General features: G+C 63.0%; 42 protein-coding genes and 1 pseudogene (1 of these 43 only partly in view). 28 read left to right on the plus strand and 15 right to left on the minus strand.

Annotated features, from left to right (window positions below):
- The 4 genes in view from NKH28_RS23130 to NKH28_RS23145 are tightly spaced (at most 26 nt apart) and all read right to left on the minus strand, a layout consistent with a single transcriptional unit that may run on beyond the window.
- On the minus strand, positions 1 to 933 hold the 5' portion of the coding sequence (locus tag NKH28_RS23130) for an aspartate aminotransferase family protein (protein ID WP_352503133.1). The gene continues 420 nt to the left of window position 1, outside the view; only the first 933 of its 1,353 coding nucleotides appear in the window; it begins with the start codon at positions 931 to 933; its stop codon lies beyond the left edge, outside the window.
- A 26-nt stretch (positions 934 to 959) separates the two neighbouring features.
- Positions 960 to 1,622: an HAD family hydrolase gene (locus NKH28_RS23135; protein ID WP_352469643.1), complete on the minus strand. Its 663-nt coding sequence runs from the start codon at positions 1,620 to 1,622 to the stop codon at positions 960 to 962.
- Positions 1,619 to 2,914: a Tm-1-like ATP-binding domain-containing protein gene (locus tag NKH28_RS23140; RefSeq protein ID WP_352980514.1), complete on the minus strand. Its 1,296-nt coding sequence runs from the start codon at positions 2,912 to 2,914 to the stop codon at positions 1,619 to 1,621. The genes NKH28_RS23135 and NKH28_RS23140 overlap by 4 nt, the downstream gene beginning before the upstream one ends.
- Positions 2,911 to 3,699 (minus strand): IclR family transcriptional regulator, encoded by a 789-nt coding sequence (locus tag NKH28_RS23145; protein ID WP_352980515.1) that lies wholly within the window; start codon positions 3,697 to 3,699, stop codon positions 2,911 to 2,913. The genes NKH28_RS23140 and NKH28_RS23145 overlap by 4 nt, the downstream gene beginning before the upstream one ends.
- A gap of 159 nt (positions 3,700 to 3,858) precedes the next feature.
- On the opposite strand from NKH28_RS23145, the gene NKH28_RS23150 reads away from it, so the two are divergent.
- Genes NKH28_RS23150 through NKH28_RS23160 form a run of 3 tightly spaced genes read left to right on the plus strand, consistent with a single transcriptional unit; the run spans position 3,859 to position 8,043 of the window.
- Positions 3,859 to 5,304, plus strand: a complete 1,446-nt coding sequence (locus NKH28_RS23150; RefSeq protein WP_352980516.1) for an APC family permease — start codon at positions 3,859 to 3,861, stop codon at positions 5,302 to 5,304.
- Positions 5,305 to 5,362: 58 nt separating this feature from the next.
- Positions 5,363 to 6,556, plus strand: coding sequence for a cytochrome P450 (locus NKH28_RS23155; RefSeq protein ID WP_352469647.1), 1,194 nt, complete (start codon positions 5,363 to 5,365; stop codon positions 6,554 to 6,556).
- A complete protein-coding gene (locus tag NKH28_RS23160) occupies positions 6,553 to 8,043 on the plus strand; it encodes an aldehyde dehydrogenase (RefSeq protein ID WP_352980517.1) in 1,491 nt (496 codons plus the stop codon). Before NKH28_RS23155 ends, NKH28_RS23160 begins: the two co-directional genes overlap by 4 nt.
- Before the next feature lie 10 nt (positions 8,044 to 8,053).
- On the opposite strand, the gene NKH28_RS23165 is transcribed toward NKH28_RS23160, so the two are convergent.
- Positions 8,054 to 9,643: a GMC family oxidoreductase gene (locus tag NKH28_RS23165; RefSeq protein ID WP_352980518.1), complete on the minus strand. Its 1,590-nt coding sequence runs from the start codon at positions 9,641 to 9,643 to the stop codon at positions 8,054 to 8,056.
- A gap of 4 nt (positions 9,644 to 9,647) precedes the next feature.
- On the minus strand, positions 9,648 to 11,150 hold the full coding sequence (locus NKH28_RS23170; protein ID WP_352767506.1) for an aldehyde dehydrogenase family protein: 1,503 nt from the start codon (positions 11,148 to 11,150) through the stop codon (positions 9,648 to 9,650).
- Positions 11,151 to 11,359: 209 nt separating this feature from the next.
- Here NKH28_RS23170 and NKH28_RS23175 point away from each other — a divergent pair, with 209 nt between their 5' ends.
- From NKH28_RS23175 to NKH28_RS23220, 10 genes are all read left to right on the plus strand, one after another.
- The gene (locus NKH28_RS23175; protein ID WP_352767504.1) at positions 11,360 to 12,253 is read left to right on the plus strand and encodes a hypothetical protein; all 894 of its coding nucleotides are present in this window, start codon (positions 11,360 to 11,362) and stop codon (positions 12,251 to 12,253) included.
- 41 nt (positions 12,254 to 12,294) lie between these two features.
- Positions 12,295 to 12,876: a YceI family protein gene (locus tag NKH28_RS23180; RefSeq protein ID WP_352539477.1), complete on the plus strand. Its 582-nt coding sequence runs from the start codon at positions 12,295 to 12,297 to the stop codon at positions 12,874 to 12,876.
- A 175-nt stretch (positions 12,877 to 13,051) separates the two neighbouring features.
- A complete protein-coding gene (locus NKH28_RS23185; protein WP_352469653.1) occupies positions 13,052 to 13,840 on the plus strand; it encodes an SDR family NAD(P)-dependent oxidoreductase in 789 nt (262 codons plus the stop codon).
- Between the two features lie 13 nt (positions 13,841 to 13,853).
- The gene (locus tag NKH28_RS23190) at positions 13,854 to 14,648 is read left to right on the plus strand and encodes a MoaF C-terminal domain-containing protein (RefSeq protein ID WP_352469654.1); all 795 of its coding nucleotides are present in this window, start codon (positions 13,854 to 13,856) and stop codon (positions 14,646 to 14,648) included.
- A gap of 17 nt (positions 14,649 to 14,665) precedes the next feature.
- Complete coding sequence (locus tag NKH28_RS23195) at positions 14,666 to 15,055, plus strand: nuclear transport factor 2 family protein (protein ID WP_352980519.1); 390 nt, start codon at positions 14,666 to 14,668, stop codon at positions 15,053 to 15,055.
- A gap of 55 nt (positions 15,056 to 15,110) precedes the next feature.
- The gene (locus tag NKH28_RS23200; protein ID WP_352980520.1) at positions 15,111 to 16,319 is read left to right on the plus strand and encodes an amino acid ABC transporter substrate-binding protein; all 1,209 of its coding nucleotides are present in this window, start codon (positions 15,111 to 15,113) and stop codon (positions 16,317 to 16,319) included.
- 140 nt (positions 16,320 to 16,459) lie between these two features.
- Positions 16,460 to 17,197 (plus strand): ABC transporter ATP-binding protein, encoded by a 738-nt coding sequence (locus NKH28_RS23205; RefSeq protein WP_027027454.1) that lies wholly within the window; start codon positions 16,460 to 16,462, stop codon positions 17,195 to 17,197.
- A complete protein-coding gene (locus NKH28_RS23210; RefSeq protein ID WP_502906654.1) occupies positions 17,178 to 17,906 on the plus strand; it encodes an ABC transporter ATP-binding protein in 729 nt (242 codons plus the stop codon). Before NKH28_RS23205 ends, NKH28_RS23210 begins: the two co-directional genes overlap by 20 nt.
- A complete protein-coding gene (locus NKH28_RS23215) occupies positions 17,903 to 18,799 on the plus strand; it encodes a branched-chain amino acid ABC transporter permease (protein WP_352469658.1) in 897 nt (298 codons plus the stop codon). Before NKH28_RS23210 ends, NKH28_RS23215 begins: the two co-directional genes overlap by 4 nt.
- A gap of 5 nt (positions 18,800 to 18,804) precedes the next feature.
- A complete protein-coding gene (locus NKH28_RS23220) occupies positions 18,805 to 19,788 on the plus strand; it encodes a branched-chain amino acid ABC transporter permease (protein ID WP_352980521.1) in 984 nt (327 codons plus the stop codon).
- Between the two features lie 148 nt (positions 19,789 to 19,936).
- On the opposite strand, the gene NKH28_RS23225 is transcribed toward NKH28_RS23220, so the two are convergent.
- Both NKH28_RS23225 and NKH28_RS23230 read right to left on the minus strand, forming a co-directional pair.
- Positions 19,937 to 20,884 (minus strand): helix-turn-helix domain-containing protein, encoded by a 948-nt coding sequence (locus NKH28_RS23225; RefSeq protein ID WP_352767497.1) that lies wholly within the window; start codon positions 20,882 to 20,884, stop codon positions 19,937 to 19,939.
- A 426-nt stretch (positions 20,885 to 21,310) separates the two neighbouring features.
- Positions 21,311 to 22,210, minus strand: coding sequence for an MBL fold metallo-hydrolase (locus NKH28_RS23230; protein WP_352834971.1), 900 nt, complete (start codon positions 22,208 to 22,210; stop codon positions 21,311 to 21,313).
- A gap of 503 nt (positions 22,211 to 22,713) precedes the next feature.
- On the opposite strand from NKH28_RS23230, the gene NKH28_RS23235 reads away from it, so the two are divergent.
- The gene (locus NKH28_RS23235; RefSeq protein WP_352980522.1) at positions 22,714 to 23,631 is read left to right on the plus strand and encodes a LysR family transcriptional regulator; all 918 of its coding nucleotides are present in this window, start codon (positions 22,714 to 22,716) and stop codon (positions 23,629 to 23,631) included.
- A gap of 293 nt (positions 23,632 to 23,924) precedes the next feature.
- Here the strand turns inward: NKH28_RS23235 and NKH28_RS23240 are convergent, their stop codons facing one another.
- Positions 23,925 to 24,671: an IclR family transcriptional regulator gene (locus NKH28_RS23240; protein ID WP_352767493.1), complete on the minus strand. Its 747-nt coding sequence runs from the start codon at positions 24,669 to 24,671 to the stop codon at positions 23,925 to 23,927.
- A 156-nt stretch (positions 24,672 to 24,827) separates the two neighbouring features.
- Between NKH28_RS23240 and NKH28_RS23245 the strand changes: the two genes are divergently transcribed.
- Genes NKH28_RS23245 through NKH28_RS23255 form a run of 3 tightly spaced genes read left to right on the plus strand, consistent with a single transcriptional unit; the run spans position 24,828 to position 27,790 of the window.
- Entirely contained in the window at positions 24,828 to 26,219 is a 1,392-nt protein-coding gene (locus NKH28_RS23245; RefSeq protein ID WP_352767491.1) for a transaminase, read from the plus strand.
- A gap of 3 nt (positions 26,220 to 26,222) precedes the next feature.
- Positions 26,223 to 27,020 carry an SDR family oxidoreductase gene (locus NKH28_RS23250; protein WP_352539265.1) on the plus strand — a complete coding sequence of 266 codons (798 nt, stop codon included), beginning with the start codon at positions 26,223 to 26,225 and terminating at the stop codon, positions 27,018 to 27,020.
- Entirely contained in the window at positions 27,017 to 27,790 is a 774-nt protein-coding gene (locus tag NKH28_RS23255) for an SDR family NAD(P)-dependent oxidoreductase (RefSeq protein WP_352767268.1), read from the plus strand. Before NKH28_RS23250 ends, NKH28_RS23255 begins: the two co-directional genes overlap by 4 nt.
- A 150-nt stretch (positions 27,791 to 27,940) precedes the next feature.
- Here the strand turns inward: NKH28_RS23255 and NKH28_RS23260 are convergent, their stop codons facing one another.
- The 3 genes from NKH28_RS23260 to NKH28_RS23270 form a co-directional block, all read right to left on the minus strand.
- Complete coding sequence (locus NKH28_RS23260) at positions 27,941 to 28,183, minus strand: hypothetical protein (protein WP_352469668.1); 243 nt, start codon at positions 28,181 to 28,183, stop codon at positions 27,941 to 27,943.
- Positions 28,184 to 28,283: 100 nt separating this feature from the next.
- Entirely contained in the window at positions 28,284 to 28,787 is a 504-nt protein-coding gene (locus tag NKH28_RS23265; RefSeq protein ID WP_352980523.1) for a glutathione S-transferase N-terminal domain-containing protein, read from the minus strand.
- A gap of 9 nt (positions 28,788 to 28,796) precedes the next feature.
- The gene (locus tag NKH28_RS23270; RefSeq protein WP_352767485.1) at positions 28,797 to 29,666 is read right to left on the minus strand and encodes an NmrA/HSCARG family protein; all 870 of its coding nucleotides are present in this window, start codon (positions 29,664 to 29,666) and stop codon (positions 28,797 to 28,799) included.
- Between the two features lie 101 nt (positions 29,667 to 29,767).
- On the opposite strand from NKH28_RS23270, the gene NKH28_RS23275 reads away from it, so the two are divergent.
- Entirely contained in the window at positions 29,768 to 30,661 is an 894-nt protein-coding gene (locus tag NKH28_RS23275; RefSeq protein WP_352767274.1) for a LysR family transcriptional regulator, read from the plus strand.
- A gap of 128 nt (positions 30,662 to 30,789) precedes the next feature.
- Here the strand turns inward: NKH28_RS23275 and NKH28_RS23280 are convergent, their stop codons facing one another.
- From NKH28_RS23280 to NKH28_RS23290, 3 genes are all read right to left on the minus strand, one after another.
- Positions 30,790 to 31,851, minus strand: coding sequence for an alkene reductase (locus NKH28_RS23280; RefSeq protein ID WP_352767483.1), 1,062 nt, complete (start codon positions 31,849 to 31,851; stop codon positions 30,790 to 30,792).
- A gap of 32 nt (positions 31,852 to 31,883) precedes the next feature.
- Positions 31,884 to 32,912, minus strand: coding sequence for an NADP-dependent oxidoreductase (locus NKH28_RS23285; RefSeq protein ID WP_352980524.1), 1,029 nt, complete (start codon positions 32,910 to 32,912; stop codon positions 31,884 to 31,886).
- 370 nt (positions 32,913 to 33,282) lie between these two features.
- Complete coding sequence (locus NKH28_RS23290) at positions 33,283 to 34,149, minus strand: LysR family transcriptional regulator (RefSeq protein WP_352980525.1); 867 nt, start codon at positions 34,147 to 34,149, stop codon at positions 33,283 to 33,285.
- Positions 34,150 to 34,275: 126 nt separating this feature from the next.
- Between NKH28_RS23290 and NKH28_RS23295 the strand changes: the two genes are divergently transcribed.
- The 10 genes and pseudogenes from NKH28_RS23295 to NKH28_RS23340 form a co-directional block, all read left to right on the plus strand.
- Positions 34,276 to 34,896, plus strand: coding sequence for an isochorismatase family protein (locus NKH28_RS23295; RefSeq protein ID WP_352980526.1), 621 nt, complete (start codon positions 34,276 to 34,278; stop codon positions 34,894 to 34,896).
- Between the two features lie 145 nt (positions 34,897 to 35,041).
- A complete protein-coding gene (locus tag NKH28_RS23300; RefSeq protein ID WP_352980527.1) occupies positions 35,042 to 35,467 on the plus strand; it encodes a DoxX family protein in 426 nt (141 codons plus the stop codon).
- A gap of 98 nt (positions 35,468 to 35,565) precedes the next feature.
- Positions 35,566 to 36,792, plus strand: coding sequence for a CE1758 family FMN-dependent luciferase-like monooxygenase (locus NKH28_RS23305; protein ID WP_352685392.1), 1,227 nt, complete (start codon positions 35,566 to 35,568; stop codon positions 36,790 to 36,792).
- Positions 36,793 to 36,828: 36 nt separating this feature from the next.
- Positions 36,829 to 37,551 (plus strand): CE1759 family FMN reductase, encoded by a 723-nt coding sequence (locus tag NKH28_RS23310; RefSeq protein WP_352469679.1) that lies wholly within the window; start codon positions 36,829 to 36,831, stop codon positions 37,549 to 37,551.
- Positions 37,552 to 37,583: 32 nt separating this feature from the next.
- Positions 37,584 to 37,796, plus strand: a pseudogene (locus tag NKH28_RS23315) (transposase); the annotation flags it as partial.
- A 130-nt stretch (positions 37,797 to 37,926) separates the two neighbouring features.
- Entirely contained in the window at positions 37,927 to 38,079 is a 153-nt protein-coding gene (locus NKH28_RS23320; RefSeq protein WP_352980535.1) for a hypothetical protein, read from the plus strand.
- 1,830 nt (positions 38,080 to 39,909) lie between these two features.
- The gene (gene lgt / locus NKH28_RS23325; protein WP_352980528.1) at positions 39,910 to 40,641 is read left to right on the plus strand and encodes a prolipoprotein diacylglyceryl transferase; all 732 of its coding nucleotides are present in this window, start codon (positions 39,910 to 39,912) and stop codon (positions 40,639 to 40,641) included.
- Between the two features lie 334 nt (positions 40,642 to 40,975).
- Positions 40,976 to 41,251, plus strand: coding sequence for a hypothetical protein (locus tag NKH28_RS23330; protein ID WP_352980529.1), 276 nt, complete (start codon positions 40,976 to 40,978; stop codon positions 41,249 to 41,251).
- A gap of 638 nt (positions 41,252 to 41,889) precedes the next feature.
- Positions 41,890 to 42,177 (plus strand): hypothetical protein, encoded by a 288-nt coding sequence (locus NKH28_RS23335; RefSeq protein WP_352980530.1) that lies wholly within the window; start codon positions 41,890 to 41,892, stop codon positions 42,175 to 42,177.
- A 235-nt stretch (positions 42,178 to 42,412) separates the two neighbouring features.
- Positions 42,413 to 42,500: transposase (locus NKH28_RS23340; protein WP_352930159.1), on the plus strand; the 88-nt coding region annotated here is incomplete at its 3' end.

Below are 42,500 nucleotides of genomic sequence, written 5' to 3' on the forward strand. Positions count from 1 at the left end.
GGCCTCGAAGACGTCGGCAACCTTGGCGCTGATCAGCGTGGCGCCGAGCGGGAAGTAGCCTGAGGTGATCGCCTTGGCGATGGTCATGAAATCCGGCTTCACTCCGGAGAGCCGCGAGCCCGACCAGGCGCCGGTGCGACCGAAGCCGGTCACCACCTCGTCGGCGATGAGCAGGATGTCGTGACGGTCGCAGATCGCCCGCACCATCGGCATGAAGCTCTCATGCGGAACGATCACACCGCCGGCGCCGAGCACTGGCTCCATGATGAAGGCGGCGATCGTGTCGGCGCCCTGGAAGGCGATCTCGTCTTCGATCGCCCGCGCGCAGAGTTTCGCCAGCTTCGCCGGATCGGTCTCGTCGAACGGATTGCGGTAGGTCCATGGTGCCGGTGTGTGGAAGACGCCGGGCAAAAGCGGCTCGTAGTTGCGCCGGAAATTGGCATTGCCGTTGACCGAGGCGCCGCCGAAATGCGTTCCGTGATAGCCCTTCTTCAGCGCCAGGAACTTCGTCCGGTCGCCCTGGCCCCTGATCTTCCAGTATTGCCGCGACAGCCGCAGTGCCGTCTCGACCGAGTCCGAGCCGCCGGAGGTGAAGAAGGTCCGTACCATGCCCTCGGGAGCGAACCAGTCGCACAGCTCATAGGCAAGCTCGATCGACGGTCCGGTCGAGGTGCCGCGAAAGCCGGAATAATAGGGCAGGGCGTCGAGTTGTGCTGCGATCGCCTTCTTGATCGGATCGCAGCTGTAGCCGAGGTTGACGTTCCACAGGCCCCCGACTGCATCGAGGACGGTGCGGCCTTCGGCATCGGTGACCGAGACGCCTTCGCCCTTCATGATGATCTTTGGCGGCGTCGCGCGCATCTCGGCCGGATGCGCCATCGGATGCCAGATCGGCTTGGCGTTGTTCTCGGTGAGGAAGTTGATGTCGCGCATCGGTGGGAACTCCGTTTCTTGAATTCTTAGGCCGCAACGCCGAAATGGCCGAGCGCCGCTGCATAGCCTTGCCCCGGTTGGGCGACGTCGAAATGCACGGCCAGCATGCCGGCGGCGACCGCGCCGTCGACGTTACGCTTCTGGTCGTCGACGAAGACGCAAGCCGCGGGCGGCAAGTGCAGTGCTTCGCTCACCATCGCATAAGCGCGCGGATCGGGTTTCAGGATGTGCGTGTAGGTGGCGTCGATGATGGTCTCGAACAGCGACAGCAGCGGCAGGCGCTCGCGAAAGCTGTTGCCGTAGAACAAGTCGAGCTCGTTGGAGAGGATGGCGAGCCGGATGCCAGCTTCATGCGCCGCACGGATCGCTCGTTCCGCCTCTGGCCGCACCACCGCTTGCGGGTCGGCGCCGCGCGCCCGCTGCACGAAAGTCGACATGTCGTCCCAGTCCTCGCCGACGAGACGGCCGACTTCACGCGTGCGCGTCTTCCAGTAGTCGCGCTCGCTGATCTCGTCGGCTTGCATGGAACGCCACAGCGGGTCGGATGCCGGATCGAACGGCCCGCGCCAGCCGAGCATGCCGGGCGTCAAGTCCAATGCGCGTTCGGTCAACGCGTGCGTTTCGAACAGCGTGCGGGTGACGACGCCGCCGAAATCAAGCACCAGCGCCTTTGGCGATGGCCCGCTCATGCAGCTTGAGTTCCTTCCGGCGCGCCCAGCGGCACAATGCCTTCGGCGACCCAGCGGTCGAAGATCTCCAGTGCCTTGGCGCTGAAGGCGGCGTCGTTGATGTGCCCTGATATCTCGTGCAACTCGGCATTGCCGGGCACGCTCGAGCGCATCTCCTCGACAAAGGCCGACAGCGCCTCCGGTTCGTGCAGCGGCTCGCCCTCCTGGTCCCATTGCTGGATGCCGCCTGCCGGCAGGATGAAGGCGGTCGGCCCGGTTGCGGCGGCGAGCTTCTCGCCGATGGCGCGCGCGATCTCCTTGCGGGTTTCGCCGTCTGATGTCACCGAGGCGAGCAGGCGGTTGTGCGCATGGTACGGCCGTTCGAAGAAACGGGCAGGCACTGCTTGCCAGGTCGGAAAATCCACCATGTCGACGGCGCCAGGTGCCACGATCTGAGGGATGCCTTGCCGACCAGCATTTTCCAGCCGGTCGGAGCCCGAATTCACCACCGAGCCGGTCAGCTGGTTGGCGAGTTCCTGAAGGCTGAAATCCATCACCGCGACGAAGCCGCGTTGCGCGGCGATCGCCTCAAGCGCCCGGCCGCCCATGCCGGTGGTGTGGAAGACGATGACTTCATAGCCGCGCTTCTCCAGCTCCGGCTTCAGCGTCACCATATAGTGCAGGCAGCTTTTTCCCAGCGAACTCATGCCTATCCTGGGCCGCGTCGCGTCCGGCTTAACGACGGCGCGCGCGGCACCCACCACCGCTCCGCAGGCCTGCGACAGCACCGCCTTGCAGGCACTGTTGAGGCCATAGAGACCGCCCGCCCACAGGATCATCATCAGGTCTGTGGCGATCCGTTCTGGTGGCAGCAGATGTGAATAGGCAATGGTCGAGATGACGAATTTCGGCACGCCGAGCGGCAGCGCCAGCGCGACGTCAAGCGCAAGGTCGGTGCCCATCGAGCCACCGAGCGCGATGAAACCGTGGATTTCGCCCTTGTCGCAGAGTGCGCGGGCAAGCCGCGAGGCGCCGAGCGCCATCAGCGTCATCGCCGAATTCTCGTCGCCGCTGGCGATGATCGCCTCGATGGTCGTGTCGGCAGCTTGAGCCACCGCATGCTTGTCATGCGCCGGCTGGTGGGGCGGATCGCCGAGCACGCTCACATCCATCATCACGGCGACACCGCCGACCGCCTCGATGCGCTCGCGCATGAAGAGCAATTCGTCGGCCTTGGTGTCACCGGTGCCTATAACCAGGATTCGGCGTGTCTCCTCCACAGTCAATCTCCTTGCAGGGGTATTTGTTGTCATGCTCGCTTGAGGCCCGGCTGGCCCTGCCGTCCGAAAAGCCGCTCGCTGATAACGCGCGCAGCCGCCGCCACACTGGCGCCATAGCGCTCGATCTCGCCCTTCTGGACCCGCACCTTAGGCGCCGCGACGGCGATGATGCCAATGGCAAAACCGTCGGCGCCGAGGATCGGCGCCGCGACGCTGAGCACGCCCTCCTCGAAGCCTTGCGAGCCGGTCGAGTGCCCGCGCGCGCGGGCGGCGGCGACATGCTCGGCAAGTGTTTTCGCGTCGCCTATTGTGTGGGGCGTGAAGGCCGGCAGCGGTCCGGCCAGAACAGCGTCTCGGATACGCTCTTCCGTGAACGCCAGGAACGCAATGCCAGAAGCCGTCGCATGCATCGGCAGCACCTCGCCGAGTTGCACGCTGACGCGATTGGCCCTGGTCGATTCGACGACATGGACTGTGATCAGGCCGCGCTTCGAATATTCCGACAGGTGCACCGTCTCATTGGTTTCCGCCGCCAGCGCCTCGACCACCGGCACCGCCATGCGCAGGAAGGGGAACTGGGCTTCGCGCATCAGCGCCAGCCGCGCGACACCGGCGCCCAGCCGGTAAAGACGCGTGGCTTCATCCTGCTCGACCAGCCCATGCGCTATCAGGGAGACCAGCAGCCGGCGCGTTGTTGCCTTGTCATGGCCGGCGCGCCGGGCGAGGTCAGCCAACGCCGTCTCGGGCTCGCCGCGACCGAGCATTTCCAGCAGCGTGATGGCCTTGCTCACCGTACCCATGCGTATCTGATCCTCCATCTGATACTTAACGTGCGAATTAACTTGACAGGAAGCCGGTTCCTTTGCAAGTCTATATTCGAAATGTCGTTGCAAATAATGAAACGACAAGGCGGCCCGAAACAGGGCCTCGACATTTCAGGGACACTTGGCTTCCGCAGCGCGGAATTGGAGGGAAAGATGACGACAATTGAAGCCGGCGAAGCGAACCGGCTGAGGAAGAACAGCCTTGGCGTTGGCGCCATCACCTTCATGGTGATCTCGGCAACGGCGCCTCTGACGGCTGTGGCTGGCGGCACGCCGCTCGGCATGCTGATGGGCAATGGCGCGGGCTTTGCCGGCACCTATCTGATCGTGACGCTGCTGCTGCTGTTGTTCGCGGTCGGCTATGTCGCCATGTCGCGCCATGTCGGCAATGCAGGCGCCTTCTATGCGTATGCGGCGCGCGGGCTCGGCGGTCTCGCCGGCGGCGCCACGGCGCTGATCGCAATCCTGTCCTACAATGCCATGCAGATCGGCGTCATGGGCCTTCTCGGTGCCGCGACCGCCGGGCTGTTCGCCGGCTGGGGCATCAACTTGCCCTGGTGGGCGTGGAGTTTCGTCGCCATCGCCATCGTCGCCGTGCTCGGCTACAGGCAGGTCGACCTGTCGGCCAAGATCCTGACCGTTCTGGTGCTTGCCGAATACGTCGTGGTGCTGATCCTCGACATGGCGATCGTCAAGACCGGAGGCGATAGTGGACTGTCAGCGGCGCCGTTCAGTTGGAGCCAGATCACCAGCGGCGCGCCGGCGATCGCCATCCTGTTCTGCTTTGCCGCGTTCATCGGCTTCGAGGCAACGACGATCTATGCCGAGGAGGCGCGCGACCCCAAGGTCACCATTCCGCGGGCGACATATTTCTCCGTCATCCTGATCGGCGTCTTCTACATGGTCACCGCATGGCTGATGGCGGTCGGTGCCGGCGTTGACAAGCTGCTGCCGGCGCTGCAGGGGCTTCAGGATCCGACCACGTTCCTGTTTGGCCTGTCCGACCGCTACGCCGGAACGATGCTCTCGCACGCCATGAGCATCCTGTTCGTGTCGAGCCTGTTTGCCGGCGTACTGGCGTTCCACAATGCGGTCGCCCGCTACATCTATGTTTCCGGCCGCGAGAAGCTCCTGCCGCGGACCATCGGCGTGACCCATTCGACGCACCAGAGCCCGCATGTCGCCTCGGTCATCCAGAGCGTGCTTGCCGCTGTCGTCGTCGGGCTCTTCGCCGTGCTTGGCCTTGACCCGGTGCTGGCGCTGTTTTCGTGGCTGACCAACGTTGCCACTCTCGGCGTCATCGTGATGATGGCGGTGGCCTCGCTCGCCGTCGTGATGTTCTTCCGTGCCAACCCGTCCAGTCAGGAGAACGCGGTGAAGACCACAATCCTGCCGGGGCTGACCTTCATCGCCTTCGTCATCATCATCTACCTGATCGTCATCAATTTCGGCGGCCTGTCCGGTGCTGGCGGGTTCCTCGGCGTGTTCCTGCCGGCGCTGGTGCTGATCGCGGCCGTGGTTGGCCTTGTGCTGGCGAGCGCGTTGAAGAGCCGGGATCCGGTGGCCTTCGCCGAGCTTGGACAGCCTTTGAAGGACTGAGATCAAGAGGGGCGGCGCATGACGCCGCCCCCTTCTTCACCCTAGGGGAGTAGCGGCGTTGAGCTTTGCCGAGAGCATCACCGTTGAGGCGCTGGAAGCCGATCCGTATCCGATCTATGCTGAACTGAGGCGCAACGCGCCGGTCGCTTTCGTGCCGGCGGTCAACCTCTGGTTCGTCACCCGCTGGAAGGATGTCGAAACGGTCGCGAAGTCGCCCGACATCTTCTCCGCGGTTGTCGGGACATCCCCGGTCGAACGCTCCTTCGGCAAGCCGACCATCCTGACCACCGACGGAGACGTCCACAAGGATCTGCGCCAGGGCGTCGACCCGAAATACCGGCCGCGCACCGTCGCTTCCTATGCCGGGGATCTCGTGCGCTCGATCGCCGGACCCTATCTCGACCGGATCGCCGAGCAGGGTGCGGCGGAACTGATGGCCGAGTATTTCGAGCCGGTGTCGACGCTCAGCCTGGCGCGCTCGCTCGGGCTGGCCGACATCGACATGCCGACCTTGCGGCGCTGGTTCTATGGCCTTGCCCAGGGCGCCATCAATTTCGAGAACGATCCGAAGCGCCAGGAAATCGCCGATGCGATCAGCGCCGAGGTTGGCGCCGCCATCCTGCCGACGCTGGAGAGGCTTGTCCACGCGCCTGACGACTCCGCCCTGTCGCACATACTGCACGACGGCATGCCGCAGGGTGCGACCCGCGCCATCGACTTCGTGATGCCGAGCATCAAGGTCATCCTGCTCGGTGGCATGCAGGAGCCCGGCCATGGCGCCGGCTCCATACTTGCCGGCCTGCTTTCGCATCCCGAGCAGATGCGGCAGGTGCTGGACGATCTGGAAACCTTGGTGCCGAAGGCGGTCGACGAGGGTCTGCGATGGGTCGCGCCGATCGGCACGCAGACGCGCCAGACGACGCGCGCGGTCGAGCTCGGCGGCGTGACGATCCCGGCGGGCGCGCCAGTCGCCGCGCTCGTCTCCTCGGCCAGCCGCGACGAAATCCGGTTCTCCGATCCCGACCGTTTCGACATCCTTCGTGATGAAGGCAACCACGCTGCCTTCGGCTTTGGCCATCACTTCTGTTCGGGTCGGTTTTTTGCGCGCGAGCAGATGTGCCTCGCGGTAAGGCTTCTGCTGGAACGGTTTCCGGATCTGCGGCTGGTGCCAGGCAAGGAACCGGTGTTCCGGGGCTGGGAATTTCGCGCGCCAACCACCCTGCATGTCGCCTTCGGAGCCGGTACCCAATGATCAACCAGAACACCATCGATATGCTGCGCAAGGCCGAGGTCGGCGTGCGAAACCTCTTCATCGATGGTGCGCAGACCGCAGGTGCAAGTGGCGCCACGCTGCCCGTGATCTCGCCGATCGATGGCCGCCCGTTCGCCAGCATCGCCGACGGCAACGCCGTCGATGTCGATCGCGCCGTGGCGTCGGCGCGCAAGGCGTTTGAGAAGGGCTCGTGGTCGCGCGCCGCCCCCGCCTTCCGCAAGAAGATTCTGACGAAGTTAGCCGAGCTGGTCGAAAAGCATGTCGATGAACTGGCGGTGCTTGGCGTCCGCGACAACGGCACCGAGATCGGCATGGCCTACAAGGCCGAGCCGTTATCGGCCGCGGGCACCATCCGCTACTACGCGGAGGCTATCGACAAGGTCTATGGCGAGATCGCGCCGACGGCCGAGAATGTGCTCGGGCTGATCCACAAGGAGCCGCTCGGCGTTGTCGGCGTCATCGTACCCTGGAATTTCCCATTGATGATCGGCGCCTGGAAGATCGCGCCGGCGCTGGCTGCCGGCAATTCCATCGTCGTCAAGCCGCCCGAGGTCGCTTCGCGGACGCTTCTGCGGCTGGCTGAGCTCGCTGCCGAAGCCGGGCTTCCCGCCGGTGTGTTTAACGTCGTTACCGGCCGTGGCGCGGTTGCCGGCGAGGCGCTCGGTCTGCACATGGATGTCGACGCCATAGCCTTCACCGGCTCGGGGCCGGTCGGCCGGCATCTGCTTGAGTATGCGGCGCGTTCCAATCTGAAGCGCGTCTTCCTCGAACTCGGCGGCAAGTCGCCCAACATCGTCTTTGCCGACGCCCCGGACCTGAAACAGGCCGCAATCGTCTCGGCCAACGGCATTTTTCGCAATTCCGGCCAGGTCTGCGTTGCCGGCTCGCGCCTGCTCGTCCAGGCGTCGGTCTACGACCGCTTCATGGACGAGCTCCTCGCAGCGACCACGCGGCTGAAGGTCGGCGATCCGCTCAATCTGACGAGCGACGTCGGTGCGGTATCAAGCGCCGAGCAGCTGGACAAGAATCTCGGCTTCGTCGAACGGGCGACAGCTGAAGGCGCCCGTCTGGTCACCGGCGGCGGACGGATCCTGGCCGAAACCGGCGGCAGCTACATGGCGCCGACGATCTTCGAGAACGTGACGCAAGAGATGCAACTCGCCCGCGAGGAGGTGTTTGGGCCGGTGCTCGGCGTGATGCGCTTCGAGACCGAGGAAGAGGCGGTGCGGCTTGCCAATTCGACGGTCTATGGCCTTGCCTCGGCGGTGTGGACCGCCAACCTCTCCACGGCGCATCGTATGGTGCGCAACATCAATGCCGGCGTCGTCCACGTCAACACCTATGGCGGCGCCGACATCACCGTGCCGCTCGGCGGCGTCAAGCAGTCCGGCTTCGGTCGCGACAAGTCGATGCATGCGCTGGACAAATACACCGATCTCAAAACGGCCTGGATTTCTCTCGGCTGACCGTTTCTCGCTAAGCGCTGCCGAGGATGAAATCGGCACAGCGGTCGGCGATCATGATCACCGGCGCGTTGGTGTTGCCACTGATGAGCCTGGGCATGACCGAGGCATCGCAGATCCGCAGGCGCGGCACGCCGCGGACGCGCAACCGCGGATCGGCCACGGCACTGTCGTCATTGCCCATCCGGCAGGTTCCCGATGGGTGGTAGACCGTCTTGGCGTGTTCGAGGATGTGGCCGACGATCGCCTGGTCAGGAAGATCCGCGGCCGCGCCCGGCGAAAGCTCCTCCGCCACCATGGCCTGCAGCGCCGGCTGGCGCAGGATGGTGCGGGCGATCTTCATGCCGGCCAGCAGCAAGGCGAGATCGTCCGGATCGGACAGGAAGCCGGTGGTGAAGCGGATCGGATCGGCCGCATCGCGCGAGCGCAGCCTGACCGTGCCGCGCGACTTCGGCCTGAGCACACAAGGATTGATCTCCATGCCGTGCCGCTCGATCGAGCCGTGTTCGGCGCTCTCGATCATCACCGGCAGGACGTGGAACTGGATATCGGGACGGCCATCGCCATCGGCGTCGAAGAAGCCGCCGCTCTCGACCACATTCGAGGTGAGCAGGCCGGTGCGGAACATGAGGTACTGCAGGCCGTGGCGCAGCGCCCGCAGGCCACGGTCCTCACCAAGCAGCGAGATCGGCTGGCGCGTCAGCGCATAGACGGGAGCCGCGACGTGATCCTGCAGGTCGCGGCCGACCGCGGGCATGTCGCGGATGACGGGAATGCCCAGCGCGGTCAGATGTTCGGCTGGCCCCAGTCCCGACAGCATCATCAGCTTCGGCGTCGCCAGCGCGCCTGATGTGAGGATCACTTCGGCTTCCGCCGTCGCTGTATGGGTCTGTCCGTCCGATGTGGTGTAGGCGAGGCCGCTTGCCGCACCGTTTTCCAATGTCACGCCGGTGACAAGCGCATCGGTGACGACGGTGAGGTTGGCATTGCCTGCCAACGGCTTCAGGAACACCTTTGCCGCCGATTGTCTTTCGCCATTCGCGGTCGTCGTCTGGTAAAAGCCGACGCCTTCCTGCCTGTCCCCGTTGAAGTCGTCATTGAAGGGATAGCCGGCCTGTTGCGCGGCCCTGACATAGGCCAGAGACAGCGGATGGCGATGGCGGGGATCGGAGACGGGCAGCGGTCCGGTGGTGCCGTGGCGATCGCCGGCCAGCCGCTCGTTGCGCTCCAGCCGCCTGAACACCGGCAGCACCTCGTCCCAGCCCCAGCCGGGACAGCCAAGGTCGCGCCAGTCATCATAGTCCTGCGGCTGGCCCCTGACATAGAGCATGGCATTGATCGACGACCCGCCGCCCAGCGTGCGGCCCTGCGGCACCGGTAGCCGGCGGCCGCCGACGCTGGGTTCGGGATCGGATTCGTAGATCCAGCTGCGCGCCGTGCCGATCACCTTGGCGAAGGTGGCGGGCATGTCGATGAAGCGCGAATTGTCGGCCGGCCCGGCTTCGACGATCAACACGCGCTTGCCGGTATTGACCAAGCGGTTGGCCAGCGTGCAGCCGGCCGAGCCGGCGCCGGCGATGATGTAGTCGTACGCAGCGTTCATGGCGTCAGGCGTAGCGCATGATGACGGTCTTGGTCTCGAGATAGCCGTCGATCGCCGCGCGGCCGTGTTCGCGGCCGATGCCGGACTGCTTGAAGCCGCCGAAGGGTGCCGCAGGGTCCAGCGTGTTATGCGAATTGACCCACACCGTGCCGGCCTTGAGGCCGTGGACGGCGGTCATCGCCTTGCCCATGTCGCGGGTCCAGATCGAGGCCGACAGGCCATAGCGCGTGTCGTTGGCGATATGGATCGCCTCGTCGAGATCGGCGACAGGCATCGCCGCCACCACCGGACCGAACACCTCCTCACGCGCGATCTCCATGTCGGGCCTGATATTGTGCAGGATGGTCGGCGCGACATAGTGGCCCCTGGCCGGCACCGGCCGCGCACCGCTGACACGTTCGCCGCCGGCCGCCAGGCCGCGCTCGACAAAGCCCTCGACGCTCCTTCGATGCTTGGCCGAGACCAGTGGGTTGATCTGGGCTTCGGCATCGCGGCCGGCGCCCAGTGTCATGCCATCGGCGATCTCGGCCAGCCGCGCCAGCGTGCGTTCGTAGATAGACTTTTCGATCAGCAGCCGCGAGGCCGAGGTGCAGACCTGGCCCTGGTTGAAAAACATGCCGAGCCCGGCGACCAGGGGCTCAATGCCCTCTTCCATGTCGGCAAGCAGGATCATCGGCGATTTCGACCCGAGCTCCAGCGTGAAGCGGGCGACATGGTCGACGGCCGCGTGGCCGACGCGTTTTCCCACTTCCGTCGAACCGGTGAAGGTCAATTTGTCGATGCCGGGATGACGGATCAGCGCCTCGCCGGTGACGCTGCCGCTGCCGGTCACGATGTTGATGACGCCGGGCGGGAAGCCTGACGCCTTGATCAGTTCTGCGAGCCTGAGCAGGCCGAGCGGCGTCTCCTGCGGCGGCTTCAACACCACGGTGCAGCCGCAGGCGAGCGCCGGCGCGATCTTCCACATGCCGATCAGCAACGGGAAATTCCACGGCACGATGGCGCCGACGACGCCGACCGGTTCCATTATGGTCATCGCTTGATGCCTGGCGCCAGGCGGCACCGGAATGGACACCTGGAAGGTCGAGCCCTCGATCTTGGTCGCCCACCCGGCATAATAGCGCAGCCAGTCGACGCTGCCGCCGGCGCTAAGCATGCGGGCGACACCTAGCGACTTGCCGTTCTCGATGCTTTCGATCTCGGCCAAGAGATCGGCATCGGCCTCGATGGCGTCGGCGAGCTTCAGCATCAGGTTCTGGCGGTCGACCGGCCGCATTGAGGCCCACGGGCCTTCAAGGGCTGCACGCGCAGCACGCACCGCCTGGTCGACCAGTTCGGGACCGCTCTCGGGCACATGCGCGACGATCTCGCCGGAGGCGGAATCATCGACAGCGAGGCCATTTCCCGCCAAGCCGTCAACAAAGCGTCCATTGATGAAGGGCCGGTGCGGACGCGCCAGGAAAGCGGCGGCAGCAGTGCTGATCGGCGGCACGGTTCTCTCGTTCACGCCATCCTCCTCGATTGCTGGTGAACACGTTGCATCAGGGTTATGGAGCGTGTCGGCTGGCTTCAAGCGGCTGATGGTGCCAGTGCACGCTCAGTCAAAACAAAGTTCCCGCTTGGACAAGACGCCCCGCAGTCGACTGGCCTAGATCAAAGTCGCATCGAGCAGCGTGTTTTGCGCAGGCTTCCCGGTTGTCAAAGAGGTGTCGACGATTGAGTGCGTTGCTGGGCAATCCGATGGTCACCACTGCTGCGCTGCCACTCGCGCTCGGCACGGTGATGGCGCTGTTGGCAAGGGTCGCACTGCCGGGATCAGTGCTTTCTCTGCTGTGGGCCGCTTTGATTTTGTTCTTCTATTGGGACACGCTCGGGCCGCCTGTGGTGCCGCCGGTCGCCGCCAGCCAGAAGCTGATCTATCTCGCCTCTGGCGGCATCGTCGTGGGCCTGTTGCCCGAACGCCTGTTGGGCGCTGCCGTTGCGGGCAAGCTTGTCGCCGCCGCGCTTGCGGTAGCCTTGCTGTGGCTTGGCTGGCGCCGCCTGGCCGGCGGTTCACTCGACCTGCAGATGGTCGCCGCCCTCATCGCCGGCCTGTTGGCGATCGTCGGCGCCGCGATGCTGCTGTCGGCGCGGTCCTCGCCATCGTCGTCCGCCGAAGCGCCGTTCCTGGTGCCGGCGGCGATGCTCGCTTTTTGCCTGGCCGGCGCCATCATCTCGGTGCTTGGCGCCTCGATCGTCACCGGGCAATTGCTGGGATCGCTTGCCGCGCTCGCCGGCGGCTGGTGTCTTGTCCAGTACATCACAGTGCTGCGCGGAGGCTCCGCCGTTGCCTGGAGCAAGGGCACTGAACTGCTGCTTATCTACGCCGCAGCCACCGTGCAGATCCAGGTCGCGCTGCTGGCGCCGAAGGCTAATCCGGTCGCGCTGGTGCTTTCATCCTTGCCGCTGATCGTGGCCATGCTGATGCCCGGTCCGCTGCGGGGCCTTGTTCCCGGCGTCCGGCCGTTGCGGCCGCCGATTGCCGGTCTGCTGATCGCCACACCGGCGATATTGGCCATCCTGACGGCGATCCTATGGGCGCCGCATGGAGCCGCCCTCGGCTTTTCCTGAGCCAAAGAACGACAACCAACAATGGGGAGAGTTACGTGACGATGAGAAAACTGACGGCCGCGTTGGCCTTTGCCTCGGTGTGCGCATTCGCATCGGCAGCACATGCCGACACTTACGAGATCGACGGCCAGCACGCCTGGATCACCTTCACCATAAAGCACGGCATCTACGGCATCGCGCATGGCCAGTTCGATGCGGTGAAGGGCGCCATCGTGATGGACAAGGCCGATCCATCGAAAAGCAGCGTCAAGGCCGAGATCGATGTCGGCTCGGTGCACACCGCCTATGACCAGCGCGACAGCGATTTGAAAGGCCCCGACTTCTTCAACGCCGCCGAATTCCCGGCGATCTCCTTCGAAAGCACCAAGGTAGAGAAGGTCAGCGACAAGACCGGCAAGGTCACCGGCAATCTCACCATCAGCGGTGTGTCCAAAGAGATCACCCTCGACGTGACGCTGATCAACGAGGCGCCGGCGCCGTGGGATGCGACGCTGACCAAGGCGGCGTTCAGCGCCACAGGCAAGGTCAGTACGGCCGACTTCCCGATGGCCAAGGCCGCGGCCGGCTTCGGCCTTGGACCGGATGTCGACATCGTCATGGATTTGGAAGCGGTGAAAAAGTAATCCGGCGAGCGAGTGCCGCGCGCAAGGTCGCGCGGCACTTCATCGGACAGGGCGCAAAGTGCGCACTCAGTCAAAACAAAGTTCTCGCTCGGACAAGACGCAGATTGGCCGGTGCCGCATTATTCCCAGCGAAGATCGGCACATAGCCGGCGCGCTTACCAATCGGGATGGAACAATGCGATTTTCGGGAAAGACGGCTTTCATTACCGGCGGCGGCACCGGGATCGGCGCGGCGGTGGCCAGGCGCATGGCGGCCGACGGCGCCAAGGTGGTCCTGATGGGCCGGCGGCGCGAGCCGCTGGAAGCTGTGACCAAGGATATTGGCGGTCTGGTGGTGCAGGGCGATGCCGCCGATCCGAAGGCGGTGCGTGCGGCGCTTGCCGAAGTGCATGAAAAAATCGGACCGGTCGACATCCTCGTCGCCAATGCCGGCGGCCATGGTGTCGGCCCGACGATTTCGATGAGCGACGAAACCTGGAGCCTGGCGACGCGCACCAATCTCGACACCGCTTTCGTCTGCGCCCGCGAATGCCTGCCGGACCTGATCGCGCGGAAGGGCAACATCGTCGTCGTTGCCTCGATCGCCGGCCTGTTTGCCGGCCCGGACGCCGCCGGCTACGTCACCATGAAGCATGCCTGCATCGGCTTCGGCAAATCGCTGGCGCGCGACTATGGCCGCAAGGGCGTGCGCACCAACATCATCTGCCCGGGTTGGGTCTCGACCGACATGGCCGACGAACAGATGGCGGTGATCGTCGAGAAGCACGGACTTGGCTCGATCGACGATGCCTACCGGCTGGTGACCAGGGACGTCCCGCTCGGCCGGCCGGCGACACCGGAAGAGGTTTCCAACGTCGTCTGCTTCGTCGCTTCGAGCGAGGCGGCCATGATGAACGGTTCGATCCTGACCGTCGATGGCGGCGCCACCGTCGTCGACCTGCCGACATTAGCTTTTGTCGATTGATTGGGAGAGTGCGATGAACGACCAGAACAGGCCGGCGGACTGGAAGCATTTCGACGATTTCGCCGCCGGCATCGCCACCAACCGGCTGGCGACGACATCAGCGTTGCGCGGCCAGACCTTCAAGATCACGCTCGACACGGGGCGCACAATCGACCTTGCCTTCACGTCGCCCGACACGGTCGCGTGGAGCGAGGGCAGCGAGGCCGGCGCGGACTGGTACGAGGCGCTCGAAGTCGCCGCCAACGTGTTCTTCATCAACATGACTTTCGCCGCCCGGCCGACCGAGGATGAGGCCTACATCGTCAACACAAGCACGCGCCGGGTGCTGTCGGTGCGCGAACGGGTGCGTGAAGCAGGCGAAGCGCCCGGCGAGCCGCGCGTCGCGCAGACCTGGTCGGCCGGCGTGCTCGGGGATCCCAGCAACGCGCCGACCGGTATCAAGCCGGCGCCGACCCGGGACCTGATCGGGCTCACCGCGCACTACACATACAGCCCCAACCACGTCTACGAGCACATTTATCTGAGCTCCGAGCGCTATGCCTGGCAGAACCTCGTCGGCATCCAGCGTGGCCATGGCGACGTCGACCTGGCGACCACCTGGAAGTTTGCCGACAACCAATATGTGTTCGGCTTCCGCGAGTTCATCATCCCGGTCGCCTCGCTGTTCTTCTACAATTGGGACGTCATGCGCTCGACCGGGAAATTCCTCGGCGTGACTAGCCTGGGCAAGGTCGAGAACAAGCCGGCCGGCGCTCACATCGAGAAGAAATCCAGAACCGTCTACGACGAAGGCAAGGCGCCGGTCTGACCGCGCGGGAGAACGCGATGAACAAGAACTACGAAGCGATCAAGGCCCATTACGCCGGTTCCGATGCCAAGGACCTATCTGCGATGATGGCGCCAATCACCAGCCGCACCGCTTGGACCGAAATGGCGGGCTTCCCCTATGCCGGCACCTATGTCGGCCCCGACGCCATCATAGCGGGGGTCTTCAAGCGCATCGGCGAGGAGTGGGACGGCTACACGCTGAAGCTCGAAAGACTGGTCGACGGCGGCGCCACCATCGTCGGCATCGGCACCTATTCGGGCACCTACAGGACGACCGGCAAGCAAATGTCGGCGCGCGTCGTCCATGTCTGGGAGATGGACGACGGTAAAGCCGTGAGTTTCGAGCAGTTCACCGATACCAGGCTGGTCGCGGCAGCGACGGTCTGAGGCATGCGGGCGGGCGCCGATGCGTCCGGCCGATGAAACAACCTGGGAGGATGCAATGGGAAACAATCTGAAGGCAATGCTGGCGGGCCTGGTGCTGTCGACCACACTTGCGGCCGGCGGCACAGGAGTCGCGAATGCCGCCGGCGACGAGATCGTCATCGGCGCTCCGATCTCCTTGACCGGGCCGCTGGCCGGCGACGGCAAGGAGCAGAAATGGGCCTATGAGCAAGCGGTGGCCGACATCAACAAGGCCGGCGGCATCATGCTCAAGTCGGCCGGCAAGAAGCTGCCGGTGCGCCTCGTCGTCGCCGACGACGAAAGCTCGGAAGGCAAGGTCGCCTCGGCGCTGGAAAACCTCATCAAGGTGCAGAAGGTCGACGCGCTGCTATCGACCCATTCCGGGCCGATGAACATCGCCGGTGCCATCGTCGCCGAGAAATACAAGAAGTTCTACATGATCACGACGGCGTTCCCGTTCGAGTGGCAGCCGTTGAAGCTCAAATACTCGGCCCTCTTCTTCTTCCACCCGGGGCCGGGCGCCGAGGTGCCATTCGAGATCTGGAACAAGCTGCCGGCCAATGAGAAGCCGAAGAACCCGGCACTTGTCACCGAGGATTCGCCCGACGGCAAGGGCTTTGGCGGCGCCTTCGAGGCGGCGGCCAAGAAATATGGCTACACTTTCGCGGTCGACGATCCCTGGGCGATCGGGGCCACCGACTATTCGGCGCTGATCACCAAGCTCAAGGCCGCCAATGTCGACGCCATGCTGGTGTTCGGCTCGCCGGCCGACACGGTGACGCTGCTGCGCCAGATGAAGGAGCTCGGCTTCTCCGTGCCTTATCTGCATGGCTGGAAGGGCACCTGGACGGGCGAGTTCCACGAAGCGCTCGGAGCGGATTCGGACTACATCATGACCGACGGTTTCTGGTCGTCGAGCTATCCCTATCGCGGCGCCAAGGAACTCGGCGATCGCTACGAGGCCGAATTCAAGAAGGACTCCGTCACAGTCGGCGCCTTCTACGCTAATGCGCAGGTGCTGGCGCAGGCGATCGAAAAGGCGGGAACCACCGATGCCGCCGCGCTGCATGACGCGGTCTTCAACCAGGAATTCAAGGACACCGTCGTCGGCGATCTCAAATTCGACCAGACCGGCTTTGCGCTGATCCCCAGCGTTGCCACGCAATGGTGGCAAGGCAAGCACCAGCTGATCTTCCCGAATGGCAACTGGACCTACAAGCCGGCGCCGGCCTGGGACAAGCGCTGAGCGGCGAGGGCACGGGCTCCGACGTTGCCGCCTGCCCTTCTCCCCGTCCTACTCGGGGAGAAGGCCGGCAGGGCGATGAGGGCGGCGCTGACCTCGATAGATTGCGCGGATAGCTTCCCCTCGAGAAACGGAAACACACGATGCAGCCTGACGAAACCTTGCTTCGCCTCGAGGCGATCCAGAAGCGGTTCGGCGGGCTTGTCGTGCTCAACAACATCGACATCGCCGTCGGAGCCAATGAGCTGATCGGGCTGATCGGTCCCAACGGCGCCGGCAAGTCGACACTGTTCAACGTAATTACCGCGCTCTACACCCCAACCCAGGGCCGTATCCGCTTCCGTGGCGAGGACATCACCGGCACGGCCCCGCATCGCATCTGCCGGCTCGGCATTGCGCGCACCTTCCAGCTGGTGCGCACGTTCCTGACCATGACGGCCTTCGAGAACATCATGGTAGGTGCCGTCTATGGCTCGGGCGGCCGCGTCAAGCATGCGACGGCAGCCGCCGAGGAGGCACTTGAACTGGTCGGGTTGACCGCCAAGCGCGATGTCCGCACCGCGCATATGACGTTGTCCGACCGGCGGCTGCTGGAGATCGCGCGAGCCGTTGCCTCCAGCCCGGGGCTGCTGTTGCTGGACGAACCGATGGCGGGGCTGAACCCGACCGAGATCCAGCGCACGGTCGATGTCATCCGCCGCGTGCGCACAGACAAGGGGGTCTCGATCCTGTGGGTAGAGCACAAGGTCGATGCCATCATGAAGGTATGCAGCCGGGTGATCGTGCTGGACCATGGCGAGAAGATCGCCGACGGCACGCCGCGCGAGATCGTCGCCAACCGCAAAGTGATAGAGGCCTATCTTGGCGAACCGGCTGCTTGACGTCACCAATCTGGAAGTCGCCTATGGCGACGTCGGAGCGCTGTGGGGCGTGTCGATCCACGTCGACGCCGGCAGCATCGTCGCCATTGTCGGCGCCAACGGCGCGGGCAAGACGACGCTGCTGAAGACCATCTCCGGTCTGCTGAAGCCGAAGCGCGGCGAGATCTTCCTCTCCGGCGCGCCGCTGGCCGGCAAGGCGCCGGAGGAGATCGCGGCGATGGGCATCGCGCATGTACCGGAAGGGCGCGGCCTGTTCCGGCAGATGACCGTGCTGGAAAACCTCGAGCTCGGCGCCTTCCAACCCAAGGTGCGGAAGCGCTTCAAGCAGTCGCTGGAGAAAGCCTACACGCTGTTTCCGCGGCTAAAGGAGCGGGCAGGGCAGAAGGCCCGTTCGCTCTCCGGCGGCGAGCAGCAGATGCTGGCGATCGCGCGCGCCACCATGTCGGACCCGTCGCTGCTCATCCTCGATGAGCCGTCGCTGGGGCTCAGCCCGATCGTGGTGCAGCAGATGTTCGCGCTGATCGAGACCTTGCACAAGCAGGGCGTCACCATCCTCCTGGTCGAGCAGAACATCCATCAGGCACTGAAGGTCGCCGACTATGCCTTCGTGCTGAAAACCGGCGAGCTTGCCATGCAAGGCACTGGTGCCGAGCTCATCGCCGATCCCGAAATCCAGAAGGCCTATATGGGCGTCTTGGAGGTGCAATGATGCAGAACATTCCGCCTCCCGAAATCCTGCTGCAGCTGTCGCTCAACGGCGCGCTGGGCGGCGCCATGTACGGCGTTGCGGCGGTGGGCCTCAGCCTCATCTTCGGCACCATGCGGCTGATCTTTCTGGCGCAGGGCGCGATGATCATCCTGTCCGCCTATTTCGTACGGGCGCTGTTCTACGGCGTCGGCATCGACCCTTTCGCGTCGCTGCTGATCGTCGTGCCCGTCGGGCTCGTCGTCGGCTGGCTGGTCTACCAAGGCCTGTTTCGCCGCGCGGCGGCAGCGGAGGACCGCAACATCTCACTCTTGATCGCGGTCGGTCTGATGTTCCTGATCCAGAACCTGATGACGGTTATCTGGGGCGGCAACACCGCGGCCATCGTCACCTCCTACACGGCGAGCGGCATCGAGATTTTGGGCGTGCGCACCTCCTTCACCCGCTCGATGGGCTTCGTGATTGCGCTCGCCGGTACCGGCCTGGTGGTGCTATTCCTGCGCAAGACATTGGTTGGTAAGGCGGTGCGCGCGGCCTCCGAGGACATGGAGGCGGCGACGCTGATGGGCATCAGCCCGCACCGCGTCAACGCCGTCGCCTTCGCGATCGGCATCGGACTCGCCGGAGCGGCCGGCGTCGCGGTGGCGACGACTTTCCCGTTCAACCCGTTCGCCGGCTTCATCTTCAGCCTCAAGGCGCTGGTGGCGCTGGCGCTGGGCGGGATCGGCAATGTCGCGGGCGCACTTGCCGGCGGCATCATCCTCGGCCTGATCGAAGCCTATGTGCAGTATTTCATCTCGGGCGGCTGGACCAACGCTATCGCCTACGGCGTGTTCCTGGCGGTGCTGATGTTCAAGCCGGAAGGCCTGTTCAGCCGGCCCTACAAGAAGGCTTGAGCGTCATGATGATGAAAGCCTTGCCGGAACAATTCTGGATTGGGATCGCAATTGCCGTGGTCGCTGCCCTCGCGCTGGTGCCGCTCCTGCCCGGCGCGATCGATTCTTACGCCTTCTCGTTCCTGTTCTTCGTTTTCATCTACGCCACTATGGCGCAAGGCTGGAACCTCGTTGCCGGCTTCGGCGGCCAGATCAGCCTCGGCAACCATGCCTTCTTCGGGCTCGGCGCCTACACCACCGCCATTCTGTGGAGCGGCAATTATCTCTGGGGCACGTTCTATGACGCCTATCCGCGGATCTACTATTTCGACCCGGTGACGATGATGCTGGGCGGGCTGGTCGCGGCCGTCGCCGCCATCATCATCGGCCTGCCGCTGCTGTCAAAGCTGCGCGGCGACTATTTCGCGCTCGGCACGCTCGGCTTCGGCGAGATCATCAAGGTGATGTTCATCAATGGCGGTGATTTCACCGGCGGCGCCTTCGGCGTCGTGGCGCCCGCCGGCACCTTCGATACGCTCTTGCCGCACTATCTGGTCGGGCTCGGCCTGATGGTGGGCACGGCGCTTGCCATCCGCTTGCTGATGCGCTCGCGCTACGGCCTGGCGCTGATCGCCGTGCGCGACGACGAGATGGCGGCTTCGGCCAACGGCATCGACACGCTGAGGGTCAAGGTCGCCGCCTTTGCTGGCAGCGCCTTCATCGCCGGCGTCGCCGGCAGCCTCTACACCTACTACATCTTCCATGTCGGCCCTGACTCCGTCTTCGACCTCGACTGGATGCTTTTGCCGCTGATGATGACGGTGGTCGGCGGCACCGGCACCCTGCTCGGCCCGATCCTCGGCGCCTTCGTCATGTACGCGGTGTTCGACCTGGCGCGCATCGTGGTGCCGGATTACCACCCGGTGATTTCGGGGCTGACCATCATCTTGGCGATGCTGTTCTTGCCGAAGGGGCTGATGCGGAGTTTGCGGGCAGGGCGGACGGCTTGAGGTCTGGGTACAGCCCTGTTGAAGCGTCAGCGCTGCAAGTCGGGAGTGAGAGCCCTCGAAAAATTATGGAAGGTGAGGATACAATGTGCCTCATATGGGCGCAAAACAATTTGCTGTATCTGATAAAGGTACGGCTAACAGCACCTTCCTAATGCACCACCATACGCACTCGCTCCCGCAAATCTCTCGGCGCCACGTCATACTTGCTTCTGAACGCCCGCGAAAAATGTGCGCTCGAATTGAACCCGCAGGCAAACGCGATTTCCGAGATGGAGGCTGAGGCGCGGGCGGGCGACAGCAGCTCCTCCTTGCTGCGCTCCAGCCGCCTATCCCACACGAACCGCTCCAGTGTGGTGCCTTCGCCTTCGAAGGCGCGGTGCAGATAGCGGCGGGAGCAGCCCATGTGGCGGGCTATGTCCTCGGCCGACAGGTTTGAGCGCGCCAGGTTGGCGTCGATATAGGCGACGATGCGTTCGCGCAGCGCTTCCAGCGGCGAGCGGCGGAAGTCCGGCGCCGTCGGCTTTGCCTGGATCAGTCCGTTGACGAGTTGTATCAAGCTTTCTCCGACACGGCGGCAGCCGGCCTCGTCGAGCTTGTGAGCGGTGCCGATCGCCATCTGCATCAGACCGGAAACGATATGGGTGAGGCTGTCGTCGTTGCCGGGCAACGGCACCGGCGCCGAGAGCCGCGCCAGCGTCCCGTCGCCGAAGGTCGAGCGCGGCACCTGCAGGATGAGCTGGTCAACATCCGACAGGTTTTGCAGCGAATAGCTGCGCATTGGATCATAGATGATCGCAGCGCGTGGGCCGAGATCGACCGCGACCTCCTGCTGCTCGAAGCGGCTGTGACCGCTGAGCTGCATCAGGATCTTGATCGCGTCGGGATCGAAGCTGCGCCAGAAGGTACGGTCGCTGACGACCAGATGCGACTTGGCCTTGATCTCGGAGAGCCGGCAGGAGCCGAGATGCACGGAAACGAGCTTCGGCAGCGACGGCGCCTCGCCGCGTGAGAAACGCTGGGTGATCGGGCCGAACAGCATCCGCGACGCAGATAGGAAAGCCTCGCCGTCGGCGACGCTCACGTGGTGGGCGATCATAGTCTCCTCCACATTCTCGTTGTTCCCGTCTTGTCGCGGGATTGTGACGCAGCGGCAGCGCCACGTCATCCTTAACATGATAAGCATCTTTGCCGCAACGACGGAGGTGCTTCACGCCGCGCCGGCCGAAGTCGGCCGGCATCCTGGTGTCCGCGTTACTGAAGGGCCCCATGCCGCTGCCGGAAAGGCCCGATCTTGCGGTCGAGCCGTTTCAAAGGCCGGTACCCGGTCGCCGTCGGCGTGATAGCCGTGCACGCCAGCGCGGTAGCCGGTCCATTCGGCGGCCAAGCGCTGGAAGACGTCTTTCATAGGCGTTCCGCCTCGGTCTATTCGACTTCGGACGCGCGAGCACGGCGAGCAGATCGCCGCCGTTCTCCTCGGAGGACCTTCATAGGTCCTCCGGATCAGATCGAATTGGCGCTCATCTCAGCCCCACTTCATCTCGCCCTTCGCGACCTTCGAGCCGATGTCGAGGGCGACGCCCATGCCGAGGCCTGGGAAGCGGGCCTCCATCGCGCTCTTCAGCGCCGCGGCGTCCGCGGCCTTGGCGAGTTCCTGCTCGAAGGCCAGAAGATAGGTCTTGGTGTATTCGACAGCGGAGATGTCGACCGGCGACTCAGGCGTCATGTGCCCCGGCACGACGACGGTCGGCTTGCGCGCTGCGATCTTGTCGAGATTGGCAATCCAGGCCGCGCGTGATTCCCTGGTCGGGGTGTCGGCGGTCCAAACATGAACGCCGGCGAAGACCAGGACGCCGCCAAACACCGCGTTCAGCGAGGGCGCCCAGAGATAGCGGCGATTAGCGAGGCCCTCGGCGGCGACGAACTCCACCGTCTCACCATCCACAGTCAGTGACGGACCGTCAAACGCATCGGGCAGGACGATGTCGGCCAGCGTCTGCGGACCGTTCTCCTTCAGTTGGGGTCCCCATACATCGAGCTTCTTCTTGACCGACGCCTTGATTGCGGCAACCGTGTCCGAGGCGGCGACGACCTTGGCCTCGGGGAATGCCTCACGCACCGGCTTCAGGCCGAAATAGTAGTCCGGGTCCGACTGGCTGACATAGATCGTGGTCAGTTTCTTGCCGCTGGCCTTGATCTCTCCGGCCAGCGCGCGGCCGTCCGGATAGGTGAAGCCGCCGTCGATCAGCAGCGCCTCGGTGGCACCGGAAAGCAGGACGGGGGCGCGGAAAAAACCGTTTGGGCCGGCCGGGAAATGCTTCCAGGCAAGTCCGGTTCCAGCCGCACGGCCGATATCGTCAGGGGCGAAGACGGCAGCGGCGCTGATGGCAAATGTGGTTTTCATGACTTGTCTCCTCGTAAGCATGTGGGTGTCCTCTCGGATTGGATGGCGCTGAAGAAATCGGGCTGCGCGCGATATTGAGATCGAGTCGGCCGGGTCCAGCCGCCGGATAAATTCAGGAAGCTCAGATAGGGCCGAGTGATCGTGGTGTGGACGATACCGTTCTCGCAGTCCCCGACATGGACCCACGGTCGTACCGGCAACCTCGGTCCAGACCATGAACATCCCTGGCCGAACTTCCAGCGCCCGGTCGCGGACGGCCTTTACCTTGGCGAATTTGACCGCCTCCGCGGGGGCAAGCGCATGAAGGCACCTCGGTATCGAACTGCAGATGGAAGGCGAGGTCGCCGAAGCGAGCCTCGTAGACGTGGCCCATTGCGGGAAAAGCCTCGATCGTCACTCTGCTTTTCCTCCTGCGCGGACCCGGTTGCCCGACGCACAGAAGGATGGACCGTTTCGATTGGACGATAAATATCGATGAATTGGATTCAATGTGAGGTATAAGCGCACAATCGGAGCAGGCGAGCATGGAAGCAATCAACCTCAACAGACTGGCGTACTTCGCGGCCGTGGTGGACATGGGCTCGTTCACTCGCGCGGCCGATCGGCTAGGCGTCAACAAGACAGTCGTCAGTCAACAGGTTGCGCGGCTTGAAGCGGAATTGAAGACAAGCCTGCTGCTGCGCACGACGCGCAGGGTCGAGCCGACCGAGGCAGGCCGGCAGCTTCACGCGCGATGCGTGATGATCCTGAGCGAGGCAGAAGAGGCCTTCGCCGAACTTGCCCAGACCAATGCTCAGCCGTTGGGCGTACTGCGGATCACCGCGTCCAACGATTACGGCGCGATCACCGTCGCGCCACTGGCAGCCGAGTTCTGTCGAATCTATCCGGCATGCCGGGTCGATCTCATCCTCTCGGACGCCAGGATGGATCTGGTCGCCAACCAGATCGACCTTTCGATTCGCGTAGGTTGGCTTACCGACTCCAGCCTGCAGGCGCGCCGGATCAGCTCATTCCGGCAATTTCTGGTCGCCGCGCCCGACATAGCCGGAGACTTGTCCCCGAGCCAGCCCGAGGAACTGTCCGGCCTCCCCTTTGTCGCGAATGTCGCGCTGAAGGAGCCGCTGGTGTGGCGGTTTACCCGGGGGGATCATGAACTGCGGACAGTCCGCATGAAGCCCGGCATGACGATCAACAGCACCCCGGCCGTGCTGGAGGCAACCCTAGCGGGCGCCGGTATGTCGATCCTTCCCGATTTTCTTGTCGGCGATCATGTGGCGGCTGGCCGGCTGGTGCCGATTCTACCTGCCTGGACGCTGCCTACCGGCGGCATCCACGCCGTGTATCCGGCCGGCCGGTTCCGCCCGCCCAAGGTTGCACGGTTCGTCGAGATGCTTTCTCAGAACGGCAGGCAGCGGCCTCGAAACCTCTTCCGCAACGGCTGATGTCTGCTCGCGGGCGTCGTCTCGCCACCGTGTACAGCGAAGTCGCCCCGAGTTCCTCTTTCGAGAAAGTCCGTCCAACGCCCTGAGCGTGTTCCGACCAGCCGGTCGAACCGATCGGAAACTGATCTTTGGGCAGCAGAAATCTGACCGCCGGCTATATGAGCCGCTCGCGGCATTGCGCGAGCGTCTTCGCTCTGCGGATATCCGGGCGGAGGGCAGCCGCTCGTTCCGCCCGATTTTGCGAGATTATGGCGCAAGGGCATGCCCGATGCATCCGTCGCGGAGATGCAAGGCTAAGGTTCGCCGGTGAGACGCGCCGTGATCAACCGTGCTGCCTTGATTGCTGCCCTGCCCTGTGTGGCTGCGGTCGCGTCGTCGACGCGTGAGACGGGCGAAGCCACCGCCAAGGTGCCGATCGGCTGGCCGTCAGCGCCGAGGATCGCCGCGGCGATGCTGTGCACGCCTTCCTCATAGCCCTGTGCGCTGCGAGAGTAACCGCGCGTGGCGGCAAGCCGTATCGCCTCCACAACCTTGTCCGGCCGCGTCACCGTATGCCGGGTGAACACCTGCAGCGGCTTTTTGAAATAGGCGCCGACCACATCCGGGCTTGAAGCGGCCAGGAAGGCGACGCCGGACGCTGTGCCGTGCAGCGGCAGCACCTGGCCAACATCGACATTGACGCGGTTGGCCTTGGTGGAAAGCTCAACATGGACGGTCAGCAGCGCCCCGGCGCTGAATTCCGACAGATGCACGGTCTCGCCGGTTTCGAGCGAAAGCTCTCGCGCCACAGGCGCCGCGACGCGGACGAAAGGGAAATGTGCGTCGCGAATGCGGGCCAGCCGCGACAGGCCGGCGCCCAGCCGGTAGCGGCGACTCTTCGGCTCCTGCTCGATCAGCCGGTGGTTGGAAAGCGCTAGCAGCAGGCGCCTTGCGGTGGCTTTGTCGAGACCGGCCTTGCGGGCGAGGTCGGAGAGGCCGATCTCCGGTTCACCCACCGTGAACAGCTCCAGCAGCGAAACCGCCTTGCCGACTGTGCTCATTATCGATTCTCCGAGATACTTCGCGTGTGAATTAACTTGACAGCAGCCGACCCGCCTTGCAGTCTATAACATACAAAATGCTGGTTCAAATAGTGAACCAGATTGGAACGCGCGCGCCCCAAAATAATCGCGCGGCAGGGAGAGTTAAGCGCTGTGATGGCTGCCAGCAGAAGCGATTCGCATTCAACGACCATTGGTGAGCTGCTCGACCGCGAGCAGGCGCGCTTCAGTGACACGCATCCGCGCTCAGCGGCGGCCTGGGAAGAGGGCAAGCAGCGTTTCCTCTATGGCGGACCCTCGCACTGGATGCGGCGCTGGGCCGGCGGCTTCCCGGTTTATGCCGCGTCGGCCAGCGGCGCCCATATAAGAGACATCGACGGTCACGACTATGTCGACTTCGCCCTTGGCGACACTGGCGGCATGTGCGGCCACGCGCCGGAGGCGGTGACTTGCGCCGCACTGCGCCAGTTGCAGAACGGCACAACGATGATGCTGCCCACGGAGGACAGCCTGTGGGTTGGCACTGAGCTGCATCGTCGCTTCGGACTGCCCTACTGGACGCTGACCACCTCGGCCACCGACGCCAATCGCGGCGCCATCCGCATCGCCCGCATGATCACCGGCCGCGACAAGGTGCTGGTTTTTTCCGGCTGCTATCACGGCAGCGTCGAGGAAGCGCATGTCGAGATCCGCGACGGCCGTGTCGGCCTGCGCAACATGATCCATCCCAACGGTGTCGACCATTCGGCCGTATCGAGGGTGGTCGAGTTCAACGATGTCGCTGCGCTCGAAACGGCACTCTCGGCTGGCGACGTCGCCTGCGTGCTGACCGAGCCGCTGATGACCAATTTCGGCATGATCCCGGTCGCCGACGGCTTTCATGACGCCCTGCGCGAGATCACCCGCCGCACCGGCACGGTCTTGATCATTGACGAGACGCATACGATCTCCAGCGGACCCGGCGGTTATTCGTCCGAGCATGGGCTGGAGCCGGACATTCTGGTCGCCGGGAAGGCCATCGCCGGCGGCATTCCGGCCGGCATCTTCGGCGTCTCGCAGGCGATCGCCGAGCGGTTGTGGGCCATCGTGCCGATGGTCAATCCGCGCGTGCGCCAGTCGGCGCATCTCGGCATCGGCGGCACGCTGGCCGGCAACGCACTCACCGTAGCCACGATGCGCGCTGTGCTGGAAGAGGTGCTCACGCCCGCCAACTTCGAAATCATGATCGGCAGAGCCTCGCGGCTGGCGGAGATGGCACGTGGCATCATAAACGCCAATAAGTTGCCGTGGCATGTGACGCAGATCGGCGCCCGCGCCGAGATCATGTTCATGCCCGATCCGCCGCGGAACGGCGCCGACGTCATCGCCGGCCGGCGCGGAGATCTCGAGACGCTGCTGCACGCCTTCTACATGAACGAGGGCATATTGGTGACGCCCTTCCACACCATGTTCCTGATGTGTCCGGCGACGACCGAGGCCGATGTCGACCGCCACGCCGAGGTCTTCACCCGTTTCATAGATCTTGTGCGTGGCGCCGGAGTCGTCTGAGCGATGGCGAAACCATTCGATCTCAGCGGCAAGGTGGCGCTGGTGACCGGCGGCGGACGCGGCATCGGTGCTGCGATCGTCACCCGCTTCGCCGAGGCCGGTGCTAGTGTCGTCATCGCCAATCGAACGTTCGATATGGCAAAAGCGCTGGCCGCCGAATTGTCCGCCCGCAAGCTTGATGTGCGTGCGGTTCCGCTTGCTGTGCTCGACCGCGCCAGGCTGCACGCACTGGTCGGCGACATCGTACGTCAGGCGAGCCGGCTCGACATCGTCGTCCACAATGCCGGCGGCTGTCCCTGGGCCTCGATTGAGGATCTTGACGAGGACAAGCTCGATGAAGCGCTGGCGCTTAACCTCAAGCCTTGCTTCTGGCTGGCGCAGGCAGCAGTGCCGGTGATGCGCAAGAACGGCTTCGGCCGCATCCTTGTCACCTCTTCAGTGTCGGCGCGCTTGGCGATGGCCGGCGGCGCGCATTACTCGGCCGCCAAGGCCGGCGTCAACGCCTTCATTCGGGGTGCCGCCTTCGAATTCGCGCGCGACGGCATTACCGTCAACGGTGTCGAGCCGGGCTTCATAGCCAAGCCGGGCAGGGGCACGATGAGCGCGCCGGAAGTTGCCGGGCGCCTCGGCCAACACATCCCCGTTGGCCATCTCGGCGAGGCGGACGACATTGCCTATGCCATGCTCTACCTCGCCTCGGAGCAGGCCAAATACACTACCGGCCAGACGATCGTCGTCGACGGCGGCTCAACGCTGCCGGAAACCGGCTTCGCCGTCGAGCGCCATTGGGGGCTGACATGAGCCGATGCCTCGAAGGCCGCAAGGCGCTGATCACCGGTGCTGCCACCGGAATGGGCCGCGCCACTGCCGAATTGTTCGGCCGGCACGGCGCCGAAGTCATCGCCTTCGGCCTCGGCGGTGAGGGACTGGACGGCGCCGTCAAGGCGAGCGGCGGTGCCGCCGTGCTCGGCGACATCACCAGCGCAGACGATGTCGCACGTGCTATCGACGCCTGCGGCGGGTGTCTTGATATCGTCGTAAACGCCGCCGGAGTGATGATCCTCGACGAGCCGGAGAGCCTGAGCGATGAGACCTGGGCGCGCAGCTTTGCGGTCAATGTGACGGGCGCCATGATGGTCTGCCGCGCCGCACTGCCGCTCATGAAAAAGCGCGGCGGCGCGATCGTCAACATCGCCTCCGTCGGCGCCTTCAACGCCAGCGGCCAAAATGCCGCCTATTCGGCCAGCAAGGCAGCACTCGTCTCCTACACCCGCTCGCTCGCCTTTGCACATGGCCCCGACGGCATCCGCGCCAACGCGTTGGCGCCTGGCTGGGTGCGGACGCCGATGAGCGTCTACGAAATGGAAGTGGCGGCAGCGGCCAACGGCTCGACGCCCGACGAGGAGTTCACCGCGCTCACCGGCCGTATTGCGCTCAGGCGTGTCGCCGAACCGTCTGAGATCGCCAACTGCTGTCTGTTCCTGGCTTCCGATGCCGCCTCCTTCGTCACCGGTGCTGTGCTCGTCGCCGACGGCGGCGGCCGTGCACCAACGCAAAACAGGGCAGTGTGATGCGACCTGACCAGTGAGGCTTGTCGCAGGCGAATGGCCAGGATACCGGCGCTCTGATAAGCGGCGCCACTTGTCTCACGCTGCTGCCTCTACCGACATTCAGATAGGGAAGACCGCGTTGATTTGCCCCGCCGCGCTTTTGGCTGCAATTCAGGCAGCCACGATGGCGCCAACGGTCGAACAGGCCAGGACTTGCTTTACACCCGCGTTCATAAACACCCAGAACGCGCGGCGATGGCAGGAATGGTCGATATGGTCGCGCGGATTGCCGTGCGAATACATGCACAACGCGCGTTTCGCTTTGCCTTCCGCGGTAATCGAGGCATCTGAACAGAAAGCATATCCGACAATATTGCCGCGGACTGCCTTCCGGACGCCCACATAGGTGAACAAGTACGCTCCCGTGGTGAACCCGACCCAAAGCGCTTCTCCCACTGGCGAAGAGACTGCACCATCAAGGTCCGGTGTCAAACACCCAGTTTCGAACCGGCTCTCAGACCGCCTGCTGCTGGAGCCGCATGTTCTCGCGGTACAGGCTGATGTGGTCCTTGAAAATACCGCCGACACAATCCTGGAAGGTCGGCAGCGTCGCGATGTCGATGGCGGCGCCCTTGGCAAACCAGGCGATGATCTCGTCGGATTCCGTCATATACTGTCCCGGCGTTAGCTCGACAGTTGGAAAGCCGACCTTGGGCAGGTGCGCGGCGAGCTTCTCTGTGATCTGGCACTTCTCTTTGCTGCCCTGTTCGACCAGCCGGATGTCGACCTGGTCGAGCAGTCTCGCCTCAAGCAGGAACACGCGAACCTTCATGCAGAACGGGCAGCCATGGAGCAGGTAGACGATGGGCTTGAACACGGTATTGGTCATGGCAAATGCCTTTTGCCGGATGCACTGCGGGTTGGCCGTGGGGCGGCTATGCGCGCTCGAATATGCCGCCGCATGACCCCGTTCGGCCGCCGGCGTTGCAAGCGCACCGGCAGGCCGATATTCAGACATGCGGAATGATCAAGCCAAAACAGCGATTTCCGCTGCGAAGTCGCGATAGGAGCGCAGCGGGCGACCCAGCATGCCGGTCAATCGATCAACATCCCCTGCCTCAGGGACCATGCCAACCACAAGGAAGCGCTCGGCCATGAGACGCATGTCGAGCGCCATCCAGCTCGGTGCGTAATTTCGGAGGTTTTGCTCGAACCCAGCGGTATCGTCGCCGCCATAGTGGATCGTCCGCCCAAGAACATTCGACCAGATGGCGGCGACATCGGCACCGGTCAGCGTGTCGGGACCAACGACATTGATCCGCTTGAGAGGAAGCGGCTCGCTTGCCTGCTCACGGCGAACCAGCTCGATGGCTGCGATCTCACCGAGATCGCGCGCGTCGACCATCGCGATGCCTTTGTCACCGATCGGCATCGGATAGACACCGTGACCGAGCACCACGTCCTTCACCGAATAGTCGTTGTTGATGAAGTATGCAGGCCGCAGGATGGTGGCGTTGAAGCCCAGCTGCTCCAGCATGCGTTCGACACTGAACTTACCGGCGAAATGCGGCACGTTCACGTAGATGTCGCTGTGAAGCACGGACAGATAGACGATCCGCTTGATCCCGGCCTCATGGGCCAGATTGAGGGCGATCAGCGCCTGGGTAAACTCGTCGGGCACCACGGCGTTGAGCAAGAACAGGGTGGACACGCCCGACAAGGCCGTGCGCAGCGCATCGACGTCAAGCAGATCGCCTTCGGCGAGGGCAACGGCGGCTGGTAAATTGGCCTTCGAGGGATCGCGGACGAGCGCGCGCACATTAGCGCCGCGCTTGATGAGCTGATCGACGACATTGCGGCCGACGGTTCCGGTTGCACCGGTGACGAGGATAGTCATGTGGTCACTCCTGCTTTTATCAGATCGTTAGCGCTATTTAGGAGTCCACAAACGCACCGGAAGCTGCCATTTGTAGACACCCTGTCTCACTGGTGGAACACATGGACCTGCTCGCCCTAGCCGACTTCAATCTGGTTGCACGTCATGGTGGATTCGGGCGAGCCGCGCGCGCCACAGGGCGCCCCAAGGCGACGCTCTCGCGGCGCGCCGCAGAACTGGAGAATAGCTTGGGCCTACGCTTGTTCGAGCGCGGGGCGCGTGCCCTGAAGCTCACGCAGGAGGGAAAGGACCTGCATGAGCGAACCAGTCGCTTGCTGACGGAAGTGGAGGAGACGGCCGCAGCGATTGCGTCGGGAGACCGGGAACCGCGTGGAAATTTGCGGATCAGTGCACCGTTGCTCTTCTCTCAACTTGCGATGGGTAAGCTGGCGGCAGGCTTCTCGCTCAAATATCCCGACGTTATCCTTGAAGTCACGACCGAAGACCGTGCAGTCGACATGGTCGAAGAAGGGTATGACCTGGCCATTCGCGTCAATCCGCGTTCCGATGAAAGCCTGGTGGGACGGGTCTTCATGCGTGATCGGCTTGTGATCGTGGCGAGCCCGCAAGTGGCGAGACCGCGAGACGGAGACGCCGCTCCCGCTGTCGTGCGGAGCTCGGACAGAGGACTCTCGTTGTGGAATATCAAACCGGACACGGGGCCGACGACGATCGCGTTCACCCCGGTGCTCAGCCTGTCGTCGCTCATCATGGTTCGCGATGCGGTCGTCATGGGCGTGGGTGCGGCACGGTTGCCGGTATCGCTCGTGAGTCATGATCTGGCCGCCGGCACGTTGGTGCATTGGGGGGACGTGGATGGTCCGGATACGGCCCTGTGGACGCTCTACCCGTCGCGGCGCCTGTTGAATGCCCGCGTTTCCGCCTTTCTCGACCATCTGAGAGGAGCGTTCCCAAAAGGAACTCCCGACGAATTGGCAGCGTTCATTCGGATTTGAAGCCGCCACGGTTACCTTCTGTCGGCCAACGCCATCACCCACGTCGCGGGCCAGCTTGATCCAATAACGCAAGCGACGACCGCCAGAAGGTGGCTGCTGCAGTCCGATGAACTACAGCAGCCGACGCATCAGCCCGCAAGCCGCGGATAGTCCGTGTAGCCGGCCGCGCCACCGCCATAGAAGGTGGATGGATCGGGCTCGTTGACGGGCGCGCCCAACCGTAGACGCTCGACGAAGTCGGGATTGGCCAAAGCCCAACGGCCGATCGAGGTCATGTCTGCCTGGCCCGAGACGATGTCCTGGTCCAGGGCTTCGCGTGTGCGGCCAAGCCGCAGCACCATCAGGGTCGTGGGCCACGCACGGCGGATGTCGGCGAGGAACTCGTCGCCCCCGCCATACATCAGATGGAGATAGGCCAGCTTCAGTGGTGCCAGCGCGGCGACCAGTTCGCGATAGAGCGCAGGACTCTCCGGACCTTCATCAAGCCCGCCCAAAGGCAGGCCTGGCGAAAGGCGGATAGCGGTGCGATCGGCGCCGATCTCATCGGCGACAGCCTGCGCCACTTCGACGGCGAACCGAATGCGGTTAGCGATCGGCCCGCCATAGGCGTCGGTCCGGTGATTGGCGTTCGGCGCAAAGAACTGATGGACGATATAGCCGTTGGCGCCGTGAATCTCGACGCCGTCGGCGCCGGCATCGATAGCCAGCCGCGCGGCCCGCCGGAAGTCCTGCACCGTGGCGGCGACTTCCTCGGTCGTCAGCGCGCGCGGCTCGGGGATGGGCTGCATGCCGCTCGCAGTGAACATCTGCTCACCGGGCGCGACGGCCGATGGGGCGACGGGCTGACGGTGATGCGGCGTGTTGTCCGGGTGCGACATGCGGCCGACATGCATGAGCTGCAGGAAGATCTTCGCGCCTTTTGCATGAACCGCATCGGTGACCTTGCGCCAGCCAGTGACATGTTCGGGCGCGTGGATCCCCGGCGTCGCGAAATAGCCCTGGCCATCGGCCAAGGGTTGCACACCCTCGGTTATCAGCAGGCCAAGGGAGGCGCGCTGGGCGTAGTATTCAGCGGCGTGCTCGCCCGGTACGCCGTTGAACTCGGCACGGCTGCGAGTCATCGGGGCCAAGGCCAGGCGGTGGGGCAGGTCCATTTGGCCCACGCGGACCGGACTCCAGATAGTCGTCATGATAAACTCCTTGAAAGTTGAAAACTTGGTGATCAGCGGGTGAAATCAGCGACGATCTTGCCGGGTGCGCGGCCGGTGCGATTGCGCTCGATTGCGGAAGCCAAATCATCGAAGCCCACCACGTCGGCGATCGTCGATCGCAGGGCGCCGACGGCGACCTGCTGGGCGATCGCGGTCAGGCGCGCGGTATCAGGTTTGTTCGATAAAAAGACGCCGCGGCGGCCTGGCGGCGTACGTGATGCGAGGTCCGTGGCGGCGATGCTTACGAGAAGGCCATCGGGCGACAGGACTGCCCAGGAGCGGTTCACGACCTCACCACCGACGAGGTCGACGATGAAATCGATGTCGCGCGCAAGCATCTCGAAGTTCTGCTGCCGATAGTCGATCACCTCGTCCGCGCCGAGCGCCCGGACATGTCGCAGGCTATTGGTCGAGGCCGTGGCAAAGACCGTCGCTCCGGCTGCCTTGGCGAACTGGACGGCAAAGCCGCCCACGCCGCCGGCTGCGCCATGGATCAGCACCCGCCGTCCGGAGAGGTCGAAATCCGCCGCCTGAATGACATGCCAGGCTGTCATCGCCGCGACCGGAATGGCCGCCGCCTCCACGTCGGACAGTGATGCCGGCGTCAGGACGAGCTTCTCGGCGTTGATGACCAGATGGTCGGCGTAGGCTCCGACGCCACCGATGGCGGCCATAACCCGATCCCCGGGCTTCACGCCTGTGACGCCGGGGCCGGTCCGAAGCACGACGCCGGCCATTTCGATGCCAAGCGTCGCGGGCAGGGTCAGCTTGAAGCGCTCGCGGAGGTAGCCTTCACGGATTTTCCAGTCGATACCGTTTACCGCGGCGGCCTTGACCGACACCAAGACCTCGCCCGGACCCGGCTCGGGCGCGGATACGCTATCGACTGTCAGCGATTCGGGGCCGCCATAGGCTTGAAGACGTAAGGCTCGGCCGGGGGCAAGCGGTTCGGATGTGGAGGCCCCGCGCTTGAGATCAGCGGATTGGATCATGTAGGTTCTCCTTCTTGGCAGAAGGTATGCGTTCGAAATCCGCGCCATAAGTCATCGAAATAAGACAGTCTGTCTCGCTGGAGAGACACCTAATGGCCTTCCGGCGTCTCCAATTTCGTATTTGTGGCCTGATCCGTACGGTGCTTTTCGGCCAGGCGGAAAAGCGGTCGACCGACGGCGACCTTGTAGCGGCGCGTGATCGGGCTCGTCGATCATCAGCGCCAGGATCAGATGGGCCATGAGCCACCTTCGGGCGAGCCGCTCATCGCGTGCTGGAAGCTTATGGGTGCCCATGCCGCTCTTGAGCCGCTTGAAGGCGAGTTCTGCCAGTGTCTCGATCGAATACTAACCATAGCCTTCGCGCCGGGTCCGCAGAGTGCACAGCCGCCGGTCTCCATGGGCCGTCGAGCGCCCGTCCTCAGCCGGCGTGATATTCGAGCATGATGTCGATCAGCGCTCTGACTTTGCGTGGCGGAAAGTCGCCGGGTGGACGCACCACATAAAGCCCTGCCGCGACCACCGTGTGGTCGGCAAGCAGGGGGATGAGCGCACCGGAGGCGATGTGGGGCTCGATCAGGAAATCCGGCAGGGCCGCCACGCCGAGTCCGGCCAGCGCCGCCGAAAGGAGCGCTTCGCCGTTATCCGCCTTGAAACGACCGTGAGGATGGACCGCGATCGTTTTGCCTCCCTCGACGAACCGCCATGCTTCGGTCCCCTGCAACAGGCACTCGTGATCCGCCAGTTGGCCAAGCGTTTGCGGTGCCCCATGCCCGGCGATATAGGCGGGGCTGGCGACAAGCATCCCGGATATGGGCCGAATGCGTCTGGCGATCAGGCTCGAGTCAGGCAGAAATCCCGCCCTGATTCCCGCGTCGAAGCCCTCGGAAATCAGATCCACGAAACGATCGCTGTAGGCTGCATGAACATGCAGCAAGGGATGGCGTCGAGCGAGTTCGGCAAGAACCGGGGCGACAAGCCTCGGCCCGCCAGACAGGGGCGCGGCGATACGCAGAAGCCCGCGCACCGCGCCATCGGGTGCCAGCGCATCCTGTGCCGCCTCGAACTCGCCGAGGATGCGAGTGGCGTGGTCGCGGAACGTCGCCCCGGCCTCCGTCAAGGCGGCGCCGCGAGTCGTGCGAGAGAGCAACTGGCTTCCGAGCGTTTCCTCCAGCCGAGCCAGTCGGCGGCTGACGACGGATTTTGCGACGCCCAGCCGCCGCGCGGCAGGCGATATGCCTCGCCCCTCCGCGATCTCCACGAAAGTCCTGACGTCCTCAATCTCCATAGCGTTCCGCTTTCAGCAACAATCAATCGCAAAACCGGAGGCTATCTTAAGCCGACAAGGAACGCCATCCTTTGTGGGTCAGTTCATCCGGCATAGCCGCGCCGGAGCAACCCCATGGAGAAATAGATGAGCTTGCAAGACGTGTGGAAATACGAAGAATCTGCGCTGGTGCTGATCGACTACCAGCCGGAAATGTTCAGCCAGATCCGATCCGAAACGCCGGCCAACCTGGTCGAGCTCAACGTGCGGCTACTGATCAGGGCTGCACGGGCTTTCGACATGCCCATTATTCTCTCGACGGTCGGTGCGAACATGGGTGTCAACGGCCCCACGGTTCCGGCGATCCTCGCCGAACTGCCCGGCATCGAGGTGATCGATCGCTCGACAATGAACTCGTGGGAAGATCCGGCCTTTCGCGCCGCGGTCGAGAAGACCGGCCGCAAACGGCTGATCATCGGCGCCCTCTGGACCGAGATCTGCCTTGCCTTCCCGGTCATCGATGCGCTCAAGGACGGCCATGACGTGGCTTTCCCGGTCGACGCCGTCGGCGGTCGGTCGCAGCTTGCCCACAGCACGGCGATCCAGCGGCTCACTCATGCCGGGGCGGTCCCCAGTACGGCCTTGGCCGTCGTTACCGAACTCTTCCGTGACTGGGCGGGGCCGGTGGCCGACAAAGCCCGCACGCTGGTGTACTGGTATTACGAGGAGCTTGCGAAGCTGCAGGGTCCGGCCGCAAAGGCCGCCTGAAGCGCCAGGCCGAGCACGGTTGGAGCGGCGGGGAAGCCTCTGACAGGGCCGATTTTTCCCGCCCGTTCTACCGGCAGCACCGGCGAGCCCCGCATAGTCGGCTCTCCCGCCGCCAATTTCCCTATTTTCGAAAAGGACGATCAAAATGAACACTCAAACCGGCGCCGTTCGCGGCCCCATCAATCGTTGGAGCCTGGCGCTGTGGATCGCACAGGCGCTCCTGGCTCTCCTCTATCTGGCAGCCGGTGGCGCGAAACTGATACAGCCCATCGACGCGCTCGCCGCGAGCATGAGCTTCGTCACCCATGTACCGGAAGCCGTCACACGGCTGATAGGCACTCTCGAAGTGCTGGGCGCTGTCGGTCTCATCCTGCCGGCCGCGACGCGGATCAAGCCTTGGCTGACGCCGCTGGCGGCTGTCGGGCTTTCACTCATACAGGTGGGGGCGATCATCACGCATGCGCTGCTCGGCGAGACGGCCAAGATGCTGCCCATCAACCTGACGCTGCTCGCCTTGTCCTTGTTCATTGCTTGGGCCCGGCTGCGGAAAGCCAAGATCCCGGCTCGCTGAGCATGGCGAGTCACGAAGAGGGTAGGCCGGCCCGCCACTCGCGGATCACGACCCGTTGACGCAGACATCTACCGACATCGAGCCCCTGGAGCTTCAAAATGCAGTTCGGAATCTTCTCTGTCAGCGACGTAACGCGCAACCCGATCACAGGCGTCACGCCGAGCGAGGCGCAGCGGATCGATGCGATCGTCAAGATCGCGAAGCGGGCGGACGAGGTCGGGCTCGATGTCTTCGCCATCGGCGAGCACCACAACCCACCCTTTTTCTCGTCCTCGCCGACGACTCTGCTCGCCCATATCGCCGCGCAGACGCAGCGCATCATCCTCAGCACCGCCGTGACGCTCATCACGACCAATGACCCGGTGAAGATCGCGGAAGACTACGCGATGCTGCAGCATCTCTCGAAGGGGCGGATGGACCTGATGCTCGGCCGCGGGAATACAGTGCCGGTCTATCCCTGGTTTGGGCAGGACATGCGTGACGGCGTCGCACTGGCGCTCGAGAACTACAATCTGCTCCACAAGCTGTGGCGCGAGGACGTTGTCGATTGGCAAGGCAAATTCCGGACCCCGCTGCAAGGCTTCACGTCGATCCCGCGTCCGCTCGACGACGTTCCTCCCTTTGTCTGGCACGGCTCGATCCGCACTCCGGAGATCGCCGAGCAGGCGGCTTTTTACGGGAACGGCTATTTCGCCAACAACATCCTTGCGCCCAACCTGCACTTCCTGCCGCTGGTGAACTTCTACCGCGAGCGGTTCGAGCATTACGGACACGGCACCAAGGAGCAGGCCGTCGTCGGGCTTGGTGGCTATGCCTTCATCGCCAAGCGCTCGCAGGACGCATACGGCCGATTCCGGCCCTATTTCGAAGGCAGCCCCATCTACGGAAAGACCTATCGGCTGGAAGAATATTCGCGCGATACGCCGCTCAGTGTTGGCAGCCCGCAGGAGGTCATCGACAGGACGCTGAGCTTCCGGGAAGCCTTCGGCGACTACCAGCGGCAACTCTGGGTTCTCGACGCCATGGGATTGCCGCTGGAGATGGCTCTCGAGCAGGTCGAGCTGCTGGGCACTGAGGTGGTGCCCGTGCTCCGCAAGGAGATGGCGGCGCGACGCTCGCCGGGCGCCGCCATAGCCCCGACGCACCGGAGCCTGGTGGAAGTCAAGTATGGAGACCAGCCGCCGCGCCAGCCGCGTCCGAATGCCAATCGCGGAGACAACCTGACGGATGTCCGGCCGTATCACGATACTGATGAAAACGTTACAGCGCGCGCCCCGCTGGTCGTGGGGCAGGCCGCCCGGTCCGGCAATGTCGCAAAGCGGTAGGCCCCCGGTGGTGTCTTCAGGGAAAGGATTAGAGAGATGACGAAGACCATCGAGAACAGGGGGAAGCCCATACGGCTCGTCGTGGTGAACGCAGGCGTAAATGATCCCTCCACAACGCGGATGCTGGCCGACCGCATCGCACAGAAGAGCATCGAACGTATCACTGGTACGGGAAAGACCGCCGTCCTTAGCGTCATCGACCTGGCTCCGCTTGCAGTCGATATTGCGCGTGCCGTGGTGGCCGGATTTCCCGAGGCCAAGGTGCAGTCCGTAATCGAAACGCTTGCCGGCGCGGATGCCGTCGTTGCCGCCACGCCAGTCTACAAGGCCGGTGTCAGCGGGCTGTTCAAGTCGTTCATCGATATCCTCGACAACGACTTGCTCATTGCCAAACCGGTGATCCTCGCCGCGACGGCCGGCACCGCTCGCCATGCGATGGTCGCGGACGCGCAGATGCGCCCGCTTTTCGCGTTTCTGCGCACTTTTCCCGTGCCGACGTCGATCTTTGCTGCCCCGGAAGATTGGGGGTCGCCGGAGCTCGGCGGTCGCATCGATCGAGCTGCTACCGAGCTCACCCAGTTCCTGTTGAGTGGCACCAGCCGATCCATCGCGGACGCGGCATGGAAAGGCTATCAACACCAGTTCGCAGGCAATGCGGCGCGCGCGGAGCGCAGCGCTGCCGATGTCAATTTCGACACCGATCTGATGAAGCTGGCCGCAGGAGGGACGGCTGTAGAGCGGATGATCGTCAGAGGCTGAGGGAGCTGAATTTCCTTGCCCAATCCTTTGGCCTAGTTACCGCTTGCGGCCGCATCTGCATGCACAGGAAGAAGATCAACGTCTCGACCGTGCTCGCCGGTCAGAGGCTGGGAATCAAGGAGGTCGACGACGGCATTTGGCTCGTCAGCTTCATGCATTACGATCTCGGTTATATCGACTTGGAACAGAGGACCTTGCAGACCATCGACAACCCGTTCGGCACGAGGTTGTCACCCATGTCTTAGGTACAATCTGTTACCTATGTCTCCGGGTTGGACAAAGGTAGTTATGGTAGCGGGAGAGCGCTACCGCCTTTCCCCACACTCATCGAACTGCCAATTCCGGCTTCGCTGCTGTGGCTGAGCGATTTGAGCCCTGCCTCGCGACACGTTTGAAATCTACCGCGACAGCGCCGACCCGGTGCGGGTGATATGCGACCACATCTCGGGCATGACTGACGCGTTCCTGCTCAAGACGTACGACAGGCTATTCAGTCCCCGGATGGGCTCCGTCTTCGATAAGCACTAGAACTGGCCACTTTCGGTATCGTTGGCCCCGTGATTGGAAATGTTTTCAATCCATTGTGCAACGCGGGTGCTGGCCGGACCACGATGGAACTCCTGCATCGAACGAAGGTGACTGTTCGTCGATCGAGCAGACCTGCCACATCACAGCCAGCGAGTGGGAAGAGATGGTCCTGGCCATCTCTCCCCAGTGTCCGTCACTGCTCTGAAGGTGAAAATATCGGGCACCCGACCGACCGCGTAACACCTCGCGGATGCCGGGAAGCGGCCGAGGCGCTGCGTTCGCTCGTCGGTGAGGTGGTTCTTTCGCCCGGTAGCAAGCGAGGCGAGGTCATCGCCGAGCGGTGAATTGATCGGCATCCCTTGACTTTGCCAATCCTCGGCAAACCATCGGATTGGAGAAGTTAGACTAGGACAAAGGTCGAAGCCTGTCCCCGCAACCATTTCTGTCATAGTACGCTAACCGTCCCGGTCAGACCGGGGCGGTTTTTGCGTTAAAAGGTCGGGAATTGGCCGATTGCGCCAGAAAGGTGCCAGTAGGCGCGACGGGAAATGACGGCATTGGGCCGTGAACGGAATTGCCGCTTGTCGACGGCATCACCTCGGAAGCCTGGTGTCGGCTCTCGACTCTTTGTGCTCATCTATCGAAAGCGATAACGGCATTAAGCCCAGGCACAGAGACGCTGGGCGGTGGTCGCATCGGACCGATACCCGAGGCGGGTCCAACGCAAATAACAGAGCAAGTTCCCGAGCCATTGTGCAGTCACTGGTTTATTTTGCCTCGCCACTTGTCGGAGGTTGGGCATCGATCGGCGCTCTCCGCGACAGGACAGCAGATATCACCGCCCCTAAGACCGTACAAAGAGCTACGCAGATCACAACTAATATACCCGCGCCACCGGCTGTCGTGGGCTCAACCCAAGCCACAAGCAGGAAACCCAACAGTAGGCCTGCACATCCGCCTGCCCCAAGTTTAAACACGTGCTCCAGCATAGACTTTTATCCCCCGAGGGTTGACAGGAAGCCTGGACCAAATTTGTCAGCCCAATCGCGAATCGCCACTCGGAGTTGCTCCAAGTTCCAGCCCCCCTTCCATAGTTTTGGATCACTTTCGATGTCATCCGACCACTTTCTGAAATATTCTTCGGCCTGCGGGTACGAAGTTACGTTAGATAGATCAGCTACCAGAACTAGTGCATCGTGCTTACCTTTGGAGGAGGATGGAGACCAAGCCAATAGATATGGCCCTAGCCCGTTCAGTTGAGCACCGGTCGCCTTAGCATCGCCGATGGCCTCTTTGCCCATGACAATCGAGTATTTGTCGACTGCGGACTCACATGCATTTCTTGGTCTTGACCTCTTGTTTAAGACAACGGCATCAGCATTCGACTCCATCGGCCATATAGTTACCATCTGTTCCGCTTTTGGCACATCTACGGCAGACGTGTGAGGAAGCGCGGCCATGTAGGCCTCACAAATCAACAAATGTCGGTCTCGTGTAGTGGGTGCTGCGTGAGACGGAAACGCCACGATTCCGTAAGCCGCGAAGTCGTCTGGAGGGTACTGCGTAGGGCCGGCGAAAAGCCTCGTGGCTGAAATTTCTTGAGGCCGCGGCATACAAGCAATCACCATTAGAGAGGCAATTGTCCAGAACGCGAATAGCCGCAGAGTAGCTGGAGTGATCATGGCGAATAACATGCTCGATCTTGGCGCAACACTAAAAACATAGTAGCAGCAATTTGCTGCAGCTGTTAATCCCGAGGCTCGGTGCCCAGGTCACAAAATGGACCCAGGGAAGCCTTGATGACCCTCACACCCGATGGAAGGGTTATGAATGCACGTACAGTTGCGGTCGTACGGCCTTCTCTATGTCGCAGGCCTTTGTGTTTCTTGGATACTAATTCGAGCAGCGGCCAAAAAATACAATGTCATGACAGCAAATGACGTGGATAACCTGATGTTCTGGATGAGCGTCGGTTGCGTCCTCGGTGGTCGTATTGGCTATGTTCTCTTTTATGGCATCGCCTTGGGAACCTCTCCGATTGAAGACTTGTTCCGGTTTAATCGAGGTGGAATGTCGTTCTTTGGTGGGTTAATTGCAGTAACACTCACTATGTACATTTTTGCATGGAAAACAAAAAAGAATCTTCTTTCTCTAACTGATTTAGTGGCCGGCTCCGCTCCAGCAGGTCTTTTTCTTGGACGGATTGGTAATTACTTTAATAGAGAAATTTTTGGGCCGCCGACTTCGTTACCATGGGCGATCACCGATCCATCCGATGGAATCGCTCGGCACCCAACCCAGCTCTACGAGGCGCTTCTTGAGGGAATTGTCCTGCTCGTGATCCTCTATCCGATACTCTGGCTTCGTCCGCCTGCTGCAAAACCAGGGTTGGTATCGGGTCTTTTCCTTGTTCTGTACTCTTTCTTTAGAGCGCTAATGGAACTCCTGAGAGATGACAGTTGGATCACTGGGGTGCCTTTCAGTATTTCACAAGTTCTATGTATCCCCGTCGCCGTTGTTGGACTCTATCTAATTTTTCGTACGACTAGACTTATTGATTGACCTAACATGCCGCAGCATTTGGTCTCATTCCGTGAATGATCCGTGCCTGCTGCTTAAATCGGCGCCATGGATTGGTGGAACGTAGGTTTAGCTTCGGCAAAGGCTCCGATCGCGCTTCTTCGGGATGGCGAGTGGTCACAATTAGATGTTGTCCGAGTTCCGGCTGCATAGGTGTCGCTATCGCTTTCGTCGGCGTGTTCGGCCCCTCAAAGCAACAGAGCTGGCGAACGACCACGATCGGCCACGCGCATCACCAACGCCATCGGTCATCGACCGCGACTGACCACACCAGGTTGCGCTGCCAGATGATTTCTGCACGGACCGGAACTTCACCATGATCGCAAAGTTCTGCCAGGAACGAGGGCTTAAGCACCAGACGCGGCATGTGCAGGCGATATGGCCGAACGGCAAATATGAGACCTATCGGCTCCATTGCTTCAGCGATGCCGCATCTGCAGAGGCCTTTCTGGATCACTTTGAGGGGCTGAGGTTCGATCCGAGGCAGGATCGGGAGAATGGAAAGGTGCGAGGCGTCTGGCGCCGCACCGGCGAATACACGCCAGTTCTCGATCTCGGTCCGCTCAGCGTACCAGAGATCTTGCGCAGCTAAGCCACGAGCTTTCGGGGCGAACTGTCTTCACCGAGAGCGATCCAGCGGGAAGCGGACGCAGCAGCTCAGCCTCAGGCTTTGTCAAATTGATCCAGGCCGCCCAATCCTCGTCTGTCGCGCCGGCACTGACAAGTGTCTTTGCCGTGCTTTGAAGCGTGCGACCTAGCTTTGAAGGGAGTATAACAACTTTAGCAGCGGTAGCTTCCACCGTTCAACCGCAATAGTAGTCTGCCGGCGCAGGGGTGTTCACCAAACTGGAAGCGACACAAACTTTGTCGCGGGGTGCCCCCCTGCCGCTCATCTGAGCTGACAACTTGCGTAGCGTCTGGCAGTCGTGGCTTTCTTCACCTGGAAGACGGAGGTGGGCGAGTATGGCGTACATCCAAGATAACGCATGGCCTCTTTTCTGGTGGACCGCCGCTGCTTTGCTGTTTGTTGTCTGGCCGATATACACTTTGGTAGGCTACCAGCTAATCTAACGACGACTGAGGATCGCGCTTGGGGATGGCTACTCCAAAGCAGCGGCATACGCCGAAGCAACTAAGGGCGTTGCGGTCGATCCGTCAGGTGCCCAATTTGCATATGCCCTGCGATGGCGGGTTTGCCTTTGCCCGGCGGCCGACATTTTGCGGGCTGACATGGTAGATCAAAAGCAAATCGTCCTGACGGCAACAATCGAGACCCAAAATCCCTACGTGGCTCGGATTGTGCTCCAATCTACTTTTCGCCAGAGGCTGCTTGGCTCTGTGGTAGCTCGCCTGAAGGGAATGATCTCCAATCAGCCCACCGATGAAAAAGCAGTAAATTCCTCCGAAGATGACCTTTCTGCGTCTATTCAACAGCTTTCAGAAGCTGTTCGGGAGCTTACTGCCGTAGTTCGACACCTACCTACCACTCAGGCAAAAAGCAAAGGTAAAGGCAAGTAGCCTCACCTGTTCCAAGGATGGTTCTGATCAACGGCCGCCCTTTGATGCCTTGATGTACGAGCCGATCATATAGGCTCGGTCTTGCAGCGACATGGTCGGTCTTGCAGACACTCTCAAGATTATCGCGGTCCAAGAACTGTGCTGGGTCGAGGTTAGGTGGGCGCCTACCGGGTGACCTTGCCCCTCTGATCTAATTCGGTTTGAAGTTCGTTCTGGCCGACGAGAGGACCAGGACATGAAACGTAGCCGCTTCTCTGAAGAGCAGATCATCGGAATTTTGAAGGAACATGAGGCCGGGGTATCGGTTGCCGATCTGTGCCGCA

The organism is Mesorhizobium sp. M1227 (genome assembly GCF_040318315.1).
Lineage (GTDB): Bacteria > Pseudomonadota > Alphaproteobacteria > Rhizobiales > Rhizobiaceae > Mesorhizobium.

Coding starts and splice junctions, on each gene's coding strand:
- NKH28_RS23135 (WP_352469643.1), bottom strand. CDS start 1,622: ATGAGCGGGCCATCGCCAAAGGCGCTGGTGCTTGATTTCGGCGGCGTC.
- NKH28_RS23140 (WP_352980514.1), bottom strand. CDS start 2,914: ATGACAACAAATACCCCTGCAAGGAGATTGACTGTGGAGGAGACACGC.
- NKH28_RS23145 (WP_352980515.1), bottom strand. CDS start 3,699: ATGGAGGATCAGATACGCATGGGTACGGTGAGCAAGGCCATCACGCTG.
- NKH28_RS23150 (WP_352980516.1), top strand. CDS start 3,859: ATGACGACAATTGAAGCCGGCGAAGCGAACCGGCTGAGGAAGAACAGC.
- NKH28_RS23160 (WP_352980517.1), top strand. CDS start 6,553: ATGATCAACCAGAACACCATCGATATGCTGCGCAAGGCCGAGGTCGGC.
- NKH28_RS23165 (WP_352980518.1), bottom strand. CDS start 9,643: ATGAACGCTGCGTACGACTACATCATCGCCGGCGCCGGCTCGGCCGGC.
- NKH28_RS23180 (WP_352539477.1), top strand. CDS start 12,295: ATGAGAAAACTGACGGCCGCGTTGGCCTTTGCCTCGGTGTGCGCATTC.
- NKH28_RS23185 (WP_352469653.1), top strand. CDS start 13,052: ATGCGATTTTCGGGAAAGACGGCTTTCATTACCGGCGGCGGCACCGGG.
- NKH28_RS23190 (WP_352469654.1), top strand. CDS start 13,854: ATGAACGACCAGAACAGGCCGGCGGACTGGAAGCATTTCGACGATTTC.
- NKH28_RS23195 (WP_352980519.1), top strand. CDS start 14,666: ATGAACAAGAACTACGAAGCGATCAAGGCCCATTACGCCGGTTCCGAT.
- NKH28_RS23200 (WP_352980520.1), top strand. CDS start 15,111: ATGGGAAACAATCTGAAGGCAATGCTGGCGGGCCTGGTGCTGTCGACC.
- NKH28_RS23205 (WP_027027454.1), top strand. CDS start 16,460: ATGCAGCCTGACGAAACCTTGCTTCGCCTCGAGGCGATCCAGAAGCGG.
- NKH28_RS23215 (WP_352469658.1), top strand. CDS start 17,903: ATGATGCAGAACATTCCGCCTCCCGAAATCCTGCTGCAGCTGTCGCTC.
- NKH28_RS23220 (WP_352980521.1), top strand. CDS start 18,805: ATGATGATGAAAGCCTTGCCGGAACAATTCTGGATTGGGATCGCAATT.
- NKH28_RS23225 (WP_352767497.1), bottom strand. CDS start 20,884: ATGATCGCCCACCACGTGAGCGTCGCCGACGGCGAGGCTTTCCTATCT.
- NKH28_RS23230 (WP_352834971.1), bottom strand. CDS start 22,210: ATGCTTACGAGGAGACAAGTCATGAAAACCACATTTGCCATCAGCGCC.
- NKH28_RS23235 (WP_352980522.1), top strand. CDS start 22,714: ATGGAAGCAATCAACCTCAACAGACTGGCGTACTTCGCGGCCGTGGTG.
- NKH28_RS23240 (WP_352767493.1), bottom strand. CDS start 24,671: ATGAGCACAGTCGGCAAGGCGGTTTCGCTGCTGGAGCTGTTCACGGTG.
- NKH28_RS23245 (WP_352767491.1), top strand. CDS start 24,828: ATGGCTGCCAGCAGAAGCGATTCGCATTCAACGACCATTGGTGAGCTG.
- NKH28_RS23250 (WP_352539265.1), top strand. CDS start 26,223: ATGGCGAAACCATTCGATCTCAGCGGCAAGGTGGCGCTGGTGACCGGC.
- NKH28_RS23255 (WP_352767268.1), top strand. CDS start 27,017: ATGAGCCGATGCCTCGAAGGCCGCAAGGCGCTGATCACCGGTGCTGCC.
- NKH28_RS23265 (WP_352980523.1), bottom strand. CDS start 28,787: ATGTCTGAATATCGGCCTGCCGGTGCGCTTGCAACGCCGGCGGCCGAA.
- NKH28_RS23270 (WP_352767485.1), bottom strand. CDS start 29,666: ATGACTATCCTCGTCACCGGTGCAACCGGAACCGTCGGCCGCAATGTC.
- NKH28_RS23275 (WP_352767274.1), top strand. CDS start 29,768: ATGGACCTGCTCGCCCTAGCCGACTTCAATCTGGTTGCACGTCATGGT.
- NKH28_RS23280 (WP_352767483.1), bottom strand. CDS start 31,851: ATGACGACTATCTGGAGTCCGGTCCGCGTGGGCCAAATGGACCTGCCC.
- NKH28_RS23285 (WP_352980524.1), bottom strand. CDS start 32,912: ATGGCGCGGATTTCGAACGCATACCTTCTGCCAAGAAGGAGAACCTAC.
- NKH28_RS23290 (WP_352980525.1), bottom strand. CDS start 34,149: ATGGAGATTGAGGACGTCAGGACTTTCGTGGAGATCGCGGAGGGGCGA.
- NKH28_RS23295 (WP_352980526.1), top strand. CDS start 34,276: ATGAGCTTGCAAGACGTGTGGAAATACGAAGAATCTGCGCTGGTGCTG.
- NKH28_RS23300 (WP_352980527.1), top strand. CDS start 35,042: ATGAACACTCAAACCGGCGCCGTTCGCGGCCCCATCAATCGTTGGAGC.
- NKH28_RS23305 (WP_352685392.1), top strand. CDS start 35,566: ATGCAGTTCGGAATCTTCTCTGTCAGCGACGTAACGCGCAACCCGATC.
- NKH28_RS23310 (WP_352469679.1), top strand. CDS start 36,829: ATGACGAAGACCATCGAGAACAGGGGGAAGCCCATACGGCTCGTCGTG.
- lgt (WP_352980528.1), top strand. CDS start 39,910: ATGCACGTACAGTTGCGGTCGTACGGCCTTCTCTATGTCGCAGGCCTT.
- NKH28_RS23330 (WP_352980529.1), top strand. CDS start 40,976: ATGATCGCAAAGTTCTGCCAGGAACGAGGGCTTAAGCACCAGACGCGG.
- NKH28_RS23335 (WP_352980530.1), top strand. CDS start 41,890: ATGGTAGATCAAAAGCAAATCGTCCTGACGGCAACAATCGAGACCCAA.